This window comes from Alcanivorax sp. UBA3183, assembly GCF_002364155.1.
GTDB lineage: Bacteria > Pseudomonadota > Gammaproteobacteria > Pseudomonadales > Alcanivoracaceae > Alcanivorax > Alcanivorax jadensis.
In genome coordinates this window covers 194,478-252,148 of record NZ_DEXN01000047.1, presented here as the reverse complement: position 1 = coordinate 252,148, position 57,671 = coordinate 194,478, and the positions used below count along the sequence as shown (strand labels likewise).

Genomic DNA, 57,671 nt, shown 5'->3' with positions numbered 1-57,671 from the left:
CCATTTCCGCTTCCAGTTGCTGGAAAAGGGGAGCGGCATTGCTCTCTGACCACAGGGAAACACTGGCGCGGGTGCCCATCACATCCCAGTCGTGTTGTTGCCAGTCGGCGTGCACGGGGAGCGCCAGCAGCAGTAGCAGGCTGGCAAGCAGGGAGCGAAGCGGGCGAGGGCGATGCATCGGTGTATCCGGGACCAGTGTGTAGATCCAGTGTGTAGATATTGGAGCTTTGCTCGCAAAGCTCCAACGGTTGCCGTCAGGTAATGGTACCACTAACGATGGGCTCGAAGGCGGTAAGCCGGTCCATGGAGTCGCTGTTGCCCAGACTGTGATTGGGGAACTTCTCCGAGAACAAGCCCTGCTCACCATGAAGCGCCATGTAGTTCAGCCACACGGTTTCCGCCAACAGGTTGACGTTGTTGGCGGCCGGGGTGCCAGCGGTTTCCACCGAGGCATCCGGGCGCATCCAGCCCAGCTGCTGATGTTGTTCCGCCGTGCTGCCCGCCGTATTGAGGGTGGGGCGGCCATTGGGGTCGTAAACCAGAAAGAAGGACGCCGCGGTCGATGAATTATCGCCAGTCCATTCGCCCTTGCCACGTCCTTCGGCAGAGTCATCGATGCGCCCGTTGCTGGCCACGGAGCCATCACTGAACACATAAATCATCAGTGGCACTCCCTTGCGGCGAGCGTACTCCAGGCAGGCTCCCATGCACCGCCCGGCACGGCGGTCGCGGATTTCACCGGTTCCCCGTTCGCCGGTGTGATAGTCGAAACCACCCATGCTGATACAACCGGCACCGGCGTAGCCGTTGACCACCAGCTTCATCACCGAGGCCGTTTTCTCAAACTCCCGATCGTTCAACTCGGCGTCCGAGAAGATGCCGAGAATGTCCATGTCCTGGCGGATATCCAGGGTGGAAGGGTCGCCGTAGCGGTCGGTGATATCTGCCGCTTCCACATAACCACAACGCAGCAGGTTGCGCAGGTTGTCGCGGCGGTTGGTATTGGTAAGACCACTGTCGATGCGGTCGATGCGTTTGTGGCTGATGCGGGCGATGGATTCCATTACCGACACGGCATCGGCCTGGTCGAGCAGGCCGACCAGTTTGCCGGTGTCTACCAGGCCGGTCACATCGGAGCGCCGGTCTACCTTGGTGGGACGGGCTGAGGCGATGATGGATGCATCCGGGGACATGGAGTTGCCACCGGATATGGAGCTGCGAGAGCCTATCAACGACAGTAGTTCGCCGTCCGCACCGGCATTGAAAATACCGTACATGGGGTTGTGGGGATTATTGGCGGTATCGTTTTCCGAGCGTGCCGGGATCACGCAGCCATTCACATTGGCGGTGGCGTTTGGTGCCTTGTCGAGAATGCCAAGCAGAAAAGGGGAGTCACTATGGAATGCCAGCCCCAGCTCGGTATTGATGGTGCCCGGGTCATTATTGGGTGCCAGGTTGCCCGGTAGCCCAAGCTTGGAATAACCCGCACTGCTGAGAAGATCCTGTTGTCCTCCCTCGCCACCAACCAGCACGTTGGAGCCGGCAATGTTAGCGCCACCGGCGAGATCAAAACAGATGAAGGGGATCTTGCCGGCCCCGGCGGCGGCGATGCCGCAGTCGGTTTTCATGCCTTCCAGATCACCGGACAGTGCCGCCATGGCGTCGCGAGGATTACTGAACAAACCAAACATGCCGACGCTGCCGAACGCTGCGCCGGTGAGCAAGCCGCGGCCCAGCATGTCCCGGCGGCTGACCGGTTTGCCGTGGCCCAGATTCAACAAGGGTGCATCCGGATGCAGGGGCTGGGTACGTTTTTTTAGAAAGTTACGTTTCATGATTTTCCCCTTATTGCATCAGCATGGTGGCACTGCCCAGCATGGCGGCACAGGCCGCCTTTGCCGCGGTGGCGGTGCGTTCCACGCAGTCACTGCTGCACTGTGTCAGATTGGTGTTGAACAGCAGGCTTTCCAGTTCCCCCTCCACATCGGCCCGGGCTGGCTGATCCGCCTGGCCGTTGCCGACCATGCGTTCAAACAATGGTGAAATGACCCAGTCCCGCCATTGTTGCTGGGTAATGGTGTCGGCACCAACGTTGTAGTTCAGCCCTGAGAACAGGGGTGTGATGCTGCCATCATTGGTGCGCTCGGCTTCCACCAGGGCGTTGCAGTACTCGATCGACAGCTGCGCCACGCCGACCTGATGAGCAGTGAGGAAGGCTTCAATGTTTTCCTCGCTGGGAAGCTGGGTGCGCAGGCGCTGATAGGTGTCCGGCACGTCTCCATAACCCTCTGGTACTCCGGTAAGCACACTCATGGTGGCGTTGATTTCGGCAAAGTTGCGTAGCCCTGCCAGTGGTTGTTCGCCGTATTCGTTAGGGGTCAACGGCAAGGGCTGCGGTTCAGTGTGCACATGGGTATGGCTACCCAGCCGCTCGAAGGTCAGGAAGAATTCATCGTTGTCCTGGCCCTGCTCCACCGGCAGCAAGGTGCCCAGGCGGGACAGGGTTTCTCCCTGTTCGCTGTAGCCGTCGCCGCCGATCTCTGTGTCCAGGGTGGCGAAGGCTTGTGCCACATCCGGTACCTGTCCATTGATGCCCAGACGTAGGCCGGCCAGGGGGACTTCTTCGCTGACGATGTCCTGCTCCAGGTTGATGAAGTAGGGCGCGGCGAACAGGTAGCTGAAGTTATCGAAGCGGGACACTTCGAACACCACATAGGCGCCGGGCTGGTCGATCAGATGACCGATGTAGAAGGGCAGGAAATAACGCTCGCCGACGCCGGCGTCGAAGTTGGTGCGAATCTGTTCTTCAGTGAGTGCCCGGTTATGGATGGCGGCGAAACGGATTACCCCTTCCCAGGGGCGGTCACTGGAGGCTTCGTTGCCCAGGACTAAAGCGAAGGTGTCATCCCAGGTGTTGAGCAGGGCGGGGATGACCGGATCGGTGGCGCCGTTGCGGGCACCATTGATATAGATCTGTCGGCCGTTTACCGGGTCGAAGGTCACCGCCACGTGCTGCAGGCTGGCCTGCAGCGGATCGTCAGCCGTTTCCAGCACCGGTTCGCCGTTGCCGTCAGTGGCTTCGCCGATACGCTGGAACAGCTGATAATTGCTGCCGCTTTGCGCCAGTGTCAGGTTGCGGGCATCCGGGCCGGCGGAGTAACTGATGATATGGGCATCATCCTGGCCGGTGCTGGCGGGCACCAGCCAGGCTTCCAGGGTCAGTTCGCCGGTGGTGCGGATCATGTCACTGAGCTTCTTGCTGGTGGCGGTGCTGCCCTGGGCTTTGCCGTTGTTGAGACGAATGCCCCAGCCGCCTTCCCAGGTGACGTCGCCATTGAATTGCAGGTGGATGGACGGGTCTACTCCGGAGCTGTCGAAGGCGGTGAGGCCTTCCCCGGTCTTGAATTCATAGCGGGCGATGATGTTGCTCTCGTAACGGCCGCCGCCGGCGGCCAGGGTGCCATCGTCCACATTGAGTGATTTGCTCAGCACCAGATCGTTATCGGGGGCGGTAGGGACAATGGCGTTCGCCATGGCGCGAATGGCATTTTCCATGGCCAGGGCATCACTGTCGCAGTTATCGCTCCAGCAGTTATGGCTGTCTTCACCGAGACGCTCTACCAGACGGCTCAATTCCGGGCTGTTCAGGTCGATCTTGCTGCGCACGGCCGTGTATGCCTCGTTCACATCATCTGCAGCCAGATAGGGGCCCTGGGGGGTGTTGGCATCACTCTGGTGACAGTCGCTGCAATGGTCGTCCAGCAACGGATAGACATGGGTCTGGAACAGGCTCGGGTCCTGGGGGAAATTCTTGCTGTTGCCCGGGTCCTTGATCGGCGGTTCTTCCAGTTCCGTGGTGCCGCCCCCCAGCCCCAGACTTTCGCCAGCCCAGGCGCTGATCCAGGTACTGATCTGATCGGCGCAGAATTGCGAATCAGATTCCCAGCAGTTATGCCCACCGGCGACTTTCTGCACCATCTGCGAGGACGCTGGCTGGTTAAGGTTGATCAGCGGGTTGGCTGCTGCATAGGCCTGGTTGATATCGCCGGTCTGCAGGAAGGCAGGCTGCTGATCGCGGTGACAGGCGCCGCAGCGCTGCTCGCTGACCATATTGTTCCAGATATAGATCTTGAAAGCGGAGACGTCAGCATTGCGTGGTGCAGGGCCGTCGTAGTTGACGTTGTTGTTGCCGCCCCCATTGTTAACGTTCGGGGTGGTGTCGGAGCCGCTGCTGCTGCCGCCACAGCCGCTGATCAACGCGGCCAGGAGAGCACTGACAAGTGGTAAGTATCGCATCGCCTCAGTCCCCCATGCAGTAGGTGGCCGCATCGGCAAACAGCGTCTTCATGCGGTAGTTATCGTTTTTGAACTGGCTCGTCATGTTCTCAAGCTGAGAGGTGTCGGCACTGTCTGCGGGTTTGCGCAGGCACACCGCCTGAAAAACCTTCTCCGCCTGGCAAGTGGCGAAAACATCGCTGTGGGCCAGTTCCCGGCCCAGGCTGGCGGCGCCGCTGCCACTGCCGTTCAGATTCGGGTCCCAGCCCAGGTTGGCATTGGGGCCTTTTCGCCAGTAGTTGTCCCAGTTGTCGTCCGGGGTGATGTACCCCCAGGGGAAGTTGTTGCTGTTGATCAGATATTTGCCCTGCACCCGGGTGCCGGTATCCAGATCGGCGCTGGTGTTGTAGACCATGCGGCCACCATCGCCTTCCTGCGGGCCTTCCCAGTCGTAGTAGGCAAAGCCCTGGGCCAGCGGGTCCATGCCGCTGTGACAGCTGATGCAGTTGTTGCGGAAAATACGGCTGTCGCCGCCGGGGCTGCGGCTGACATCCTGACGGATGCGGTCGGAGGGGCGAGTGGTGTCCTGCACCTGTTCCAGGTCACGACAGAGATGGTTCATCAGGGTGAAGCGCAGCATGGCCCGGTTGGTGCCGGCATAGAAAAAGGCGTTGGCAGCGGCACGGGTGGTCAGCACCCCGGCAACGGCCTGTGACGGCGTGCCGTACTGGCTGGCCTGGCTGCTGGCGGAAAGCACATCGGCCAGATTGGCGTGCTGACTCTCCAGGTTGCGGTAATGGGCATTGCTGTCCGCAGACGCCGCTGGGGTGACGTTGCCCACGTAAAGCAGGTCATCGTAGAGGATTCGCCGAAAGTCCAGATCATCGCGAATGGCACCGATTACCGTGGCGGTATAGTCATTCAATGGCGCGAACACATCCTGGGCCTCATTGGTCCACGGTGTGGCGAACTGCTTGACAGTGACGTTATAGAACGCCGGGTGGTCCATGGCCAGTTCCGCCGCGTCACGGGGGCCGCTGGTAGGGTTGCCCTGGATCAGGTTGGCCATGGTAGTGAGCGTGGCAGCATCCGCCGGCACACCCGCCAGACGATTGTGAATGCGTTGTGCCTGGTCGCGACTGTTGGCCATGCCTGTCACAGGCAAGCTGAGAGCCAGCGTCACCAGAAATATCCCCCGATAGCCTTTCATGGCTGTATCCTTTTTCTTTGATACGGTGTCGTCCGTCTGTCATTGATTGGCAGTACAGATCGACCGTTTAACAGATTTCCCGTTTCCCGCAATCATTGTCCATGACATTCTGCATCAGGCTCTGTGAATTGGGGCCCAGAAAATCAACAACAGATTCGCGATACTGACACAAACCAGAAAAAAACGGACGAACGGTGAAAATAATGAGGGTACCTGTCCTGCTGGGCCTGCTTGTGGGGATAAGCGGCTGCGGAGGCATGGACGGGGGGGATCAGCAGAAGGACCCCACGGTAACCGATATCCCGGTGGCGTATGTGCAGCGTTCGCTGCCCAGGGATGACGACGGTGAGATTGTGGTTGAGTCCCTGGAAGAACCGGCAGCGTTCCAGGCCGGGGCCAGGCTGATGGTGCGTGACAGCGCTTCCTCCCGTGCTGTGACTCGTGATGTCTCCACGACGATCTTCGGTTCCGGCCACGACGTCCGTGATCTCACCATGAGCTACGACGGCAGTCGTCTGCTATTTTCCGCTCGGGCGCCGGAAATTGTCGATGCAGATGAGGATGAGCAGCCTACCTGGAACCTGTGGGAATATGATTTTCAAACGGGCGTCGCGCGACGGCTGATCAGCAGCGACCTGCGCGCAGAAGAAGGCCAGGATCGCTATCCGGCCTATTTGCCCGATGGCCGTATCGTGTTTGCCTCAACCCGCCAGCGCCAGGCCCGGGCCAGGTTGCTGGATGAGGGCAAGCCCCAGTTCACCCCGCTGGAAGAAGGCCGTGATACTTATGCCTTCGCCCTGCACGTGATGAGTGCGGACGGCGTGGAGATTGAGCAGATCACCTTCAATATGAGCCATGATGTGGCGCCCCTGGTGGGCCGCGATGGGCGGGTGATCTTCCTGCGCTGGGATAACAAGGATAATGAAAACCGCTTTGATCTGTACCGGGTTAACCCGGACGGAACCGGGCTTACCCCCCTATACGGTGCCGATAGCCATGACGCCGGTAATAATCGCACTCGGGAATTCCTGCCCCTCTCGCTCATGGGCGATGGTCGTCTGCTCACCGCTGCACGTTTGCGCGAGGCCGGAGCCGGGCAGATGCAGCCGCTGGCCATCCATATTGGCAACTTCGTGAATCGTGAGGGCCCGTTGTTTGGTCGGGTTGGTAGTCAGGCAGAGCAGGCGTTGCCGGGCCCGGCCAGCTCTTTGGGTGATGCCGTGGCGGTGGAAGGGCGACTGGCGGATTTGGTGAGCATGGATGATGGCTCCGGTCGTTTTTTGATCGCCTGGTCTCCCTGTCGCTTGCGGGAGGGGCAAACCCTGCGGCCCTGTACCGCCGAGTATCTAAATCAGGGACTGCCGGAAGCACCGCCTGCCTTCGGTCTATGGATTCTGGACCCGGCCGAGGGAACTCAGCGGCCAGTGGTCACCCCGCAGGCGAATCTCTGGGTCACAGAACTGGCTGTGGCAACGTCGCGAACCCTGCCAACGCAGGCCGTGGCCAATGAGCGGGACGATGCCCTCGCTGAAGACAACCTGGCGCGACTGGATATTCGCAGTGTCTACGACATGGATAGCCGGTTTGTCAGTTTCAATAACCCTCGGCTTCCCGGTATTTCCACGCTCGAGCAGTTCCGGGATCCTTCCCTGGTGGCCCCGGAAGAGCGGCAGGTGCGTTTTCTGCGGATTACCAAGGGCGTGTTGATCCCCGACGAGGATGTCCGGGATATCGCCGGAGCCCAGTTCGGGCGGGCGGCTAATTTCGGCATGCGCGAAATTGTCGGCTATGTGCCGGTAGAGCCGGACGGCTCGGTGCGAGCGCGGGTACCCGCTGACGCGCCGCTGGGCCTGCAATTGGTCGATGCCACGGGCAAGGCGGTGTACAGCCGTCATGGTGCATGGATCAATCTGCGCCCGGGCGAAACCCTGCAATGCCAGGGCTGCCACGCCAACAATTCGCCGTTGCCCCATGGCCGTACTGATGGCATGGCACCTTCGATCAATGCGGGTGCTCCCCTGACCGGGCAGCCCTTCCCAAATACCCGCACCGATGTGGTCGGGTTTGCCGATGCCGGCGAAACCATGGCTCAGGCGCTCACCCGGCTCTATCCGGAACGGGAAATCCCGGCCATTGATATGCGCGGCTTTGATGCCTGGAGCGATCCGGCTCCGGCTGAAGACCTGTTGCTGGCCTATGCGGACCTGCAGACACTGGCGCCTGCCCCGGTGCCCTGTCAGCAGCAATGGCAGGCGGAATGCCGCACGGTGATTCATTATCAGGACCACATTCAGCCGCTTTGGGATCTGCCACGCCAGGCGGACGTGGGTGGCAGCCTGCAGGATGTTACCTGTTCTTCTTGCCATAATCGCCGGGATGCCATGAATGCGTTGCAGGTGCCGCCGGCGCAGCTGGAGCTCACTGGTGAGGCGTCTGCAGATCAGCCGTTACAGCCCACCAGCTACCGGGAACTGCTGTTCAATGACAACGAGCTGGTGCTGGAAGACGGCGCCCTGGTCGACCGGCTGGAGATCGTCACTGACGGTGAAGGCAATGTGGTTTACCAAACTGATGAAGACGGCGAGCTGATTCTGGATAACATGGGTAATCCTGTTCCGGTGACGGAAACCGTGCCGGTCTCGGCACTCATTCGGGCTGGCCAGGCGCGCAATTCCGACGCATTCTTTGATATCTTTGTACAGGGCGGTGCCCATGACGACTGGCTGAAGGTGGAAGAATTGCGGTTGCTGGCGGAATGGGCCGATCTTGGGGCGCAGCTCTATAACGACCCGTTCCGGGTGCCCGAAAACTGATAAAGCGCCAAGTCTGGATAACCTGACTGGTGCCGTTGGAGCCTTGTTCGCAAGGCGAATGGCGTAAAAGTCTTGCCATGAAAACAAGCCCGGAATCGACATGCCGGGCTTATTTGATGTCCGATTGAAAGGGGAGACGCACCCGTTGCGCCTTGTAGTTGTGTTGTTATCCATGCTGGTGCTGTTACCGGTAAAAGCGGTTTCATCCGAACCGTCACCTCCCTTGCAAGTCAAGGTTGCGGAGCCCTATGTGGATATCCATACCGGGCCCGGTCGCGGTTACCCGGTTTTCCATGTGGTAGAGCGCCATGCGCCGCTGACCCTGCTGTTCCAGCGCGCCGGCTGGATCAAGGTTGAAACCGCCCGTGGCCGCATCGGCTGGGTGCCTCGCAAGGCGTTACTGTCTACCCTGGACGGCAGCGGTGAGACACCGGAACTGCAGAATCTGGGTCACGAGGATTTTACTGGTGGGCACTGGCAGGCATCGGTGCTGGCGGGAGAACTTGAAGGTGTCACCTCGCTGGCGGTGGGGCTTGGCTACCGGTTCACAGAAAACCTCACTGCCGAGGCGATGTTTACCCAGGCCAGTGGGAATTTTTCCAATACCAAGCTGATTGATTTCAACCTTCAGCATCAGCTGTTTCCGCGCTGGAGAATCTCTCCCTATACGATGCTGGGAACCGGCCGCGCCAGTATTGAACCCCGGGCGACATTGGTGCGCCCGGAAAATCGTGACGAAACGCTGGCTTTTGCCGGCGCCGGGCTGAAGGCCTACCTGGCTCGCGGTTTTGTATTACGGGGTGAATACCGAAGTTATGTGCTGTTCACCGAAGAAAACGACAACCGGAATCTGGAAGAATGGAAACTCGGTTTCTCCCTGCTTTTCTGATCCTGCCTCTATTACTCCCGGCAGGAGCAATAGCTGAAACGGCAGACGATATATCCGCTGTGCGCGACGCAGACCCGGAATCGGTACTGGATCCGCAAATCGAGCGGCGTCGTATCAAGGAAGCGGATATCGATAGCGAAAACTTCGAGGCGGGTGTGTACGCAGGCATTCTCTCGATTGAAGATTTTGGTGCTCAGCCAGTGGTGGGCGTGCGGCTGGACTATCACTTGTCCGAGGATGTGTTCTTCGAGGCAGTGCTGGGCCGCGCCGAGGCTGGAGAAACCAGTTTCGAAACCCTTAATGCGGGGGTGCGTCTGCTGAATGATGATGAGCGTGAGTTCACTTATTACCAGGCGTCGGTGGGGTACAACCTGCTACCCGGCGAGGCCTTTCTGTCTGGCGGACGAACGTTCAATAACGCCCTTTATCTGCTTGGTGGAGCCGGGATTACCGATTTCGCCGGCGAAGAGCATTTCACCCTGGGGGTCGGTGTGGGTTACCGCCTGCTGGTCAATGATTTGATCGCCGTGCGGGTGGATATGAAAGACCATATCTTTAATCTGGATGTGCTTGGCGAGGATAAGACCACGCACAATCTGGAGCTGACCGCGGGTGTCAGTCTGTTTTTCTGAAAATAAGAAATGGGGGGAGCAATAATGAAAAAGACACTGATGCTAGTGATAGGCGCTTTGGCGCTGATTTTTTCCAGCAATGCGCTTGCCGCAGAGGAAGGTGCGCCAGCACCGGACTTTACGCTCAAGACCCTGGATGGCAGCAACCTGAAGCTAAGCGAGCAGCGGGGAACCGTGATTCTGCTGAATTTCTGGGCCTCCTGGTGCGGACCCTGCCGTACCGAAATGCCGTTGCTGGACGATCTTTATCAGGAGTATCGCGACTACGGCTTCACCGTGCTGGGCGTTAACCTGGATGAGAATCGTGACCAGGCGGATCGTCTTTTGGACAAGATTCCGGTGACCTTCCCGGTGTTGTTTGATCCGCAGAACAGTACCAGTGAAACCTATGGCGTGGATGCCATGCCCACCACCGTACTGATTGACCGTAATGGTGTGGTCCGTCATCACCATCGTGGTTACAAGGACGGCTATATGGATAAATACGAAGACCAGGTGAAGGCGCTGGTGCTGGAATGAATGGAGTGGGAATGATGCGTCTCTCCGGTCTTGTGCTATTGCTGGCGTTCACCGCCAGCGGCTGTGCCGTAAAACCCTGGCTAAAGCCCTACGAGCGTGCCCGCCTGGCGGACCCGGTGATGAACGTGTCTGCCCACCCGGTGGCGGAAAGCTACATGGGCCATGTGCATCAGGCGCGGGAAAGCATGCGTGGGGCGGAAGGCAGTGCCGGTGGAGGCTGCGGATGCAACTGATGCGTACGTTGCTGGTGGGAGTGCTGATCTGTTCAAGCGCGTTGTTGCAAGCCTCGGTATTGCCGGAGGATCGGCTTGATGTGCTGTACCACCAGTACGAGGGGGGCGGTATGAAAATCAATGGCCCGTCGGTGCTGGTAAGAAAGTCGGTGGCCGACAAGGTAGCGGTGCATGCCAATTATTATGTGGATGAAGTCTCCGCTGCTTCCATTGATGTGCTGGTCAGTGCCAGTCCTTACTCAGAAGAGCGCACCGAGAAAAGTGTTGGCGTGGATTACCTGCATGGCAAGGCCATCTATTCGTTAAGTTACGCCAACAGCGAAGAAAATGATTTCGAGGCGAACTCGGTACACTTTGACATGAGCCAGGATTTCTTTGGCGATCTGACAACCCTGAGCTTTGGCTATTCGAAAGGCTGGGATGAAGTGTTTCGAAGTGATGATAATACCTTCGCTGAAGAAGCCGATCGGCAGCATTTTCGGATCAATATATCGCAGATTCTGACCCGCAATCTGAGGGCTAGCCTGGGCCATGAGCTGATCACCGATGAAGGCTACCTGAACAATCCCTACCGCTCCGTGCGTTATTTGACGGGTGGTGGCAATTACAGCTTTGAGCCGGAGCGCTATCCAGAAACCCGTACCAGTGAAGCTACCTCGTTACGGCTGTCCTACTACTTGCCCTGGCGGGCCGGCCTGCATGGCGAGTACCGGCTGTATAACGATTCCTGGGGTATTGATGCCAATAGCTGGCAATTGAAGCTGATACAGCCGCTGGGAGGAAAGTGGACTCTGGAAGGGCGTTACCGGGCCTACCAGCAAGGCCAGGCGGATTTTTATGCGGATCTATTTCCATTCCAGAATGCCCAGAATTTTCTTGCCAGAGACAAGGAACTCAGCGAATTCAGCTCTACCGTGGTGGGGGTGGGGATTGGCTTCGAATTCAGCAAATCAAACTGGGACACCTTCGACCGGGCGGGGCTGAATCTGTGGGTGGATCGCTTCAGCTTTGACTACGAGAATTTCCGCGACATTCGCGTCGCTTCCACCCCGGGCACCGAACCGCTGTACAGCTTTGATGCCACGGTAACCCGACTGCTGTTTACGTTGTGGTATTAGCTACGAGCTACGCTGGTTGGATAGGGAAAGGATGGAAAGTTCCTCGGACCTCGGTATTTCTACGAAGCCGCGGTAGGAGCCCATGCTTGCATGGCGAACCGCGCTTGCCCGGAAATCGGCCGGAGGGAGATCAGGAGTTTCAGAGCTCGACAGGTTTCAGAAAAGAATGGCGGCTAGGTTGATCTCTGCCGCCTCGCTACGCTCGGTTCGCCATGCAAGCATGGCTCCTACAGCGAAGCCCGGTTCTTTCGCCTGAATCGCGCCGCGAGCGGCGCTCCTGCAAAATTTTTCCGGCGTTGTCTCTTACAACGAGTCGGTCAGCAAAATCCCGAAGCTGAAACGGTTTTCGTAATCGTCGTAGTTGATCAGCGAATCCCCATAGCCACTGAACACCTGAACCAGCCCCTTGAAACGCTTGCTGAGCGGGAAAGAATAGTTGATGCGGCCGGCGCCCTTGTTGTCGGAGCGCAAGTTGTTACGCACCATCAGTTCCAGTACGTGGTTGCGGAACGGGTAGGCTACTTCCAGCTCGAAATTGCCCATGAACTTTTCGATGTCCGGGTTATCGTCACCGGAGGTCTCCAGGGGGTCGTCTTTCTCTTCTTCGGGAATCCGGTACCAGGGTTTCACGGACCAGTAGTAGTCGCCGGTCTTGAAGACGTAATTCATGAACACCCGGTTCCAGCTTCTCGACACCGGCACATCGCGGCCATTGGATTGGTGGTTGAAGCCGGCCACCAGCAGTTCGGAATCCAGTGGGCCAATCTGCCAGTCGATAGGCTTGGAAATAAAGATTTCCGGCTCGTAATTGGTTTCCCGAAACGGCGCGGAGATCTCGCTGTTGTAGGCCTGCCAGAAGAAGGTACCGGTGAACGCCATCCACAAGGTCACATCGTCGACGATGTTTTCCTTCAGGGGCGCCTTGAGTGAGAGCTGGAACTTCACCTCGTTGGGCTGCAGGTCCCGGTCATCCTTGTCGGGGTCATTCCACTGGCGGTTGGACCAGTAGCTGTACGGCAGCAGGTAATTGCGGCGGTGCGGGGTAATCACAAAGGGGTTGCCTCGGGTGGTGTTTTCCAGCGCCAGGCGGGCGCGCAGGGCATCCTCGTTGGTGCGATCCCCGGGCAGTTCTTCGCCGTTCTGGCACCAGCCGCGCAGCTCTTTCAGGGTGACCTGCTCATTGGCAGTCTGAGCACTTCGCAACAGGCAATCGTTCTGCTGCTGGGTTTTGCTCATGGCCTCCGTTGATTCATCCGGCACCGGGGCACTATCACTGTCTGATGCCTGGGCATTTTCCTCTTTCTCACGTTCGGATGCTTGCGGGCTTTCTTCGGCATGGAGGGTGGCGACACAGAGAGAGGCGCTGATCAATGTCAGGGCCAGCACCAGGGACTTGTACATGCAGTGATCCTTTACGTTGCCGATATTTCCGTCTGGCACGGCCAGCATCCGGTTACAGGTTGCTGACTTCCTCGTTGCTCATTGAGCGAGCCTGATCCTCCAGCATGACGGGAATACCGTCACGCACCGGATAGGCCAGACCACTGGCCTTGCACTTGAGTTCGCCGGCCTTGTCGTCATAGATCAGGGGTGCCTTGCTGACCGGGCAAACCAGGATGTCTAGCAGGTTGGTATCAATCATTGGCGGGTTCCTAAGCAGTCATTCAGCAGTCTTTGGCGAGTATACCCAATGTCCACGGCAGGGGAGAGGATACCGCCGCAACTCCGGCCTTTTTTTACGAAAAACCTGTTAAAACAGTTAACTAGAGAGGCAAACGGTAGTTTCAAACGCTTGTTTGACTCACGGGTCACAAATAGGGGTAGAGCGGTGCAGGAGCCCTGACCTAAGATTAGCGTCCCAAATTATGGCGGGCCCATGGCCCGCCTCATTGTCACCGTTTCTTTAGGGAGATTTGAGATGCCGGATTACAAGGCTCCCCTGCGCGATATGCGCTTTGTACTGAATGAAGTCCTGGACATGGACGGCCACTACCAGGGTCTGGGTCTGGAAGAGATCAACAGCGAACTGCTGAATGCCTTTCTGGAAGAAGGCGCCAAGTTTTCCGAAAACGAGCTGGCTCCCCTGAACCGTTCCGGTGATGAGGAAGGCTGTGGTTTCGACAACGGTGTGGTAACCACGCCGAAAGGTTTCAAGGAAGCCTACGCCAAGTATGTGGAAGGTGGTTGGCCGGCCATGGGCGGCGATCCGGAATTCGGCGGTCAGGGCCTGCCCGGCTCCGCTGGCATCGCTATCTCTGAAATGACCGGTACCGCCAACTGGTCCTGGAGCATGTACCCGGGCCTGTCCCACGGTGCGGTGGCGACCATTGAAGAGCACGGTACCGACGAGCAGAAAAATGGCTACCTGCCGAAGCTGACCAGCGGTGAGTGGACCGGCACCATGTGCCTGACCGAACCCCACTGTGGTTCTGACCTGGGTATTCTGAAATCCAAGGCCGAGCCCAACGCAGACGGCTCCTACAGCATCACCGGCACCAAGATCTTTATCTCTGCTGGTGAGCATGACATGGCCGAGAACATCGTCCATATCGTACTGGCTCGCCTGCCTGATGCGCCCAAAGGCACCAAGGGTATTTCCCTGTTCATCGTTCCCAAGTTTCTCACCGACGGCAACGGCGGTGTGGGCGAGCGCAATGCTGTGACCTGTGGTTCCATCGAACACAAGATGGGCATCAAGGCATCCGCCACCTGCGTAATGAACTTCGACGGCGCCACCGGTTACCTGATCGGCCCGGAAAACAAAGGCCTGAACTGCATGTTCACCTTTATGAACTTTGCCCGTCTGGGTACCGCCATTCAGGGTGTTGCCCATGCCGAGCTGGGTTTCCAGGGTGGCCTGACCTACGCCAAGGATCGTCTGGCCATGCGCAGCCTGTCCGGCCCGAAAAACCCGGAAGGCCCCGCCGACCCGATCATCGTTCACCCGGACGTGCGTCGTATGCTGCTGACTTCCAAGGCGTTCGCCGAAGGTGGTCGTGCACTGGTGTACCTGTGCGCCCAGCTGGGTGACAAGGTGAAGCTGGAGAAAGATGAGGCGGCCCGCAAGGAAGCCGACGATCTGATGGCCCTGTTGACGCCAATCGCCAAGGCGTTCGTGACCGAAGCCGGTCTGGAAGCGGCCAACCACGGTGTGCAGATCTACGGTGGCCACGGCTTTATCCGTGAATGGGGCATGGAACAGAACGTGCGTGATGCGCGTATCTCCACCCTGTACGAAGGCACCACCGGCATTCAGGCGCTGGATCTGCTGGGTCGTAAAGTCATGATGACCCAGGGTCAGGCCCTGCGTAACTTCACCAAGGTCGTGCACAAGTTCGGCGAAACCAACGCGGACAATGCGGACCTGAAGGAACTGCTGGAGCCGCTGGCCGCTTACAACAAGGAATGGGGCGAGCTGACCCAGGCCATCGGCATGCAGGCCATGCAGAATCCGGATTATGTGGGTGCCGCTTCCGTGGATTACCTGATGTATTCCGGCTACGTGACCCTGGCCTACCTGTGGGCCCGCATGGCAGCCGTGGCACACGCTGCGCTGGAATCCGGTGCTGGTGATGAGGACTTCTACAAGGCCAAGATCAGCACGGCCAAGTTCTACTTCAAGCGCATCCTGCCGCGTGCGGCCGGTCACAAGGGCGCCATCGAAGGCGGCCTGGACTGCCTGATGGAACTGGACGCAGAACACTTCGCGTTCTGATCCGGCGTCAGTGCCAGAAAAAAAGCCCGCCCTTGTTCGGCGGGCTTTTTTTTGCCTGAAAACCGCCCAGGCTACGTAAACGGTGGTTTTTCGTTATAGTGTCGACACAAAAAAGACGTCACAGGGATGAGGGGGATATATCCATGAAGAAGGTTGTTGCACTGATTGTGGTGCTGGTTGTGGCGTGGCTGGGGGCCACGTTTTATGTGGGCATGCGCGCCGAGACGCTGGTTCGCGACGAAGTGGCCGGCCTGGAAGTGATTCCGGGGCAGAGCGATATTGTCTTTGACGTGCTTCGTTATGATCGCGGGCTGTTTCGGTCCGAGGCGGTGACCTGCCTGATCGCCCAGGGCGAGCTGGCATCCAATCCGAACATGGCGATGTTGTCCGGGCAAATCTGCTCCCTGAGCACCATTCACCACGGTCCCTTCGCCTGGACCGATGAGGGCCTGTTTGTGGGGGTTGCCGCCAGTGAGGAAGTCCTGGATCTGAGTGAGCTGCCCCCGGAAATGGCGGCCATGGTCAATGAGATCTTTCAGGGCAAGCCGCCGGTGACTGGTTACAGCCGCTATGGCTTTGATGGCAGCCTGACCATGAAGGTGGCGGTGTCGCCGGTAAATCTGGAGGCACCCATGGGCAAGGTGGTGCTCGAAGAGTTGCAGCTGGACGTGTTGCGGCCAACCGCTGATACCTATCCGGTCAACACTTACCTGTCCCTGCAGGGGCTGGATGTGTCCTCCCCGAAAATGGGTTTCGCGGTGGATTCACTCACTGGCGCCGTGGATATCGTTGCCATGCTGGGCGGTGAATTACCGCTGGCGGATATTAACCTGGCCGGCAAGCAGTTGCGCTGGTCCCAGGGGGAGCAGCCGATGCTGGCGTTTGATCTGACCCTGCAGGGCAACAGTAAGGATCACGGTGATACGCTTAGTGGCGACAGCCGCTTATGGTTGGAGAATATCAGCGGGCCAATGGTGCCGCTGCCCATGGACAGCGCTTACCTGGGCATGGACTACGCCGGTCTGGACCGGCAGGCACTGGTCAAGGTGCACGCACTCAACCGGGAGATGGATGAAATCCAGACCCGGGCACTGATGGGCGCCCTGACCGGCAATGGCGAGCAGGATATGGAACAGCAGATGGCTCGTATCCAGACCTTGCTGGCAGAAATGACCCAGGTGGCTGCGGAACAACTGCTGCATCCGGGTGACAGTGAGTTGTCACTGCAGATGCTGGTGGACCACCAGGGCGAGCGACAGCTCACCGTCGACAGCAAGGCCCGTTACCTGGGGCTGGATGGCAACAACCTGCCGGCTGACGAGCTGATGGCACTCAGTGAGGCGCAGATTCAGCAGATGCTGGATGTGCAGGTGCGCGTGGATATGCACGAGTCACTGGTGCCGGCGTCCTACGTCGCCAGGCTGACAGCCCTGGCCGAGCAGGGCGTGGTGGAAAGGCAGGGCGAGCGCTGGAGCAGTGTGATCAGCGCCAATGGCGGCGCCCTGAGCCTCAATGGTCAGCTAGTGAGCGCTGAAGAGCTGCAGGAGCGCATGAAAGCGGTTTCCGGGCCTGCTGGCACTCCGGAGGCGGCTGAAGCGGAGACGGCCCTGGACGATCCGTTGGCTTACCAAGTCGATTGATCCGCAAAACCCGCCGTTTGGCGGGTTTTTTTATTCCCCGAAAATCGGGCATGCTGTAATGACTCTCTCGCGGGGCGATTGCCTGTTCTAAGGAGGGGAGACATGGAAACAGTCAGGGTGCTTTGTTGGCGCTCAACGGCGATCCTGTTCGTTCTGCTGGGCATGATCGGTGTGGTGGTCCCGGGTATGCCGACCGTGGTCTTTCTGTTGCTGGCCGCCTGGGCGGGCAGCCATGGCTGGCCACAGCTTGAACACTGGTTGTTGCACCATCCCCGCCACGGTGGCCACATCCGTCAGTGGCGCGAACAGCGTGCCATTCCCCGCCGCGCCAAGTGCGCCGCCTCCACCATGATGTTAATCAGTATCGGCCTGATCAGCCTGTCTACGGCGCCGGATTACGTGAAAATCGCTGTGCCGCTGTTTCTCTGCGCGGTATTGCTGTGGATGTGGCGCCGACCGGAGCCGCTGGAATAGGCATAAGGCTTTATTTGAATACGGCGCAAATGAAGGCAAAAGTGCGTAAACAGCCCTCAATGTTCCCAATTTCACCCACAAAGCGTGATTCTTGCGTTAGCGGCGGCGCCCATGAACGGCGGGTCACAAATAACCCTGTTACCTGAGGCCCTGCCTGCCTAGAATTTGCGCCCTGCCAACTTTCGGGAGATGTGCAAATGGCGACCTATAAAGCGCCCCTCGAGGACATGCGTTTTGTTCTCAACGATGTGTTCAAAGCGGATCAGCTGTGGGCCTCCATGCCTGCCACCGCCGAGGTTACCCGCGACCTGTCCGACGCCATTCTGGAAGAAGCGGGCAAGATGACCGAAGGCCTGCTGTTCCCGCTGAACCGTAACGGTGACGAGCAGGGCTGCACCTGGAACGACGGTGAAGTGACCACCCCGGACGGTTTCAAGGATGCCTTCAAGACCTTTGCGGAAAATGGCTGGAGCGCGTTTTCCGGTAATCCGGAATTCGGTGGCCAGGGCATGCCCAAGTCCCTGGCGGTGCTGTTCGAGGAAATGATGCACAGCGCCTGTTCCTCCTTCGCCCTCTACCCAGCGCTCACCAGCGGCGCTTGCCTGGCCATCGATGCCCACGCCAGCCAGGAACTGAAAGAGCAGTACCTGCCCAAGCTCTACAGTGGTGAGTGGAGCGGCACCATGTGCCTGACTGAGCCTCACTCCGGTACCGATCTGGGTATTCTGCGCACCAAGGCCGAGCCCAACGACGACGGTTCCTTCAACATCACCGGCACCAAGATCTTCATCACCGGTGGTGAGCACGACATGACCAGCAACCACATTCACCTGGTGCTGGCGAAGCTGCCGGATGCGCCGGCTGGCTCCAAGGGAATTTCCCTGTTCCTGGTACCCAAATTCCTGCCCGACGCGGACAACAACGCGGGTGAGGGCAACGGTGCGACCTGTGGCTCCATCGAACACAAGATGGGCATCAAGGGCTCGGCTACCTGCGTGATGAACTTCGACGACGCCAAGGGCTGGATCATCGGCGAACCGAACCAGGGGTTGGCCTGCATGTTCACCATGATGAACTACGAGCGCCTTTCCATCGGCCTGCAGGGTCTGGGACTGGGTGAAGTGAGCTACCAGAGCGCGGTGGACTATGCCCGCGAGCGCCTGCAGGGCCGCAGCGCCACCGGCGCAAAAAATCCCAATGGCCCGGCGGACCCGATCATTGTTCACGGTGACGTACGGCGCATGCTGATGAACATGCGTGCCATCAATGAGGGTGGCCGTGCGCTGGCTGCCTACGTGGGCATGCAGCTGGACACTGCCAAGTTCAGCGAAGACGCGGACGCCAAGAAAAAGGCGGAAGACCGGGTGGCCCTGCTGACACCGGTAGCCAAGGCCTTCTTCACCGATCGCGGTCTGGATACCACTATCACCGGGCAGCAGGTCTTCGGTGGCCACGGTTATATTCGTGAGTGGGGCATGGAGCAGTTCGTGCGCGATTGCCGGATTTCCCAGATCTATGAAGGCACCAACGGTATTCAGGCGCTGGACCTGGCGGGCCGTAAAGTCGCCCGTAACGGCGGTAAATCCGTGGATGCGTTCCTGGCCGATGCCCAGGCCTGGGTTGAAGAAAACAGCGGTAATGGCCAACTGGCTGCCATCAGCAGCGAGCTGCAGGCGGCACTGACCCTGCTTAAGGACGCCACCGACGAACTGCTGTCCCAGGCAGGCAACAACCCGGACGCGATCAGCGCTGCCGCAGTGGAGTATCTGGACCTGTTCGGCTATGTGCTCTACGCCTGGCTGTGGGCGCAGATGCTGGCGGCCACCGATGGTCGTGATGATGACTTCGCCAAGGCCAAGCGCATCACTTGCCAGTACTACTTCCAGCGCATTCTGCCCAAGGCCCATGCCTTGTATGCTCAGATCAAGAGTGGCGCGGATACCATGATGGGTCTGGACGGCGAGTTGTTCTAAATAGCTACGAGCTACGAGCTACAAAAAACCGCACCCTCACGGGCGCGGTTTTTTTTGGGGTGGCGCGGGGCCAAAAGGCTGATCGTTAGCTGGATGCTTTCCTGAAGCTAGAAGCTAGCTGCTCGTAGCTGCCCTTACGGAAACTGCATATTCAGCGGCGAACTGCCCTGTAGTGAATCCGCCCGATTCGGATCATCTATGAAAGGGTTACGGTTACCCTGCACCTGCTCGATCACGTTGTTGCGGCGACGTTCCTCGTCGTCCACCGGGTCATCCCGGTGCCAGCGTTGGTACATCTCCAGGGTGCCAAGCAAGGGGATGTCATATCTGTCATACAGATACAGCATGGCCCTGGCCACATCTCCCTTGGCGGACTTTGGTGGCTCGAATACCTGAAAGGCTTGCTTGTAACCACACTGCGGATCCGTGGCTGTGGTGGCTGGCAGATCGCCCAAGAGGGTTCGGCGACGGTCAAGCTCTGCATGTCGAGTTACCGGAAATAGGCTGTGGCGGTCCCGTGAGACCTCGACAAACTGGTGACTGCTCTGGCACAACCGGCTGGTTCGGCAGCCGAAATGTTGCGCAAGCCGGCGCTCGTCATAGATGTGTTCTAAAGAAACCCGATCATCGGCCTGGAACGCTTCCTGGCAATACAGCGTTTTGCCGCCGTTGGCGTATACCTGCTCGAGAAACATCTTCTCAGGTGTGTCGCCAAAGCTGGTAGCTACAGGCAAGAAGAATGCCAGCAGCACCAGTGAAAACTTATTCATATTGTGAGCCCCGTCACATGTCTGCTCTTGCCATCTTAGCCCCCAAAGCCAGAGTGACATCTAATTATAATGTATACCGGGGTGATGAAAGGTGCCAATGGCAGGACTAACGGTTGTCTAACAAGAATGTTACGCAGTCCTGAACATGTGCGCTGATCGCACTCTTTGGTGGTAGTTGCTCCGGGGCCAGCAGGGCGCATAGTTGGAACTCCGCCTTGACCATGCCCAGGAACTGACGGGCGGTGTGTGGGGTAGGCAGCTTGGCAGGCAGTTGTCCCTCTCGCTGCAGGTGTTTCAAATATTGTTCCAGCTCACTCAGTAGTAATTCCGGCCCGGCCTGGTAGACCGTGCGTCCGAGATCCGGAAAGGTCGGGGCCTGGGTGATCAGTAGGCGGTATAACTCCAGATTGAGCGGCTCCAGCAGGGCGAACACAAAGTTATTTGCCAGCATCGTCAGCCCCTCGCGGGCAGACATGCCAGAGACATCGATAGAGCGGATTTCTTCGACCAACTTGTCGGCGTGATAACGAATCACCGCGCCGAATAGTCCTTGCTTGTCACCAAAATAGTCATAGAGACTGCGCCGGGAGCCGCCGGCCTTGGTGATGATCATATCCAGAGTGGTGCCGTCATACCCGTGCTGAAGAAAAGCATCGGTGGCGGCTTCAAGAATAGCTTCTCGGCGTTTCTGGCCGCGTTGGCTAAGGGGCTGCTGCTGCATTAAAAGGCCGAAGAGTTAATTTTGAGAAATGGTACTGAGCATGCGGTGTGTTAGCAATAAACCCTGTCTATTGTGCTTTGCCGGCCTTGGCTGAGTGTCGGCAGCCGCTAAGGTGATGTCGGTGATATCGATCCCGCAAGGCTCGCGGTAAAGAGTGGCTGAATGGCTAACGTGGCAAGGCAATCCAGCTGAGTACGCCCTGTTGACGTTCTCGCCAGCGAAAGGGCACCTCGGTACCGTGCTTCCATTGCGATGTCAGCGTTGTCAGCAGGGTGAGTGAGCGCGGGTTGCGGCGGGCGGCGTCATGGAAGTAAAAGCGTTTACCGGTCAGGGGGTAGAGCGCCTTGAACAGACATTCCTTGGCGGAAAAGATCAGGGTGATCCGGTTCGCCCGTTGTATCGGGGTGAGCCCTTTCAGGTTGTCCCTTTCCTCGCTGGTCAGCAATTCACGGCACAGGCGGTCTGCGCGTTCTGCAGTTAGCCATTGCTCGGTATCCACTCCCACTGCCAGCCAGTGCCGGGCATCTGCCACCATGACCTCGGCCGTGCCCTTGCTGTGGGTAATACTGCCTACGGTACCGCCAGGCCAGACGGGGGCTCTATCGGCGCCCATGCCCGGAATCCCCTCGAAGCCCAGAATCCGAAGCGCCTCCCGGGCGCACCAGCGCCCGGCCAGGTATTCGGTTTTGCGCTTGTCGACCGAAGATGTCAGCGAGGCCGGTAAAGGAATATCCGTCCGCAGGAAGCTGTCATCACGCAATTTTTCGATTTCATAGTGGCAGCCAACACGGACCAGTCCATCGGCAATTTCCTCGCGATGAATATTGGATAGGCATTGTGGGCGCTGATATTCCGGCATGATTTATGGGCTGTCGATGGCTTTGCTGCACTATAGCAAACTCGCGGCGTAAAGAGGGGGCGCGGTGCGTTGAGAAGTAAGTGCCGGTAGACTCGGTGCGGTATCTGCGCACAGACGTACTGATTATTGAAAGGAGAGTCTCATGGCCGGAACCAGCTTGCTGGCATTGCTTGATGATATTGCCACCATTCTCGATGACGTATCGGTAATGACCAAGGTGGCAGCAAAGAAAACCGCCGGTGTGCTGGGGGATGATCTGGCGCTGAATGCGCAGCAGGTGTCCGGTGTGAAAGCAGACCGGGAACTGCCTGTGGTTTGGGCGGTGGCCAAGGGATCTTTCGTCAACAAACTGATTCTGGTGCCGGCCGCGTTGCTGATCAGTGTGTTCCTACCCTGGCTGATTACACCGCTGCTCATGGTGGGGGGCGCTTACCTCTGTTATGAGGGCTGTGAAAAACTGCTCCACAAGTTTCTGCATGGTCGAGATGAGAAAGAGGCAGAGCATCAGCAGCGCCTGCAGGCGCTGAGCGATGAAAGCGTGGATCTGGTGGCCTTCGAGAAGTCCAAGATCAAGGGGGCAATCCGCACAGACTTTATTCTCTCGGCGGAAATCATCGTGATTTCTCTGGGGGCAGTGCAAAGCGCCACTTTTGGCGTACAGGTGGCGGCTATCTGCGCCATTGCAGTATTGATGACGGTGGGCGTGTACTCGCTGGTAGCGGGCATCGTGAAGCTGGACGATGCCGGCCAGCATCTGATGCAGACGCCCGCGGACAGGACCGCTGCAGGGGCCCGTATTGCCTTCGGGCAAGCCATTCTGACGGTGGCGCCGTGGCTGATGAAGACCCTGTCCGTGGTTGGTACCGCCGCCATGTTCCTGGTGGGTGGCGGGATTCTGGTGCACGGTATCCCCGGCTCCCATGACTGGATTCACGCTTTGCAGGAAATGGCGGGAGCCGTGTCATGGCTGGTGCCGTTGCTGATCAACCTGGTGGGCGGCGTACTGGCAGGAACTATCGTGCTGATGGCGGTTTCCGGAATCAGCAAGCTCCTCGATAAATAAGCTGTCAAAGCGTTGAGTATCAAATGATTGCGAGCGCTGAGCGTGTTCGTGCGTTTACATGCCCCGTCAGACTCTGTTGGGTGTGAGCATGATCGTTTCGGGAAAGTGGATTATTATGCACCTGGGGAAAAATAAACGAAGATGCGCGTCACCGGATTGATAAGGCGGCGCTGCCATTAAAAGTGACATCGCTGCTCGCGGCCATCACCATCAGTAGGCTGCTATTCAGCCTGACATCTCTCGGACAGCATTATGACAACAACACTGCGCTACAGCCTGGCATGCCTGGTCGCCCTGATGGCGACCGGCTGTGGAGGAGGCTCTTCATCCAGTGGCGGCGCCGTCACGGAAACCACAAGCAGCGCACCAAGCCGCGCCTATTTTTATGACGCTGACGGCGAGCAGGTGGCGCGTATGCAGTTCCAATACCCCGACGAACTGACGATTAACGTGCAGCTGCAATCTGTCGGGCCAGATATGGCCTGGGCTACCGGGGATGATACGTCTCATCCCTATCTTCAGTGCCAGTACATGTCGGCGCCGACCCCGTTGCTGCGCTATCCGGATCTGTATTTTCTCGGTATGTCAGGTTCGGCTACGGGCGCTACAGCACTGGCGGTACTAGGTCTTTCGAATAATGGCCCGATGAAGTGCCCGGTGCGTAGCGGACGACGGCTACAGCAAGAGTCCGGATACGTCACCGGCCTGTTCACGCCTAGCTCGGACTTTATTTTCAGTTACTCCATCAATGCCGACCTTGAGCATTTTGGCGGGACCGCAACGGAGGTGATCGACTACGAATTTGTCGGCCTGGACACGACGGTTGCGGAGATATTGGCGTTGTCAGAATTTACCTCTGATATCGACCTTGCGACTGTGGATGAGCCTGATCTGCCAGCCATCGTCGACCATACGCAAACTAATACCGTCATCTTCGATGCCGAGCAGCGCCCTTTGAGCATTGACCTCGCTGCCGATAGCACCTGGACGGCTTTGTTGGATGAGTACTGCATGGAGGTGGCTCCCATTGCCGTCTCCCTCAAGCTGCTGAGGGGATGCTCTTCCGCTCGCCAAACACGGTCCTATCGCTATCTGGGCGATAGCGTCGAACAGGATGTTCAACGCTACAACGGCTCAACGACCGCAGACTTGTACAACTACACCGCCACTCGCCTGGCCGATCGCGTGATCGTCCATCCCGGCACCGCCGATGCCGGTCCTGAGTCGGGACACTATTACGATTCTTATCTCTTCAATGCGTCAGAGCAAGTGACGTCCATGGTGCGGAGTTCCTACAGTAAAGACGGGATTTGGGACACAGAAGACGACCGGCATGAAACGCGTGAGAGTTATCACTATGACAGCAACGGCAGGCTCTCTGAAGTCGGCTACTTCGGCTCGATAATGCGCAGGTACAGTTACTACAACGATGGGAAATTGAAGAAGGTTGACCGTGTTGCTAGTGACTCCAACGTCCCCTGGGAGCGAACGCTGGTCTCCTACCGACAGGGCGCGCCGACGAAGATCACCGTGCAGAGGCGTGAAGACGACCCGAATGATGGCCATTTTCTGCAGACGCGTATTGTCATGGAGTTTGCGCCCAGCGAAGAAAACTGGCCCGAACTGTTTTCACCCGTTCCCCTGTTCTCCGAGTTCCGGACACCGCCCAGTATTGATGACCTGATGCGCTTCCAGCCGATAAGGTAATCAGTGGTATGCAAGCGGTTCAGATGGGGCCGCTTTTTTCTAAAGGGCGGCGATAACCTGTTAAAAATAAAGGTGTGGCGGTCACTTTATGTGGCCTGCGAAGTACAAGTCGCCAGTTTCGGGCAACTTATGCTTTACGCCACAAATGTGCGAGATAACAAGGGAATTGGTGGGCCCACCAGGACTTGAACCTGGGACCAATCGATTATGAGTTGGCAAGGTATACCGCAAAGCCAGCAAAATCGATAGTAGGGTGGCGTAGCTGGCCGTAATGGAAAGTACTTTAATAACAGTAAATTAGCGTAATTATCCGAAAGCATCCCAAACGTGTGAGTGTACCTGTACTGTACCTTTTTTCATGCAGTACAGTGCCTCTGGAATTCGTGCTGTGGTAGCGGCCCTGGCGGTTGCTGTCATTCTCGGATCGGGGTAATAACGGTGGCAAGGGATATACTCAGGCTATGGAGAGCGGAATGAACCAATCAACATTCACCAGCGTTTGGGATGCCATCGAGGACGACCCTGCAGAGCGGGAAGACCTCAAGGCCCGTAGTGATGCCATTATACGGCTGAAAGCACATATTGCGGCCAAGGGCTGGGATGCTGAAACTGCAGCAGCAGAGCTGCAGGTAAACCTGTTCCTGGTGGAATGCTTGCTGAAAGGCCGGATCGGCCAGCTCGACCGGCAGAGCCTGGCAGCGATGCAGCGTGCTGCAGGGATCAGGCGCTGACCCGATTTTTGTCGTCATCTCCCCGCTTAAAGTGTCGTCATATCGGTCAATGTGAACCGGTGAGGTTCAGGCCATACCCTTAAAGTGTCATCGTTGCGCTCAGATTTTGAACAGCCAAAGCCCCCAAAGGGACTGTATAAGCGGCTAGAGGCCGCATTTTCCCGTTGGCAGGCAAGAACTCCTGGCATACCCGGATTTTGTCGTCATACCCCCCCCCTAAAGTGTCGTCATTGGCTGCAACTGTTTGTTATATATGGAAAGAATTTCCCGGAAACAGGAGTTTGGCTATGGAATCGATCAGCTCACCCAAGGTGAAGCAGGACACCTCAAAGCAGCTCAATCCGTTGACGCAATCAGAGATCGAATCACTGCGGCAAGAGATGCAGCAGGACATAGAGTGGGGATTAGAGCAGCTTCGCCAGCGCAAAGCCCAGAAAGCCGAAAAACAGGAGTAAAAGCCATCGTTTGGTAAAGGCACAGCTGTTCGGTAGGATTGATCGTCATGCTGAGTAATTAAAAATATTTTGACAACGGGTGTTAGTGGGGGGTGAACGAAATTGATGTGTGTACGGTTTGAGGAATTTGTGCTCGTATCATTGGCCTAGTCAAGTTGGATGGTAGCTGCTGAGTTAGCAGTTAATCTCTGCTGTTTGCCAGAGATTTTCTACAACAGTTCTTTTGGGAGCAGGGACGTGGGGAAAAAATCAAGGAAGAAGCGGGAACGTCGGCTTGCGCGAGAGGAAGCCGACTATGGGGCTCGCTTACGTAAGATGATTGAGCTTTCCGGACAGGCCGCTGAAGAGAGAGGTAAGGAGGATTCATTTCAAAAGAGCCTGGAGGCAACACGAGAGCTACTTTTAAAGTATGAGGTGCTTGATGCAGCTATTGCTTTGAGTGTCTCCGAGCTATGGCCTGCCAACGCTGGAAGCGGGATAAAACACATTTTTGCTTGGTGTGTTCTGCTAGACCTTCCTTACGGTGAGCAAGGCGGAATGCTGATCACTAGCTATGCAGATTTCAAGGCTTTTTCTGAAGCTCTGTATGCGGTATTGCCCGAATTCCCGATGCTTGAGGACTTCTCACCTGAGGCGGACTGGGGGCAAACTAAGGTTCGTCTTGGCCAGAGTTTCGTCCCAGTTTTTTACGGTAGCTGCATTGAACGTACACCTGACTTCATAGAAGCATTCCGCATTACTTACGCTCATGTACCTGAGGCCCAGGCTTATATGGACCTCGCCATTGCGCTGCAATCTCGAATCATTGATTCGATACCCGACTTGGGAAATTCCATGGCAAAGGAGGCGCAAGCAGCTTATATCGAAGCGCCCTCGGAAGACTTCTGGCTTAGTTGTTGTGCAGTGCTTATGCGGGTCGGCGATGATATTGCTGAGTGGCGAGATAAGACGGAGCGGGCGCTCGATGCTCACTTTGGTGTTTCCAGCGCAGCTCTAACCTCTAGCACCTTCGGTGACGCGATAATGCAGGGCGAAGCTCTTCCTTTTTTGGCAGTGGAAATCGGCGGAACTTGGGTGCCGATGTCAGTTCGTAGTGCTCCGGCCGTAGTCATTGATCACTGGGCGAACAAGGAGTCAGTTGACACAACGGTCAACGTACATACACATCGTAGGCTCGCTCGGTTCGTTGCGGAACGTTTCCCCAGGACAGTTATAGGCCCCCTGTCACCTTGTGTCGATGACGCGGTTTGTCAAGACATCCCGATTAGTTGCGTCATTACATCCGATAGCGCTGTCTACCTTATTTGTTTATGCGACCACGCATCTACTGAGCGACTGTCAAACGCAGCAAAGGAAATATACGCCAAGGTTAGGAGTGGTGCGCGACTTCATTTCCGTATCTCAGATGGACGAGAAATCATATTATCCAAGGACGGATCCTCTGGACCAAAGCCCGACGAGCTTCACATCCTTATTGTGGTTACGCAAGCGAGTACTTCATTTGGATCCATAAGGTTGCCTGAGAGACCAGCACGCCTATTACCGCTGGCTGACTTTGTCACTATATTCGATAGCTTGAATGATCTTGAGGAGTTAGAAAGTTACTGGAAATTCGTCGACTCTCAGAAGCATTCTTTGACCCCGTTCAGCGGGCCCTCAGACCTTTATGCATCTTTTAAAGACACGTATGGCGTACTGGTCGAAGGGGCCATTTCTCCAACCTTTATCGGGTTGGATCCTCACTGGGGTACTTCCTGGCGTTTTAAAGCGCTTGCTGACTTCTGGTCGCTTGCGCCAAGAGTATTTCCTGATGGGTCTGCGGGGTGGTTGTTGACCGAGGGAACCGAAGGGGTAGTTAATCTCCAATCTCGTCATCACAAGGCTCTCGCATATTCGACGTCTGTTGGTGACTGCACCGTTCAGACTCTTTTGGAGATCTCTGAAGGCCTCAAGTTAGACGATGGTCAAATGATAGATCTCTTCATCCAGCTTCTTGCGGACAGTGCCTATCGTTGTCGCGAACTGATGTCGGATGTTCAATTGTTTAAGCGGTCGGATATACTGTTTATTTGCGTTCCAGAACCAGGCAGTTCTGTTGATGATAAGGGGGATAGCCCGTCTATAAACGAATTCACTCATGTAGTGACTTCAGCAGAAGAGGACAGCAATAAAAAAGGGATATTTTATTTGCAGGTTGACACTCGTGCAGTGCTTGCAGGATTAAATTCAGCCAATGACGGATCATTTGAAATTCGATGCTTAATGGAGGCCATAGAAAGGTGTCACGGCATATGCGGATTGGATCTCCCTCAAGGGTTCTCTGAGCGGTTTTTGGGCAAGGCATCGGAACCCGCTCGGTACCATTTAAGAATCATGCTTAGAAATGTGGATGTCCCTGATTACGTACAACCAGTGATCCCTTCGCCGACTGATTACAAACTTGCGCGTAAGCAATTGGCTAAAGAAATAAAGACTCTAAGTCTTTCGCCCGGACGGTATGAGCTGTCCGAAGCTAAGGCCAATATAGATCCTGCTAGTGACCGATTGCGCCTCCATATCGAGAGTCGGCTTGCCTCGCTCGACCGTTGCCAGCTTATAAAATCGTTTGTTGAGCAACACGATGCGTGTCTCGTAGCGGAGAGAATGAAGATTCAACGGGTACAGCAGAGCCTTGCTCATGATGTGGATTTTGACAGGCTGGATGCTGTCGAGCAGGCTCGAAAAGATTACGGTGCTGCAGCTCGTCACTACCGGTATCTTCTGGAAAAGACCGTTAGTTCTGCGTCGCCCGCAAAGGGGGAAGTAAATGACGAGGTGCTACGAGAGCTGGTTGGCCTCGTTGATTGGTTCATGGTGTTGGCCGGGGCGAGCGATGTTCTTCACAACGGGATAGATGTTGGTGGTGTTGAAATAGACGATTCGTATATTCCAGAAGTTTTCTACTCAGAAGGCTATGGCGACCGTGAGGCAGAATTCGCGCGCGAGTATGCGAAGTCGCGGCTAGAAGTTGGGTCGAATCGCGAAGATTTAGTGGAGGGAGAGTCGGAAGAATTGCTGTCATCAGAGAAGCTGAGAAATGCCTTCATAACCGATTTGGGATTTGATCTGCAGAGCATGCTTACAGCTCTTGCCGTATTATCCCAAGCTCATCGACACGGCTTCGGCAATGAGCTTTCACTATCATATTCTGCTTCTCCCAGTCTTGTCACACAAGGGATTGCTGACAGTATTGATGGACTTGATATTTCCGAAGCAAAGAAAATTGTGTCATTTCTCACGCTTTCGGAGTCTGGCATTCGAAGGCTATCGGGGCGGGATGTAGATGAAAATGATGTTCCATACTGGGAGCGTAACAAGAGAATCCACCGATACGCCATAAGACCGTTGGTGATCGATGGGACTGATTTGCGTTGGGGAGCAGAGGCGGCCAGCCGAGCTATGAATATCTGGGCGGCGGCAGTGCGAGACGGGTGTCTCCCGGCGGACTTCAGCTGGCCTAACATTGAACCGGTTGTTGGTACGGTTAAGAAGGGGATAGAGAAGCGGCTCGAGCTTCGTACGGAGGAAATATTTTCTCGCTACACTCCGTTCGTAAAGCGAGGTATCGACTTTTTCAGAAAGTTTCGCAGTGAAGGGTTTGAGGACGTAGGTGACTTCGATGTGCTCGCGTACTGGCCGGCAGATAACCTGTTGGTGGCGGTAGAGTGCAAATACAACCTGCCTGCCTTCACTATGAAAGATGCTCGACGGCTCCGTGATAAAATATTTGGCAAGGCAGAGAGCGATAGGGCAGGGCAGTTCAGTAGGATTTTGCGTAGACGGAAATTTCTAGAGAAGAACCGCTCAAGAGTGCTTGAGTTGCTAGAGTGGCCAGAACCGGAATCTAAACCTACCGCTAATATGGAACTCTATGTGTGCCGTGACGTTTTCTATTGGATGATACATCCCCCTTATCCAGTATCGACCAAGTTTGTGCAAGTTGACGTACTGGATGCCTGGATAAAAAATGAACTAATCATGTTGCGCAGTCATGTCTGAGGGCATCAAAAATACTGCAATTCCAGCAGCCGGGTACATTTATCAAAATCGTCATGGTCTAAAGGTTCTTTGCGATTGGCTCGATGCACCGGCTCGTTATAGGCGCGTAAAGTTCGAGTGTGATGATGAAAGCGAAGCGCCGCAAGGGCTTGACGATATAGTCATCGAGCGAAGCGATGGTCTCGTTGATCTTAAACAGGTCAAGTTTACCCCTAATCCGGACGTGCATTTGCTATCGTGGGAATGGGTACTCGAGAGGTCTGGAAAGACTGCCCGTTCTCGGTCGATGCTTCGCAAGTGGTTTGACGCTTTTAATGATCTCGATCCGAATCGCATCGGCGAAATATCACTTACGACGAACCGGCAGCCTGATGTCGCCATGGAGGCTTGTTTAGATGCTGGAAAGGTTTCTTTCGCTAGGCTAACCGAGCCTAGACGTTCTGAGGTTATCGCCGAACTTGGTGGCGAACAAGACTGTGTGGAATTCTTCAGTCAACTGCATATTTTTCACAGTGACAAGGGGTTCGACACACTAGAGCATGAAGTCGATGCACGACTTCGAAAACATGGGACTCCCGAGGGCTCTGCCACCCTTAAAAATATAGCGTTGAATTGGGCGACGAGGAAGAATCTCCCACCTCCTGACGGTTGGATCACGCTTGAACATGTTCGTACCGTGTTGCGCTCGATACCGCCTGCCCCTTTGCCTGAGGACTTTGTCGTGCCTGTGGGCTATGAGGTGCCCGATGAGGTTTTTCATCGAGAATTTGTACGGGATGCCGTTGATTCTGCCGAGAGCGTTATTGTCCTCACAGGTCCTCCAGGGCGAGGGAAAAGCACATATTTGAGTGCGTTATGTGACGCCCTTGCCGAGAAAGGGCTCCCCACGGTTAGACATCACTATTTCCTTTCGACAACGGAGCGGGGGCGCGACCGGGTAAACAGTTACGTGGTCGAGCAATCTATTGAAGCTCAAATTAAGCGGTTCCATCCTGATGTCCAGGCTCCTACAGGTGGCTTACGCTCGCTCCTTGAGGCATGTGCCTCCCACTATAAGAAACTGGCCAAGCCATTTATTCTTGTTCTGGATGGCTTGGATCACGTTTGGCGTATTAACGCGAAGGACAAAAGGCCACTGGACGATGTGTTCTCCCAGATCATCCCATGCCCGGATAACATGTTGCTGCTCGTTGGCACTCAGCTGGTTGATGATGAGCAATTGCCTACGGATCTACTCGTTTCAGCGCCTAAAGCCGGGTGGCGAACGCTACCTGCGATGTCTGAGAATGCAGTCCTGTCCTATTTGCGAAAGGCGTTTCAGGAAGGCAGACTTTCGACTGGCTTCGATGATGAGCAGGGGGCAGAAAGGCAGTTGAAGGAGACTGCAGCCTCACTTCGTGCGAAGACGAATGGACACCCTCTACACGTAATCTATGCGGCCGCTGAGCTTGAGCATGCCGGTCACAACTTGTCGCGGTGGGGTGTTGAGCAATTGAAGGGAGAGTTGGGAAAAGATGCAAAGTTATATTATGCATCGCTGTGGGAAGGCCTTCCTCCAAGCCTAAAGGACACGCTGCGACTCGTTTGTGCCTTCTCGTTCTTCTGGCCTAGGGCTGCATTCGGAGAGATTGCCGCCAAAGTCGGTGTGGCGGAGCCGGACGTCGCGAAAGTGGAGCATCTACTTCACTCTTCAGCGGCTGGTCTGAGGATTTTCCATGAGAGTTTGGCTGTCTTCGTCCGTTCAATCCCAGGTTACTCTGACCGTATCAATGAACTGATGCCGGCAGTAGCAAGCTGGCTGGAGTACTGTGCGCCCACATCGCTGCGTGTGAACTGGCTATGGACAGTCCAAGCGAGGCTAGGTGCCCCTAATAACCTCATCACCGGCCTCACCCGTGACTGGATCATGCTCCGCCTTGAAGAGGGATATCCAGAGTCGCTTTTCGATACGCTGTTAACCGATGCACTGGTTGTAGCGCTAGAAACCAACGAATTTTCTGAGGCTTATCGACTAGAGCATCTTAAGGCGAGGATGGTCGGTGGCAGTGAGTTCCAGATGCAGAGCGACGACATGGCCAGGCTGATCTCTTTCACGTTGGCGCTGACTCCTGAGGAAGGTGTTGTTCGTGAGGCTGTGGCTTCCAGGCATGAGGTTGACATCCTGCGTCTTGCAGCGCTCGGGTTAGCCCTAAATGCACGGGGCGACAAGATTCAGGCTGAAATGTGCGGTGAAGAGTCCCTTCGTCGCTTCAGAGGCTTGAGTCGGTTCTCTAGCAGGTATCTGACAAACGCCGATGGTGGTGAGTTTCATTTTCTGGTAGAAGCATTTTCGCAACTTGGTGCTATCGGTCAGACCTCACAGGCCTTGGCGCGACTGGTTAGCGAAAACGTGCCGGTCGTTTGGGGAGCGCGAGTCCAGATGCTGGTTGAGGAAGGAAATTTAGATGATTTAATGGCCACTGTCGGTTCGCTTGCTCCTGGTACGAGCAAGAGCATCGTCAGTGATGCGTGTGTGCGCGCAGCGGCTCACGCCGGAGTTTGCATCGTAGAGCGAGAAGATTTTTCTGCACTTGATCAAACCCCTTTAGTCGCGGCAATAGAAGCTGCTTACACTAGAACTTCCAAACCGCTGGTCAAACCTATCCCCCTTGACTGGCTCAAGGGGGATTACTACGAACGTAAGGAGGACCTAGCGATACTGGCGCACCACTGGTTTTTCAGTGCAGTTCAGCTGAGTTTGAGCATGGCAGCTGAAGATCAAACCGCATTTGAGTTCGTGCGGGCTCCCATCTATGAAGGCAGGAGGAACATCACAAAATTCCTCAATGCACTTTCTGAAATCGCGGCCCACGTTGCAAACCGTTGGTGGAGAGGGAAGCACCTGGACTTCCATGAGCTTTTTGAGATGCTTGAGACGGTGGAGTTAAGGTATTTCAGGCAAAGCTATGAAGAAAGCTCTGCGACTGAAGATTTCAAGAGTGCCTTGCATCGGATTGCTTGTGACATTCACCTATGTAGCACCCTGCTGAATCTTGATCACTCAGTCGTCGATGCAACCCTGACCGAAGATGTCATGGAGGCGGCGGCACAGTGCGCTTGGTTTGACAGCGCATCTTTCCGAACACAGTACGCTGCCGGATTACTGGTAAGGATGACCGACGATGGGGCGGCAGCCTTCGTCAAGACTCAGCGCATCCTGCTTGATGCAGAAATCCGCGATGAAACTAGTGTACACCTTCAGGTACCACTTCAACTTTGTGCCATTGCGCTAAAACATGGGTTGAAAAACCAAGGTCGCGAGTTGTGTAAGCAGACCTGGGAATTAACAACCGGCTATTCACATCGCAAAGATCCAACGCTAAACAATACGGTTGACGCTATCGGTCACTTGGTTGAGGTCGCACCGAATGACGCTCGTCGGTTGCTCGGCCTCATCGGGGCGCAGATCCACCATGTCCTTGACTATACCGACGGGAAGGGAACTAGACACGTTCTGGCAGCAGCTGATCGGCTGCTGGCGAGGTTGAAACCATCAGCGTTGGTTACTAAGTATGAGGAGCACACGCACGCAGGAGATTGGTCGTATGCGGAAGACTGTCTTCGGGAATATGTCGAACAAGCCATCAAGGAAGGTTGGCCCCTAGACTCGCTGATGCGAACTGGACTGCACCCTGAAATCTATGACGTGTTAAAGCAGCTTGCAAAGCAAGGCAGCTCAAGCGCCGCAGCGCGGCTTCAGGTTCTTCAGGAGCACGTTGGTTGGGACATCGGTCTGATACGAGAGCCAGTGAATCCGGGTAGCTATAGCTTGAGCAAGCCTTACGTAGGGGATATCACGAGCTTTCCTCCGGAGCAAATCAGCGAGCTACTTGCTAGCCTGTCGGCCAGTTACAACGAGCAAGAGAGTCTACTTCGAGATTGGTATCAGCACTGGGATGAGGCTGGTGAGAGGAAGCGCCTGCTAGAGGCGCTCGATGGACTACTTCTGTCAGAAGAAGGGCGGCGTAAAGGTGTTTTGGTGCTATCTGATCTAGCTTTCCAGACAAGGCGTAAGTTAAGTGGCTTGAACGCGGCATGGAAGTACCTTGTGCAAGCGCAAATCCGAAATGGTGGTTGGACGGGATTTGCGGAGAGAGAAGAGAGGGCCATGAACAGACTCGATTTGATAGTTAAGTATTATCCGGGCCGTTGCGACGATTTCGTGGCTGAAACAACTTACGATATGTTCGGTGATGCCGATCTGCCACGTATAGCGCCTACGGGGTTGATGGTCTACTTCTACGCGCGACAAAATCGAATCGCGGAGGCCATTAATTTCGCCCAAACGATGGTCAACTGTGTCATCGAGGACACCCGCACCTTGCCACTAGACAGGCCTCGTTGGGCTGAGGAGTTAGTGTCTTCTACTGAATCGGAGGTTTGATGGATGAGCTTCGCATTCTTATTGCTCGCCTTGGGTGGCCGTCGATTTCTGCAAGGTGGTGGGCCATGCAGGAGCTGGCTGCTCGATTAGGTGAGCCGGACTCGAGGGTCGAGACCGCGCTTCTGCAGCTGCTAAGTTCTTGCAAACTGGAAGCCGAAGTTGTCGAGATCCTGTGTATATTCTGGATGGCGACACAAGCACATGGTTACTCGCCCGCACTCAATCTGCCTGAGAATATCCCAAGGACATCCATACTTTCGGAAATGATTCTGAAAAGCATAGGTTTTCTACCAGAAAGGGACGCCGGAGGGCTGGAGGAGGTGCCGGATGGGTTCGAGATACCTCAGGATTTTAACGGCGTACAAGGCTCAGACTTACCCAGGATATTCCGGACTTCCATGGGCAAACTAGAAAAGCAAACTCGGCTGCCCTTCGTTCGGCAAATGGCCTTTGAGTGGGGCGCGAACCGAGATTCCAACCCAGATGCTCCGTTTCAGGGTGACCCCTGGTATTTCTTGCGGCCTTTGGGGGATGGCTTTATCGGACAACTTTCCTCTCGGGCAGCTCTGCGAGCTATTTCGGCTTACTTACGCACGCTCGTAGTTGCCGAGGAACTTTGGGATATTCCCACAAAAATGGCTGAAAAATGGTCGCTTTTGGCACTGCCTGTGCATCCGAGCTTGGCTTTCCTTCGACCCCGTCGTCCTGCGTGGTTTCCAAGGAGGACGGACTTTGATGGCGATACTGAGGAGTTTGAAGAATCTTTGCGGTCCTTGGTTGATCGTGTTCGATCAGCTGGTTCGGGGGAAGAGTTGATTGCGTTTAGTTCGCCAATTGTAATGTCGATGGAGCGTTGTGTAGAGGTTTCCGTTGTTCGATGGTTGCAATCAGCTGACAGCCACATTGCCGATTCTGAGGTGTCTGCACACCTGGATGATTTTTGGACTTCTGGGCGAATGCTTCCCAGTTCAACTCCAGGGTCACTAAGCACGACGAGCCTCTTGGCATTACCTAACCTTGACGGATTAATAGATATGAAGTGCAAGGCTTGGCCACTTGCAGTCCCGCTTGGTCTTGAGCGCTTGGGCTATCTTCAACACGATCTGTATCCGGGACGGCTCTTTCTGCCTACGCAACCGGCCTCTTGTATGGCTGAGCTTTTGCCTCGTGACGGGGGTCTGGAAGTCAAAGTTGACACTCGCGTTATTGCGGACCTTTGCTATTGGAATGCGGGCTGGGGAGCCGTGCGTCCAATGCAGTTCAGCGGCAACTGCGGTACAGCTCTTACTTCGCGAGGCACTATTTACCGTGAGAAACCGCTTGGGATGAGCGGGAAGGTGCGTTCTTTCTTTCTATGGCAGGTGAGAACGCTGCAACGAGAAGGAAGACATGATCAGTTCAAAGAGACATTGGCCAGTGGGGCAATGTATGTCTAGCTCCGTAGCTCCTGTAGCTTGCCTCTGAGTCCATTTTTCCTTGGTTCCAGGCTTCGTGGGGACGTTAGCAAGCAAATAACATGGACTTCCCCTCTGCTGATCGGAGAGCAGGCGAATCTCCATGGTGCGATCAAACTTTATTAACAAAGTTATTTACTTCGTCGTGCTTAGAATCAGGAACGTCCGAGCCGGCATGACTGTTGCCGGTATCGGTCTGGGCTTCACTGGCGTTCTGTGAGGCCTCTTGTTCCCGGATAGCCGAGGCGATCTTGCCGCCTGCGGTGTTGGACAGGGATTCACGCGCACTTTCCATGCGGTTGCTAATCCCTTCTTTCGCGGCTTTCGCTGTGCCTTTGCCCAGGTTGGCCGCAACATCGCTCATATAGTTGGCCCCAGTGTTCATAGCCGCAGCAAAGCTCGATGTCTTGTTGCCGCCACTTCCTGCGCCAACTGAGGCGCTTTTGAAAGCTCCTTGCCCTGATGACATGTTGGCATTTGCTTGTTTGAAGGCCGCATTCAGAGCTGAAGCACCGTCAAAGGCCTGTTTTGCACCGGCCATTGCTGCCGCGCCGCCTGTTGCAACGGCAGCCCCACCAAGTGCCACGGCGCCCATGGCAGCGCCGGCACCGAAGCCTCCCGGCCCGCTGATGCTGGAACCGTTGATGATGCCGGCTACCATCTGGGGAACCTTGCTGACCAATAGCATCAAGATGGCTGAAACGACGGCAACGACAGTAAGCTCCTTTAAATGAATTCCGTCAGAAAGGTTTTGGTAGTAATCATTTAGGATGCTGTTTCCTATACCAATGATTAGCACCATGGTCATGATGCTGGCTGCGACACCTAGAACAGTTTTGAAGTAGTTGATGGCAATGTCGCTTGTCCACCGTGAGCCTCCAAAGCCCAGGAAGAAGACGCCGGCATACAAGAGAATCCATGAGCTGCAGAGCAAGATAATCATGTTGGCCGCAATAAGGCACATCATCGCAAGGATCACCAGGCCCAGGATAAGTGCGCAGAGGGTTTCCCCCATACTCCAGATGCTACTGTCGTCTATAATCCGAAAGAATATCTCAAAGCCGATATCCATTACGTTTCCTGGCCTGAATTCAGGGCCTAATCCGCTAGCAGTGCCTCCCACTTTTTGAAGGCTGAGGATAATATCACCCGCCATATCCGGGCCGTTGAGAAGTAACCAGTAGTAGAAGCCAACATAGACAGTGAACCGGATAAATTCGGCGAAGAATTCCCCGATGTCTGCCTGGCGTAAGGCCATAAAGCCGAAGGTGAAGATCATGGAGATGGCGACCAGGCACCAGAACAGCCAGCTTGCCCGATCCGTGATAACGGAGGCCCAGGTGCCGGCGTTGTCACGGAAAGCCCTCATTATTTGCTCCGACACATCAGAGTTATCGATAGCTGCTTGAGCCCCGCTGCTGGCTATGAGAAGCATGGCTGAAGTCATGATCTTCAACTGCCAACTGTTAATCTTTTCCCAAATGCTCATGGTCGCCTTATTCCTGTTGCTGCTTACTTAACGGTGAATCCCTCGCCGGAGCTTTTCTTAAAGGTGCCCCGGCGCAGGCATTTGCTAGAAAACTCTTGTTGCATTGATCTGCTTTCCAGCTTCTTGATGTTTTCCAGCTTGCAGTTGGTGTCGTTCACTTCGGGCATCTTTTCCTCGAAACATCCAGAAAGAAAGATGGCCAAAGAGGCTGTTGCCACAAGAGGTGGGATTTTGACTGATTTCATTGTTGCTCCTTCATGTTGTTTTTTCTTACGGCTTCATTTGACGGTGAATCCTTCACCGCTACTTTCTTTGAACTCGCCTTTTCTGAGGTTTTCTGAACTCGCTTTCTGCAGTGCTTCCCGGCTGTTTTTTGCCTGCATACGGGCCACCAGGGCTTGATTCTGTTGCGCCATCAGGGAGCGAATCTGCAGAAGCTGGGCTGACTGCTGACTGGCAAACTGATTGGCGTATTCCAGGGCTGCCAAACGGCCCGCCGGATTTTGCGCCTGGTTCTGTAGCTGACGCAGCTGCTGGGCATCCTGCTCTAGCTGATCCTGCTGCATCTGAACGCCCACCAGGGCCTTATCGTTGGCCGCTTTCTGGGTGCTGGTGCCGGCGGCGTACAGATCGTCATAGGTGCCCCGGCAACCGTCTTCCTCGAAGCAGTTGATGTTGCGGTACTCGCCCAGGTCGCCACCGAATTTGTCCAGCCAGGCATCGAGGCTGCCGGCCTGCTGGGAATACACCTTAATGGCGTCAGTGGCATTGATAAGCTGGTTGATCGTGGAATCGGTCTGATCCCACAGATAGTCATTCACACCCGTGGTGTTCTTGATCTGATCCTCAAGCTGCAGCAACTGAGTCCGGTACTCCTCGATCTGCTTTGCCGTCTGGGACATATTTTCAATCGAGGACAACGTGGTCTGGATGATGTTGGTCACGTCGATGGTGGCGATTCCAGCATTGGCAGAATTGAATGAGAGCAATATGAGAAGAGATGCAATAAAAGTTTTATTCATGGTTGCACCGATTTTAATCAGGATGCCGGGATGCTATCAGAGATAGTGGTGATATTTCTTTGAGGTTATGCACGATATTAGAGTTATTGCGAAAGGGTTAATTTTAGCCGCTAAAATTTAACGTAGGATTATTCGCTTTTGTTTAGCTTTATGACGCTTATTCGGATCGGAATTCAGCATGGCCTTTCGTGAATGTATGCCGGTGAAATTTACATCCATAGAATTTTTGCCTGCTATTTTTGCTATTAGAGAACGGAATACAGGGTCACCCGATAACTCGAGGTTCTTCCCATACTTGGTCTTGGCTAGAGAAAGCGTCGCAATAAGCGTCTCCTCCTTCGGCTGCGGCGGTAATATCAATTTCTCGCCATCGTCACGTACAGCTTGCCCATGGATCTGGTAAATAATGGTGCCCTTCCTGGTGACCCCATCGGCTCGGATTCCTGACGTCTGGTTGCCTTTTTTGTGCTGAGGTTGGCCGATACTATTCCCCTGAGATGGCTTGGATCGCTGTGATCTCAGCACTTGCAGTGCCTCATCGTTACCCTGTTTTGCCTGATTTCTTAGCCAATCGTTCCAGCTTGGAAGAAGGTGTCGACTCTTGATTTTATTCCGCTCTCTAGCGTATTCCTCACGGATGCGGTTGATCTCGTTTTGAAGTGAGCGGTTGATCCTCATATACACTAGGCGTTTTGCGGTTCGCCCACTGGCCAAAGTTCTAAGTGCCTGGCGCTTCAGGTTGGCAGAACGCCTGGCAGTGGCAATTAACTTTTCTCTTTTGTTGATCGCTCCTTTGATGGCTTGGCTTTGTAAGGCTCGCCCTTCCGATTTGGATTTACTGTATTCAGCGAACAATTCTGCTGAATATGAGCCTCTCTGGACCGGCTCGCCTCGATACTCAAACACTGGTTTCGGGGCTTGTCCTTCAATGGCGCGGTAGCCGCCAAGCCTTTTCTCAAGCTTTGCTTTTGAGAAATCACGACTGACGGTGCTGGCTTTCAGAGCTATCCCTGATCCCGATTTAAATACCAGGCCTGCCCCTTGCGGTACTAGCTTTATATCGTATTTCGCTATGGCTTCATGGAGCTGCTGCCAGGTTTCTGCTTCCTTCACCGCTTCCGCACAGTGCTTGCGAACCCAGCTCAACAGGCTTTCCCGACCGCTCATGTTCTCCATATCTTGTGCCTGGCCCTCAGCCAGCGAGCGCTTCTTTTTGTGATTATCTGGCTGCAGGCTATGCTTTTTCTCTAGCGCTAAGCAGACGTTATCCCGAATCCTGTAGTCGCGATATGGCTCATGCATGGTCAGGCGTACAGGATGAATTTTGTTGATCGCAAGGTGGATATGGAAGTTATCTGTGTCTTGGTGGGCGACGCTTATTCGCTGGTGCTCGCCATAGCCCAGTGCGTTACACATATCGGTTTCTATGCTCTTCAAGGTCTCTGTTTTTGGTGTCTCTCCCTCGGGAAAAGAAATAATCAGGTGGTAGGTTTTATCGCCTGTAGCTCTTTGGTTGAGGCTCTGAGTGGTCTCAATCTCCAGGGCAGCCCACTCCGGGGTTTCTGAGCGGCAGTTAGTGATCGAGATGGAACCGACCCTGAATTCCTTGCCCTGGGAATTGAGCAAATAGTTGGTCAGCCTGCTGAAGCTGCTCTTGCCGCCGTGGTTCATGGTGACCCGTTTGCTGATCATGAGAACTTTAGCCGCTAAAATTTTAGCGCGGAGGCTTTTTGGTAGAGCAGGGCCTGAATGGCTTTCGTATCCCTAAGAGCAGCCAGAATGACGCTTTCGAGTCTGGCTGAGCTGTGCCCCTCAAGTTCCAGCTTCTCGTCATTGGTGAGCCACATTTTCAGCAAGCCGCCAATTCGGCCTAAATCGGCATTGATCTTCACCAGCTCCATTACTGCTTCCTTGTCAGCTATGCCTGTTACTGGCGCACCCATTCCGACATTTCGTAAATAGGCGGAAGCGCTAAGGCCCGCGGACTTTGCTTTATTCACAATGTCACCTTTTTCATCAGGCAACACCCATACCTTAATGGGTGTGGTGCCTTTTCGAGTTGGCGATCCAGTCATCATTATCTCTTTCGGCGGTAGCCTTTGCCTCGCAGAGCAGGACCCGTTGAGCACTTGTGCGAATAAGGATTGTGAAGTGGTTCGCCGGGCTTGTCCCGGTGGGCCTACTTCACCTGTCCTGCCCTAATAAAAAACACTTTTAAAACGATTTGCAGTGCGATCGTATCGCTTTTTATTTGCTTTTTTAAAGCCAAAATAAGAGATTTTTTATTGTCTTAGTAATTTGGCGAAAGTGGGCGTAATTAATGATGCTGAAAATCGCTATAAAAGCATTTGGAGGAGTAAAAATAGTGGTCTGGAAGCAGAGTAAAAGCGTTGTGGCAGCGTTTCTGGCGAGGTCATCCTTGTAGGATTATTTGAGTTTGGCTCTTCTTTCACGCTGTTTTCGCAGCTTGTTCTTGGCCCAAAGCCCGTCCCTTTGCATCTCTCGTCGCAGATCTTTAATTTCTTCTTGTGTCAGTTTTCTGGGGCCTTGATCTGATCCTGATGCTGAATTTGACGTCATGTCTTGTTCCTTTCGTCCAGTGTTCAAAAAACCTTTAGCCGCTAAAGGATCCTCGTGCGATCAGTATCGCTCTGTATTTATGTTAGAAGGGCTATTTGTCTTTTTTGGCTTTCCGAAGCCGCAGCCTTTCTTGCATCCTTTTGAGGTCGTGTTTTGTTTCTTCTCGACGTGCTTCGATTTCCTGCTCGGTGAGCCGCCTTGGCCCAAGATCAGAGTGGAGTGGTGGTCTGTCGCTCATTTTTCCCTCCGCTACAGTGGTACTTGGGAGCACTCATTTTAGCCGCTAAAGATGGGAATGTGTCAGCTGCGCTGACAGTCTGACGCCAAGATTGGAGCATTTTCGGGATTCCCTTGGCTGTCTTTCAAGCACGCTGAACGTTAGTCACCCTGGCAGCTTTTGTGATTACTAGTCTTCCGGAAAGCACTTACGTGCGAATGGCAGAAGCTGGTGTGGAGGCTCGTTTTGATTTATGCGTTGACGGGTTGTCCACATTTTCAGCCGTACCACTACAGGTAAGATCTTTTTATATAGGAAAGACGTACAGGCAAGTACAGGGCAACCGCTGAAACCTGCACAGTTACTGGACTCAGGGGGGATGGGTGAGAGTGAACATGCGCATAAATGAGAGTGAATATGCGCATGATGAGAGTAAACATGCGCAGCTGTCCGCCCAAAAATGAGAGTAAACATGCGTGTATAACTTTTCGTGTCCACAGGGTTATCTACACGCGCGCTTCTTATCCCCGGAGAGATAGCTGCTTGCGGCTCACCTGCGGGGCGCAGGGTTTCAACAGCAATCCCTTTTTTGTTGGTGTGGCGTCCAGTCCCGGCCAGATGGTCTTAACTTTGGTTAACCCTTCCCGAAAGTTACTTTTAAAATCTTGCAGGCCTCGGGTTGTGTCTGGGTAGCCTGTTCCAAACTGGGCCTTCAAATCGGGCCAGTGAATGCAGGTTTCCCGTTTCAGGTAACTAACCCGATGGGTGGCCCAGAAATATATATCTAGCCCCATAGGAGAGCGTTTAATAAAGCGAATAAGCCGCATATCAAGTGGCACCGGTTTTTTTGTAACCATATCAAAGAACTTGGGCGACAATTCGACCCATGAATTAAATGACAGGTCATGCTCTGGCTTATTTTTCATGCTCCACCAAATACATGATTCGTTGGATACTCGCCCCCCTGTATCTCTCTCTACCATATACTCGGTGTCTTCGCTGCACTCTATGTAAGTTACGCTGATGGTGGTTTTGAACAACCGATTCATCTGTTCACGAAAAGGGTTTATCGACCCGTTTTCACCTCCTGATACTTTCAGCCCCAGACTTAACATGAATCGGCGCAAGGAAGGGCCTAGATCAAGCGTACGGGCCTCCTCTTCGCTGATATACCCCCTATCCAGCCGAGATTTGTTCCTGGATGCCTGAGTGGTAATCCAGATCAAGATCAAGCGGGCATACCATCCAAAGGGCAGGCCTACCGATGACGGGGCAAGCATGGTGAGAGTTAGGTTTCCATTGGTGCGTACCCATTCGTTCGACTTAGGTTCGCTATGAGGGATTGTGGCTTGGATAAGCAGCCTGGAGGTGAAGCACAACTCACCAGCCTCCTGAGCGCTTTTCTCTTGGATGGATACTAGCTGCTGAATTTCCCTTTGTATGTCGTATCTCTTTCCCCCACTTTTTTTGGGCTTTGACTGGTTTTTCCCTGTGTTCATGATTCGTCAATAAGCTCTGCAACATCGCTAGCTTTAAAGTAAACGCGGCGACCAACCTTCCTTTTTGCGGAGTTCCATTTGTTGGCAAATTCTGATTGACTGCGTAACGAAATTCTTAGTCCGTCAGGGCTTCGCTTTAGCAGATCTGATAAGTCGGTAAGTGATAGCAGTGGTCCGTAACGTTTTAAAAGCTGCTCTTCTGTGGTCATATTTGGCCCCTTGGTTGTTTCGCCAAAAACGTGATAATTTCTCTTGGCTTATCTAGGCACCATTAAAACCAGGGAGAGGAAATGCACAAAGACGCAAAAAATATGGATTACGTGTCAATTGATTTTGAAAGAGAGAAGAGGGTGGGGCGGCCTTCCAGGAGCGATGCAGATAGAATGAAAACCATCGCCTGGTATCACGCCTTGGCTAATGGGCGTAGGCCTGTTGAGATGATCAATTGGCTTCCATTCAGTGATGTTGATCCGAGAACAATATATCGGTACCGGAAAGGTGAAGTCCCGCCCCGTAGGGATTTTTTGAACTCTCGTTCCGAGGAGTTTTTCTACGCCAAGTCTGTTTATGAAGTAGGGCCTTTGCAGGTCCCACTTTGGGATGCTTTGTGGGGCGCTATTAGCTCAAAAGATATTTCTTTGGCTAATCAGCTTATGCCTGGTGCTCGGTGGCCGTCCGATATGTTGAGTGAGTTTTTCTTTGATGATGGCGACCTAGCAAAAATTTCTGATTTCAGGGCTATGTATCGATTAGGGAAAGAAAGATCATCCGCGTCTGATTTTGAATGTTTTGTCGGTGCTATTCGAGTAACCCGGGCATGGGGGGAGATGGCGTCTAAGAACAAATCAATCTTTCACTTGCTCCTAAACGGTACTATGGCTTTCCCAGGTGCTGTAGCTGCTATTGAGCAGTTCGGTTTGCGCGAACCTATTAGGAAATGGATTTCAGACTATTTGCGAGTTGGAGACTCAGCTGAGCGGGGAAGCCAAAGTGATTGCCCCTCTTTCAGTAATGAAAGAGAGTTGGCTTATCAATGTGAGAAAGCTGAAGGGCAGAGAATTCAAGTCGGTGATGGTCTGCGCAGGGCTCTTTTTACGCTCTAGCTGATCAAAGAAGAACGAGGTTCAGCTTTATAAGGGCGGCCTGGACTTTGCTTTAATATCTCGGCTTTTCGCTTAAGCGTCATCGTGTTGGTTCCTGATAGAGGCAAGCATCTCTACTTTTTGCTCCGCTGAATATTTCTGCGGCTTTCGATGAAATCCAGCTCATCAACCAGATCTTCCGCTCTCAGGTGAGTATATCTTTTTAGCATCTGCATGGACTTGTGCCCGCTGATAGCGGCCACTTGCTGATCGCTGAGCCCGCCTTCTACTAGCCGGCTTACTGCTTCATGGCGCAGGTCATGGAAGTGTAGCTCTTTCAATCCGGCGCTTTCCTTCGCCTTTAGCCAGGGTTTGTTGAAGTTATAGGGTCTGCGTTGTCCGTCCCTACCTGGTTCACCAAAGAATACTAGATCTGTATCTATGGGGCGGATGGGGTTGTCCAGGGACTCCTGCAGTATTGCTGTCGCTGTGCTTGAGAGTGGTACGGTTCGCGGTACGGTGTTCTTGGTCTCAAGCAGGCGCACAATCCGCCGTTTCAGGTCGATCTGGTTGCGCCGCAGTGTGGTGATCTCCGCTGAGCGCATGCCAGTTTCCAGGGCCAGCCGTACGATCCAGCCAAGCATGGGGTTGGAGTGGCTGTCGACTTCAGTCAGCAGGCGCTCTTCTTCCGCCTGGCTTAGCCGGCGCTCACGTCCGGGTGGTGGGGCAGGGCGACGAATATTTTGCACGGGGTTGGCCGGCAGGCCGATTCCCCATTCCCTGATAGCGGTATTGAACATATGACCAAGCAACGCCAGGTCGAGCCTTACCGTGTTGGGTGAGCGAGGTTTGGGGTCGGGATTGCCTTTGGCGTCTTTGCGGTCCAAACCTGCGAGACGTTCATCGCGATACTTGGCAATGATCTCTGGCGATAGGGCGGCGAGCGAATATTTGCCCAAGCCTTTGATTAGTGGTTTGGCGTGCCGGAGGTCACAGGCTGCAGAAGCGGGGCGCTTGGTTGGGGAGACTTCTGCCAGGTAACGCTTGAGCGCGTCCGCCACGGTCATTCGTTCTGCCGGGGCGCGTTGGATGTAGACGCCGCGCACCATTTCATCTTCGGTCCGACGCGACCAATCTTCCGCATCGCGTTTGGTGCGAAAGGTCTTTGAGGTCGTGGGGAACCCGGTTTTGCGAATGACGGCTTTCCATGTGCCGGACGGGGTTTTGACGAGTGTTGCCATAGCCTTATCGATCCCTGCTGCATTCGGCCACTGTACCGAAATTGTACCTCTGAGAGAAATCGATTGGTGCCAAGCTAAATGGCTGAGAGGGAATGGTCGCCGCAGCTTAATTATCCTTCTGATTTAAAAGGAAAAAACAAAGCGTTTGGCGTATGAGAATGGTGGGCCCACCAGGACTTGAACCTGGGACCAATCGATTATGAGTCGACTGCTCTAACCAGCTGAGCTATAGGCCCGAAAAAAACGGAAGGACAATAAAATGCCGGCCGCCGATTATTCGGGGGCCGGCAATTTTTTTCAAGCGTTAAAGGTCGCCATCCAGGAAGCTGCGCAGGTGTTCGCTGCGGCTGGGGTGACGCAATTTGCGCAGCGCCTTGGCCTCTATCTGACGGATACGCTCCCGGGTGACATCGAACTGCTTGCCCACTTCCTCAAGGGTGTGGTCAGTGTTCATGTCGATACCGAAACGCATACGCAGGACCTTGGCTTCCCGAGCAGTCAGGTTGGCCAGCACGTCGCGGGTGGCTTCTTCCAGGCCCAGGGACGTGGCGGAATCCACCGGGGATTCCATGTTGCCGTCCTCGATAAAGTCGCCGAGGCTGGAATCTTCATCGTCACCGATGGGGGTTTCCATGGAGATCGGCTCTTTGGCGATCTTCAGTACCTTGCGGACCTTGTCTTCCGGCATTTCCAGGCGCACGCCCAGTTCTTCCGGAGTCGGTTCGCGGCCCATTTCCTGGAGCATCTGACGCTGTACCCGGTTGATCTTGTTGATCGTCTCTATCATGTGCACCGGAATCCGGATGGTGCGCGCCTGGTCGGCGATAGAGCGGGTAATGGCCTGGCGAATCCACCAGGTGGCATAGGTGGAGAACTTGTAACCGCGACGGTATTCGAACTTGTCCACGGCTTTCATCAGGCCGATGTTGCCTTCCTGAATCAGGTCGAGGAACTGCAGGCCGCGGTTGGTGTATTTCTTGGCGATGGAAATTACCAGACGCAGGTTGGCTTCCACCATTTCCTTCTTGGCACGGCGAGCCTTGGCTTCACCGATGGAAATGCGGCGGTTGATTTCCTTGATGTCACCTACCGGCAGGCCAATGATTTCCTCGACGGTGGTGATCTTGCGCTGCGCACGCTGAATGTCTTCTTTGACGACACTCAGCTTGTCGGCAATGGTCTTGCCTTTTTTGGTTTTCAGTTGCTGATCGACCCAGCCCATGTTGGTTTCATTGCCGGGGAACAGTTTGATGAAGTCCCGACGATCCATGCCGCCGCGGCGGATGGCGGAGGTCATGATCTGACGCTCGAACTTGCGCACCAGGTCCAGGTTGTTGCGCGCGCCGACCAGCATTTCGTCATAGATGCGCGGGACCAACTTGAACAGGGTGAAGTGCTCGGCCAGGGCTTCCAGGGCTTTGGCGGAGCTGGCATGATCACGGCCGTTGCGCTTGAGGGCGCGTTCGGCTTTCTCGTGCAGTTTTTTCAGCTCGGCAAAACGCTCTGCCGCCAGTACCGGATCCAGACCGCCTTCATCTTCATCGTCATCATCGTCGTCGCTGTCTTTTTTGTCAGCGTCGTCGTCATCGCCGTTCTCTTTGGCTTTCTCTTTCGCTTCAGCGGCTTTCTTGGCTTTTTCTGCGAAAGTCGGTTCCTTGTTGGCATTGGTGGCGGCGGCGCCGTCATCATTGGGATCAAGGTAACCGGCGATAATGTCGGTGAGCTTGCGCTCCTCGTTTTCCACGCGGGCATATTCGGTAATCAGCATGTCCACAGCGCCGGGCCAGAAAGCCAGGGCGTGCAGGACTTCCCGTGTGCCTTCCTCAATACGTTTGGCGATTTCAATTTCGCCTTCACGGGTCAGCAGTTCCACCGTGCCCATTTCGCGCATGTACATGCGCACCGGGTCGGTGGTGCGGCCGGGCTCGCTCTCTACAGAGGCGAGAACAGCGGCAGCTTCTTCGGCGGCAACTTCGTCGGTGCTGTCAGCACTTTCCTCGATCATCAACTGATCGGCATCGGCGGCTTTTTCCACCACGGTGATGCCCATGTCGTTGATCATCTGAATGATGTCTTCCACCTGATCGGTGTCGGTAATGGACTCCGGCAAGTGGTCATTCACTTCGGCGTAGGTCAGGTAACCCTGTTCCTTGCCGAGCGCGATCAACTGCTTCAGCTGGGATTGTTGCTGCTGCTTTTGAGTCGTCATGCAATAAAGCCCGTAACGTCGTGCTAGCTTGCCGTGGCTGACTAGCGGATTGTGGCGTGGGAAAACGGCGTATTATACCGGTATATGGGGATCTCGGCCAGTAATTGCAAGACTACCGGCCTGATGGTGCTGAATTATTGTCAGCTTGTTTTTCTAAGAAAATCATATATTTATGTGTTTTTCCTAGTTGAGAGGCTGGCGAGCGTGCTGGCGAGCTTCGGCCAGGGCTCTGTGCAGCTCCTGCCACTGGGCGGTGTCGGGGATGCCGGCCTGCTCCATTTCGTGAAGGGCGGCTTCCAGGCGGGCGACTTCCAGCTGGGATAGAGCATCCTGCCACAGTCGTGCGGCCATCTCTTTCTGCATGGGCGGTTTGAGGCTGGCCTTGAGCAGACGGGACAGGGTTTCGCCCTGTTCCAGTGCCATCAGGGCGCCCAGCAGGGCGGCGGGCCCATGATTCTGCCGGCACAGGCCGGCCACCTGTATCAGCAGGTCGATGTGGGGCATGGGGAGTAGCTCTACACCGTCGGGAAGAGGGTGCGCTTCCACCAGCTCCGGGTAATCCAGCAGTACCAATACCAGCCGTTCCGGCAGGGTCATGGGGCCCTTGCGGCTGCCATCCTGGTAGCGGGCGGGGCGGCTGGGAGGTCGTGGCGAGTAGTGGTTATCTGCCGGGTAGTAGTCGTCCGGTGGCGGCATCGATTCACCGCCATCCATGGGCATGAAGTCGTCATGCGGTGCCGGCTCGGGCCTTGGGCGCGGGGCTGGAGCAGGCCCCGTTTTGGGGGCCGGCTTCAATTGCGTCAGCGACTCCTTGTCCAGACGAGTCAGCTGCGACAGTTCCTGGGTAAGCAGTGCCCGGTAGACCGGTCCGGCGGGCTTGTCCAGGTAGGGCAGGGCCAGTCGGGCCAGACGGGCGCGACCGTCCACCGTGGCCAGATCCAGGCCTTCGGACAAATGCCGGAACAGGTAGGTGGAGAGCGCGTCGGCCTTATCCGTGAGCGCCCGCAGGGCTTCCGGGCCCTGTTGTCGGACCAGAGTATCCGGGTCCTCGCCGTCCGGCAGGAACAGGAAGCGCACCTGTTTGCCGTCGTCCAGTGCCGGCAGCAGGGATTCCAGGGCGCGCCAGGCGGCACTGACCCCGGCCTTGTCGCCGTCAAAGCAGAGCACGACTTCGTTGACCTGGCGGAACAGCTTGCGGGCGTGATCTTCGCTGGTGGAAGTGCCCAGGGTGGCGACCACATTGGGCACTCCGTGCTGGGCCAGGGCGATCACGTCCATGTAGCCTTCCACCACGTAGAGCCGGTCGCTGCGATCGCGGCTCTGACGCCATTCCCACAGACCGTAGAGCTCCTGGCCCTTGTGAAAGACCGGGGTTTCCGGGCTGTTCAGGTATTTGGGTTTGCCGTCGCCGAGTACCCGTCCACCAAAGCCGATGGTGCGCCCACGGGAGTCACGGATCGGAAAGATAATGCGGTCGCGAAACTTGTCATAGGTGCGCCCGGTGTCGTCCCGGCGCACCAGCAAACCGGCGGTCAGGGCCTGCTCCAGACCGGCTTCGGTGAGCGACAAACCGCCAATCAGATTGTCGTAACCCGGTGGCGCAAAGCCGACCCCGAAGCGTTTGGCGATTTCCCCGCTGAGTCCCCGCCCCTTCAGATAGGTGACCGCTTTCTGCTTTTCCGGCGCCTGGCGCAGTTGCTGGCAATAAAACTTTTCAGCCCGGCTGAGCAGGTCGTAAAGGGATTGCAGGCGGTCTTTTTTCTGACGGTCGGCGGGGGTTTCCGGGCGGCTTTCCGGCACTTCCATGCCGGCGCGGCCAGCAAGCTGTTTCACTGCTTCCGGGAAGCTCTGATGTTCGTATTCCATCAGGAAGCCCACCGCATTGCCGGAAGCGCCGCAGCCAAAGCAGTAGTAGAACTGCTTGTCCGGGGCGACCGTGAACGACGGGGTCTTTTCCTGATGGAAGGGGCAGCAGGCGCTGTAGTTGCGGCCGGTTTTTTTCAGGGGCACGCGGGAGTCGATCAGCTCCACCAGGTCGGTGCGGGCTAACAGGTCCTGTACGAAATTTTCCGGGATGCGTGCCATGGGTCAGATTCTGCCAGATGGGAGGCTATTCAAACAGAAAGCGGTAACTGGCGGTAGTTCCGTTCGCCGTACGAAGTCAGTATGGATTGAGAGGAAAAGAGTCGAATAAAACCGGTCAGGCTGGGTGACCGTGGGGATCAGTTCAGCTTGGCGCGAACCTTGCCACTGGCGGCGCCCATGTCGACACGGCCTTGCAGTTGCGGTTTGAGGATGCCCATTACCTTGCCCATGTCCTGCATGCCAGCGGCACCGGTCTGGGAGATGGCATCATCAATCAGAGCGTCCACTTCTGCGTCGCTCAGTTGGGTGGGGAGAAATTCCTGGAGTACTACGATTTCCGCTTCTTCGGTTTCCGCCAGTTCCGGACGGCCCGCATCGCGGTATTGAGTCGCAGAGTCCTTGCGCTGCTTGATCAGCTTGTCGAGCAACGCCAGTACACGGGCGTCATCGGGCTCGATGCGCTCATCTACTTCGATTTGCTTGATCGCTGACAGCGCCATACGAAAAACGCCAAGACGTGCCTTTTCTTTAGCACGCATGGCGTCTTTCATGGCTGCAGTGAGCTGCTCTTTGAGCGCACTCATTCAGACGTCTACCTAGTAGAGACGTTTGCGTGCAAGCTGCTCACGCTGCAGTTTCTTAAGGTGACGCTTGACGGCTGCGGCACGTTTGCGCTTACGCTCTTGGGTGGGCTTCTCATATTGCTCGCGACGACGCACTTCAGAGAGAACACCCGCTTTTTCACAGCCACGCTTGAAACGGCGCAGGGCCACATCAAACGGTTCGCCTTCTTTCACCTTCACCTGAGGCATGAAGAATCACCTTCCTAAAAGTCTTTGGGTTATATGGATTCGCCGCGGGCTCAGGTGGTCCCGGGTGCGGCGAGGGCGGGGATTCTACCTGAGTTAGGAATAAATGCAAATCCGGTCGTCCGGCGCTATCATGGCGCCCGTATTTCAAGGGGTGAGCATCATGCGTGTATTGGGTATTGAATCAAGCTGTGACGAGACCGGGGTGGCCATTTATGACACCGATGCCGGTCTGCTGGGACAAGCCCTGTACAGCCAGGTGGAGATGCATGCCCGCTTTGGCGGCGTGGTGCCGGAGCTGGCCAGCCGCGACCATGTGCAGCGGGTACTGCCCCTGGTGAAACAGGTGATGGCGGACGCCGATACCACTGCGGATCAGCTTGATGGTATTGCCTATACTGCGGGTCCGGGTTTGGCGGGAGCGTTGCTGGTGGGCGCCGGCGTGGCCCGTTCACTGGCCTTTGGCTGGGGAATCCCCGCCGTGGAGGTGCACCATATGGAAGGCCACCTGCTGGCGCCATTGCTGGAGCCCGATGCGCCGGCCTTTCCCTTTGTTGCCCTGCTGGTCAGTGGTGGTCATACCCTGTTGCTCGAGGCCCGCTCACTGGGTGATTATGCCATTCTCGGTGAATCCGTGGATGATGCCGCCGGTGAGGCCTTTGACAAGGCGGCCAAGATGATGGGACTGGGTTACCCCGGCGGGCCGCGCATTGCCGCGCTGGCGGAGCAAGGGACACCGGGCCGGTTCCGCTTTCCCCGACCGATGACGGACCGCCCTGGCCTGGATATGAGTTTTTCCGGCTTGAAGACCTTCACCCTCAATACTATCAACGATCTGGGCGGCAAGGATGCCCTCAGCGAGCAGGACAAGGCAGATATTGCTCTGGCGTTCGAAGAAGCGTCGGTGGATACCCTGGTAATCAAGTGTCGCCGGGCGGTGGAGCAGACTGGCGACAAGCGGCTGGTGATGGCCGGCGGCGTCAGTGCCAATCGGGCGTTGCGGGCCAAGCTGGCCGAGCAGATGAAGAAGCGTGGAGTGCAGGTGTTCTATCCCGCGCCACAGTACTGCACTGATAACGGCGCCATGATCGCATTTGCCGGCGCCCTGCGCCTGCAGGCAGGAGAGCGCGCGGAATTACCCATCAAGGTCCGTCCGCGCTGGCCGCTGACGGAATTGGCCTCACTCTAAACGGCCAGCCACCTTTCTGTAGGAGCACCTCTTGAGGTGCGAACCACGCGTCAGCGTGGAAATCGCCCGCAGGGCGATCAGGACTGACAGGTATCGCGTGAGTAATCTGGTGGCACCTGCAAGTCCTGCTTGCTCGCTCAGCCTCGGATTCGTCCCTCAAGAGGTAGTATTCGCTACGCTCACCCTTCGGGCCGCACTGCACTACGTGCGTTACTCAGCTGCGCTCCGTTCCTGCAGCGGCTTTGTTGATATCAAGAATCGCGCCGCCAGCGAGGCTCCTACGGTGAGGGGCTAGTCCTAGTCTTTCTTCCTGAAGCCCAGTTCTTCCCCGCGCAGCAGTTTTTGCAGGTTGCTGCGATGGCGCAGGATCATGACCAGTGACAGTGCCAGCATCGGCCAGAAGGCCTGGGGCAGCCAGGCGAAGATGCAGGCCGGGGCAACCACGAAGGCGCTTAACGAGGCCAGGGAAGAAATGCGGGTGAGGGCGAAGACCAGCAGCCAGACTACCCCCGCCACCAGGCCGCTGGGCCAGTGCAGGGCAAACAACAGGCCGAAGGCCGTGGCCACACCCTTGCCGCCCTGGAAATGGAAAAACACCGGAAACAGATGGCCGAGAAAGGCAAAGGTACCCACCAGTGCGGCCACGAACGGGCCCATGCCCAGGTAGTGGGCCAGCACCACCGGGATCACCCCTTTGAGTACGTCCCCCAGCAGTGTCAGCGCTGCGGCTGGCTTGCCGCCGATACGCAGCACATTGGTGGCGCCGGGGTTGTTGGAGCCCTCGGTGCGCGGATCCGGGTAGCCGAACAGTCGGCACACCAGAATCGCACTGGAAATGGAGCCCATCAGATAGCCGGCCACGCACAATGGCAGCAACCAATACCACACATCCTGTAATGTCCCTGCTTGCACCGGCTATAATCTCCCTTCACATCGCCGGGGTGGCGAATTCTGCATGCTTGGCAGGCGTTAATTGTACACATGGCGACACGCCTGCCTGCGTTGCAAGCGTAACATCTGATTGCCCAAAGTGGGATTCATGCAGATGGAAAGTCGCCTCCCCGTGAAATCTGCGCCAAGAGGGCGAGTATGGACATTGTTTATATCAATGATTTGAAAGTGGATACCGTGATCGGGATTTTCGACTGGGAGCGGCGTATTCGTCAGACTGTCAGCCTGGATCTGGAAATGGCGGCGGATATCCGCAAGGGTGCTGCGTCGGACCATATCGACGACGCTCTGGACTACAAGGCCATCGGCAAGCGTGTGATTGCGTTTATCGAGGGCAGCGAATTCCAGCTGGTGGAGACCCTGGCGGAAAACGTGGCGCAGCTGGTGATTGGTGAATTCAATGTGCCTTGGCTGAAACTGCGCCTCAGCAAGCCCGGCGCTCTGCGTGGGTCGCGGGATGTGGGCGTGATCATCGAAAGGGGTCAAAAACCCAATGGGTAATATGGATCAATCTGCCCGGGTGTACCTTAGCCTGGGCTCCAATATCGACCGGGAGCACAATATCCGTTCCGGTCTGCAGGCACTGGCTGCCGCCTTCGGTGAGTTGGCAGTCAGCCCGGTGTACGAAAGCGAAGCGGTGGGTTTTTCCGGCGATGCCTTCTACAACCTGGTAGTGGGAATCGACACGGCTTTGTCCGTGGGTGAGCTGGCCGCAGTCTTGCGCGATATGGAAAAAGACCATGGCAGGGTGCGTGGGGAAAAGAAATTTTCCAGCCGGACCCTGGATATCGATATTCTCACTTACAACGATCTCACCGGCGATATCGACGGGGTGCAACTTCCCCGTGACGAAATCCTCAAGCATGCCTTTGTTCTCAAGCCACTGGTGGATCTGACTCCCGATGCCATCCACCCGGAAATCGGCAAATCCTACCGGCAATTGCTGGAAGAGACGGACTTTGCCGGACAGGCATTGTGGGTGGTGGAGCTGGAAGCGTAGCTACGAGCTACGCTTTTGGGATAAGGAATGGCCAAAAATTTCTCCGCCCCTGTTCTCTACAAAGCCGCTGTAGGAGCTATGCTTGCATGGCGAGGCACGCTTGCGTGGAAATCGCCCGGAGGGCGATCAGGAACCCTAGGACTCGACAGGTTTCAGAAAGAATGGCCGGCACCTCGATCTCTGTTGCCTCGCCCAGGCTCGGATTCGTCCCTCAAGGGGTGTTATTCGCTGCGCTCACCCTTCGGGCCGCACGGAACTACGTGCGTTACTCCGCTACGCTCCGTTCCTACAGCGGCTTCTTAGCCGGTTCTATGGGAGCTTTGAACCCGTTTTCGCGGGCAGGGCGATGATCGTTTTACTGAACCTTTCTCGCGTTGCAGCTTGCCGCTGTATTCAATACCAATGCGGCGCCATGTCGCTCTGCGCCCAGCGGAAAAAGTCATACTCCAGCCGTGTCAGCCCACCCGGATAGATCTGGTCGATCCTTCTCAGTGTGGGGCGGCGGTCGGTTTTTTCCAGTTCCTGAAGCAGTTGGCGCAATGTGCTGCGGCCCACGGGTTTGGACATCAGAAACGCCGTCGTCGCCCAGGCAACGGTGTAGGGAATGGCATCGAGTTCGTGGGCCATGCGCCGCCACTGGGTATCACCCAGGGACAGATACTGTCGCAGGGTGATCAGCCGCCCTTCATCCATCCATTGGCGGATGCGTGCCTGGGCGTCAGGCAGAGCGCTGACTTTCAGGCGGCCATCGGGTTGCACTTGCAGAGTCTGAAAATACTGAGCCAGGCCCTCATGCAGCCACACCGGTGAGGCCGGGGACAGTTGGTAAAGGAGTACGTGGCTGCTTTCGTGGAGAATCGTCTGGGCCACGTCCTGATTATCTCCCCAGCGCCAGACGGCCACTTCATTGCTGGAAGGGATAAACACGCCGGCGTAATTGGCGTTGCTGGAGCCGATACGGTCGACCATCCATTGACGGAAATCCGCCTGCTGTTCGAACAGATACAGATTGACCTGGGCGGTGCCATGCAGGTCGAGACCGAAATCGTTGCGGTAGCGCCGGTAGATATTGCGGATCGCCTGCAGGGTGTTGTCATGGATTCCGTCGGGCAGAGTGAAGTCCTGCCGCAGTACGGTAATTTCCAGTTCCTGCATGATCGGTGACGTTCTTTGGGTGATTTTTTTACTGTCCACCTGCTCGGGCGGACGATCACCAAAGTGCAGCTTGCCGTTGTCATCGCGCCACTGAAAAATGTCCCCATGGGCAGCCAGTGATGTCACCAGTGCGATCAGGCATAGGCCGCTGCGGATCAGGGCGTACAGTGTTGTTGTATCCATTGGCGAACGTCGTCCTGGTCGGCTTTTACCTTATCCATGGTGGGATGGGTGACATTGCCGTCGTCATCCCGGTAGACGAAACGGCCCTGCAGTCGCTTCAATTTTGCCCTGGCGTTTCGGCATTTCTTGTCCTGAGCATCTTGTTGTTTTTGCTCTCTGGCCGCCTGTTCCTGCGCCCTGGCCTGTTCGCTTTCGCGTAGTCGCAGGGTGCGCTGATTGATTTCGCGGACCCGCTCGCCCTGGCCGATCTTGGGCGGCGCCTTGATATCCAGTTTCTCGTGCTGTTCCTGTGGCGGCTGATCGCCAAAGTGCCAGTTACCGTCGGCATCCTGCCAGCGGTACACCTCTGCACTGGCGAGCAGTGGCAGCAATGCCAGTAGTGTAATGAGTCCTTTCATTTTGTCCCCCCGAACACGTTTAACTTCCCTGTAATGTGAGTGAGCGCCCCCCGTCCACGGCCAGAATCTGGCCGGTAACAAACGGCGCCTGTGTTCCCAGCCACAAGACGGTCTGGGCAATATCCTGCGGTGTGCCGCAGCGTTTCAGTGCGGTGGCATCCTGTATCGCTTGCTGATTCATCTGCCCGGCCTCCGGCCACAGGATGGGGCCCGGTGATACGCCGTTGACGCGGATATCCGGCCCCAGTTCGCGGGCCAGGCTGCGGGTCATCATCGCCAGTCCGGCCTTGGCCATGCAATACAGGGTATGGTTTTGTAGCGGTTTTTCCGCGTAGACATCCACAATATTGATAATGCTGCCCTGTTGCTGCCGCAGGGCGTGGGTCAGTGTCTGGCTGAGAATAAAGGGAGCGCGCAGGTTGCTGTGAACCAGTCTGTCCCAGTCGGCATCATCGGCCTGATCGACGGGGGTCGGATAGAAGCTGGAGGCATTGTTGACCAGCAGATCCATGCGGCCGAAGCAGGCCAGGGCATCCTGGGCCAGTTGCCGCACCTGGTCGGGTTGATCCAGATCTGCCTGAAGCGTGGTCGCGCTATCCGGGCGCGAGCTATTCAGGCTGTCCGCCAGAGCCAGAGCCTCTTGTGCGCTGTTGCGGTAATGAATGATCACCCGCATGCCATCGGCATGCAGGGTCCGAACGATTTCTGCGCCGATGCGGCGAGCGCTACCGGTAATCAGGGCGACGGGGTCTGCCATGTTTTTTTAAACTCCGAGATTGCATGAATGCGAGCTTTTTCAATGGCCTCGCCCAGTGCCGGCCCTTCGATGCCGCTCTGGCGCAGTGCGGCAACATCAATATTGCTGGCTGCCTGCGCCGCACCACGCAAGTAATCCACTTGAGGGTAGGGGCGATCTTCCAGGCCGGTACGACCGCGAGCATCGGCTTCGCAGGAGAGAAGAAAATCCTCCAGCCGTTCAGGTCGGCGTATTACGTCCAGCGTTTTCAGCAGCTTCCAGACCGTGGCGGGTTTCAGCTCCAGGGCCCGGTGGCAGTGGGTATGGTATTCCGCCACCAGGGCCGCCAGGGTGGCGGCGTCCTTGGGGACGCGCCAGCGCTTTGACACGGTTTTTGCCAGCCGGGCGCTACGAATTTCGTGGGCGATATGCCGGGGCCATTCTTCCTCGGGCGTTTTGCCCTTACCCAGATCATGACAAAGCACGGCGTAACGGGCCGTCAACGGCAGGTTCAGTCGACTGGCCTGTTCCAGACACAGCCATTGATGCACCAGCGTATCCACTTCCGGATGGTGCTGCTCCGGTTGCGGAACCCCATCCAGAGCAGCCAGTTCCGGAAACAACACCCGCAGGGCGCCACAGGCATGCAACACCTGAAAGAAGACCTGGGGATCGCGCTCCATCAGCGCCCGGCTGGTTTCCTTCCAGACCCGTTCTGGCACCAGATAATCCAGCTCGCCGCTGTCAGCCAGCTGCCGCATCAGTGCCAGGGTGTCATCGGCTACCCGAAAACCCAGCCAGTGGTAGCGGGCAGCAAACCGCGCCACCCGTAATACCCGCAAGGGGTCTTCTGCAAAGGCGGGGGAGACATGGCGAAGCAGGCGGGCCTTCAGGTCAATCCGGCCGTTGAAGGGATCAAACACCTGGCCGCCTTCCTCCTGGGCCATGGCGTTGATGGTCAGGTCACGGCGCACCAGATCGTCGTCCAGGCTGACATCGGCGGCGGCATGGAAGGTAAAGCCGCCATAGCCGTGACCGGATTTGCGTTCCGTGCGGGCCAGGGCGTATTCCTCCTGGGTTTTCGGGTGCAGAAAGACGGGAAAATCCTGTCCCACCGGGCGAAACCCTTTGGCCTGCATCTCGTCGGGTGTGGCACCGACGACGACCCAGTCTCTTTCTGTCACCGGCAGTCCCAGTAATGCATCCCGCACGGCACCACCCACCAGATAAATTTTCATCTTGTGCGCTCTCGTTATCTTGGACAGAATGGTCGCATGCTTTCTATCGTACTGAAACTACACATGCTGGTCGCAGACCGCTGTGCACGCAAATGGCGTGCGCAGGGATTGCGGCTGTGTGACTGATAGTTTCAGTTCTGCAAAAAGGCCGCAGTGTCCCTGACCTGCGGCCTTTTTTCGTTTTGGGGGTGGCAGGTCGTAAACCAGCTGCGAGCTTCTAGCTGTGAGCTGCTACACGGGAGAGCCTTTTCTGTTTTTTAGCACCGAGGCCGCGCACGAAAGTTTGTGCGCGGCTTCATGGGCTGAATTCAGGACAGGGTTAAACCGCGTAGTAGCTCGCAGCTAGAAGCTCGTAGCTAACGAATAGGAGAACGACATGCCAACCCTGGCAGCGTATTTGATCGTAGTGGCGGTGTGGGCAACCACGCCGTTGGGGATTAAATGGAGTGGTGATGCCATGGCACCGCTGGCGGCAGCCGGCGTGCGTATGGCCATTGCTGCGCTGCTGGGCTTGATGTGGTTGTGCTGGAAGCGTCAGAGCCTGCCGCTGCATGGTCGCGCTGTGCTCAGTTATACCGTTGCCTTGCCGGGTATTTTTGGGGCCATGGCGTGTAGCTACATGGCGGCCACACATCTGCCTTCCGGTCTGATTTCGGTGATTTTCGGTCTGGCCCCATTACTCTCCGGGCTGATGATGCAATCTTTGCCGGGCAGCGTGCGACTGAATGGCTGGCACTGGAGCGCCTGCCTGCTGGGTTTGTTCGGCTTGGCGCTGGTGTTTGACGAAAACCTGGCGGGCCTGCTGGCCGGCGCGGACCTGGGTGAGCGTGGTACCGGGCTATTGTGGATGTTGTCTGCGGTGACCCTGTTTGCCGG

Annotated in this window: 48 protein-coding genes and 1 tRNA gene (1 of these 49 only partly in view); 22 read left to right on the top strand and 27 right to left on the bottom strand. The window is 55.9% G+C overall.

Translation table 11 applies throughout. From position 1 onward, the window contains the following. The 4 genes from B3Q33_RS15710 to B3Q33_RS15695 all read right to left on the bottom strand — a co-directional run. Positions 1–178, bottom strand: the 5' end (the start) of a protein-coding gene (locus tag B3Q33_RS15710; protein WP_273008878.1) for an FAD:protein FMN transferase. Its footprint begins 797 nt before the window's first position; only the first 178 of its 975 coding nucleotides appear in the window; its start codon is at positions 176–178; its stop codon lies beyond the left edge, outside the window. Between the two features lie 76 nt (positions 179–254). Next, positions 255–1,835: a general secretion pathway protein GspF gene (locus tag B3Q33_RS15705; protein WP_272975013.1), complete on the bottom strand. Its 1,581-nt coding sequence runs from the start codon at positions 1,833–1,835 to the stop codon at positions 255–257. Between the two features lie 10 nt (positions 1,836–1,845). Next, on the bottom strand, positions 1,846–4,296 hold the full coding sequence (locus B3Q33_RS15700; RefSeq protein WP_273008879.1) for a LamG domain-containing protein: 2,451 nt from the start codon (positions 4,294–4,296) through the stop codon (positions 1,846–1,848). 4 nt (positions 4,297–4,300) lie between these two features. Continuing rightward, positions 4,301–5,485 (bottom strand): hypothetical protein, encoded by a 1,185-nt coding sequence (locus B3Q33_RS15695; RefSeq protein ID WP_272961500.1) that lies wholly within the window; start codon positions 5,483–5,485, stop codon positions 4,301–4,303. A gap of 203 nt (positions 5,486–5,688) precedes the next feature. On the opposite strand from B3Q33_RS15695, the gene B3Q33_RS15690 reads away from it, so the two are divergent. The 6 genes from B3Q33_RS15690 (at position 5,689) to B3Q33_RS15665 (ending at position 11,689) form a co-directional block, all read left to right on the top strand. Further along, positions 5,689–8,298, top strand: a complete 2,610-nt coding sequence (locus B3Q33_RS15690; protein WP_272961499.1) for a hypothetical protein — start codon at positions 5,689–5,691, stop codon at positions 8,296–8,298. Between the two features lie 100 nt (positions 8,299–8,398). Beyond that, positions 8,399–9,187: an outer membrane beta-barrel protein gene (locus B3Q33_RS15685; RefSeq protein WP_272975005.1), complete on the top strand. Its 789-nt coding sequence runs from the start codon at positions 8,399–8,401 to the stop codon at positions 9,185–9,187. A 59-nt stretch (positions 9,188–9,246) separates the two neighbouring features. Continuing rightward, a complete protein-coding gene (locus B3Q33_RS15680; RefSeq protein ID WP_232221976.1) occupies positions 9,247–9,819 on the top strand; it encodes an outer membrane beta-barrel domain-containing protein in 573 nt (190 codons plus the stop codon). Positions 9,820–9,843: 24 nt separating this feature from the next. After that, the gene (locus B3Q33_RS15675; RefSeq protein WP_035244920.1) at positions 9,844–10,338 is read left to right on the top strand and encodes a TlpA disulfide reductase family protein; all 495 of its coding nucleotides are present in this window, start codon (positions 9,844–9,846) and stop codon (positions 10,336–10,338) included. A gap of 11 nt (positions 10,339–10,349) precedes the next feature. After that, entirely contained in the window at positions 10,350–10,571 is a 222-nt protein-coding gene (locus B3Q33_RS15670; RefSeq protein WP_084573375.1) for a DUF4266 domain-containing protein, read from the top strand. Beyond that, positions 10,562–11,689, top strand: a complete 1,128-nt coding sequence (locus tag B3Q33_RS15665; RefSeq protein ID WP_035244918.1) for a DUF3570 domain-containing protein — start codon at positions 10,562–10,564, stop codon at positions 11,687–11,689. Before B3Q33_RS15670 ends, B3Q33_RS15665 begins: the two co-directional genes overlap by 10 nt. Positions 11,690–11,992: 303 nt before the next feature. Here the strand turns inward: B3Q33_RS15665 and B3Q33_RS15660 are convergent, their stop codons facing one another. Together B3Q33_RS15660 and B3Q33_RS15655 are read right to left on the bottom strand one after the other, a co-directional pair. Further along, positions 11,993–13,129, bottom strand: coding sequence for a phospholipase A (locus tag B3Q33_RS15660; RefSeq protein ID WP_232221974.1), 1,137 nt, complete (start codon positions 13,127–13,129; stop codon positions 11,993–11,995). A gap of 13 nt (positions 13,130–13,142) precedes the next feature. Next, positions 13,143–13,331 carry a Trm112 family protein gene (locus tag B3Q33_RS15655; RefSeq protein WP_035244917.1) on the bottom strand — a complete coding sequence of 63 codons (189 nt, stop codon included), beginning with the start codon at positions 13,329–13,331 and terminating at the stop codon, positions 13,143–13,145. A 276-nt stretch (positions 13,332–13,607) separates the two neighbouring features. Between B3Q33_RS15655 and B3Q33_RS15650 the strand changes: the two genes are divergently transcribed. The 4 genes from B3Q33_RS15650 (at position 13,608) to B3Q33_RS15635 (ending at position 19,491) form a co-directional block, all read left to right on the top strand. Next, positions 13,608–15,404: an acyl-CoA dehydrogenase C-terminal domain-containing protein gene (locus B3Q33_RS15650; RefSeq protein ID WP_035244916.1), complete on the top strand. Its 1,797-nt coding sequence runs from the start codon at positions 13,608–13,610 to the stop codon at positions 15,402–15,404. Between the two features lie 143 nt (positions 15,405–15,547). After that, the gene (locus B3Q33_RS15645) at positions 15,548–17,044 is read left to right on the top strand and encodes a DUF945 family protein (RefSeq protein ID WP_273008880.1); all 1,497 of its coding nucleotides are present in this window, start codon (positions 15,548–15,550) and stop codon (positions 17,042–17,044) included. A gap of 102 nt (positions 17,045–17,146) precedes the next feature. Then, entirely contained in the window at positions 17,147–17,518 is a 372-nt protein-coding gene (locus B3Q33_RS15640) for a YbaN family protein (RefSeq protein ID WP_035244914.1), read from the top strand. Positions 17,519–17,715: 197 nt separating this feature from the next. Further along, positions 17,716–19,491, top strand: a complete 1,776-nt coding sequence (locus B3Q33_RS15635) for an acyl-CoA dehydrogenase C-terminal domain-containing protein (RefSeq protein ID WP_273008881.1) — start codon at positions 17,716–17,718, stop codon at positions 19,489–19,491. A 134-nt stretch (positions 19,492–19,625) separates the two neighbouring features. On the opposite strand, the gene B3Q33_RS15630 is transcribed toward B3Q33_RS15635, so the two are convergent. The 3 genes from B3Q33_RS15630 to B3Q33_RS15620 all read right to left on the bottom strand — a co-directional run bounded on the left by B3Q33_RS15630 (position 19,626) and on the right by B3Q33_RS15620 (position 21,841). Next, positions 19,626–20,261, bottom strand: a complete 636-nt coding sequence (locus B3Q33_RS15630) for an endonuclease (protein WP_035244912.1) — start codon at positions 20,259–20,261, stop codon at positions 19,626–19,628. Positions 20,262–20,367: 106 nt separating this feature from the next. Next, entirely contained in the window at positions 20,368–20,982 is a 615-nt protein-coding gene (locus B3Q33_RS15625) for a TetR/AcrR family transcriptional regulator (protein ID WP_273008882.1), read from the bottom strand. Between the two features lie 166 nt (positions 20,983–21,148). Then, on the bottom strand, positions 21,149–21,841 hold the full coding sequence (locus tag B3Q33_RS15620) for a 4'-phosphopantetheinyl transferase family protein (RefSeq protein ID WP_273008883.1): 693 nt from the start codon (positions 21,839–21,841) through the stop codon (positions 21,149–21,151). 142 nt (positions 21,842–21,983) lie between these two features. On the opposite strand from B3Q33_RS15620, the gene B3Q33_RS15615 reads away from it, so the two are divergent. From B3Q33_RS15615 to B3Q33_RS15585, 7 genes are all read left to right on the top strand, one after another. Continuing rightward, a complete protein-coding gene (locus B3Q33_RS15615) occupies positions 21,984–22,904 on the top strand; it encodes a DUF808 domain-containing protein (RefSeq protein WP_273008884.1) in 921 nt (306 codons plus the stop codon). A gap of 252 nt (positions 22,905–23,156) precedes the next feature. Beyond that, entirely contained in the window at positions 23,157–24,611 is a 1,455-nt protein-coding gene (locus B3Q33_RS15610) for a hypothetical protein (protein WP_273008885.1), read from the top strand. A gap of 473 nt (positions 24,612–25,084) precedes the next feature. Then, the gene (locus tag B3Q33_RS15605) at positions 25,085–25,342 is read left to right on the top strand and encodes an XRE family transcriptional regulator (RefSeq protein WP_272980017.1); all 258 of its coding nucleotides are present in this window, start codon (positions 25,085–25,087) and stop codon (positions 25,340–25,342) included. A 287-nt stretch (positions 25,343–25,629) separates the two neighbouring features. After that, positions 25,630–25,797, top strand: coding sequence for a hypothetical protein (locus B3Q33_RS15600; protein WP_272975001.1), 168 nt, complete (start codon positions 25,630–25,632; stop codon positions 25,795–25,797). 159 nt (positions 25,798–25,956) lie between these two features. Next, positions 25,957–29,835 carry a hypothetical protein gene (locus B3Q33_RS15595; protein WP_272975000.1) on the top strand — a complete coding sequence of 1,293 codons (3,879 nt, stop codon included), beginning with the start codon at positions 25,957–25,959 and terminating at the stop codon, positions 29,833–29,835. Then, positions 29,828–34,258, top strand: coding sequence for an NACHT domain-containing protein (locus B3Q33_RS15590; protein WP_272974999.1), 4,431 nt, complete (start codon positions 29,828–29,830; stop codon positions 34,256–34,258). The genes B3Q33_RS15595 and B3Q33_RS15590 overlap by 8 nt, the downstream gene beginning before the upstream one ends. Then, positions 34,258–35,694, top strand: coding sequence for a hypothetical protein (locus tag B3Q33_RS15585; protein ID WP_272974998.1), 1,437 nt, complete (start codon positions 34,258–34,260; stop codon positions 35,692–35,694). Before B3Q33_RS15590 ends, B3Q33_RS15585 begins: the two co-directional genes overlap by 1 nt. A 130-nt stretch (positions 35,695–35,824) precedes the next feature. Here B3Q33_RS15585 and trbL read toward each other — a convergent pair whose 3' ends face one another. The 7 genes from trbL to B3Q33_RS15550 form a co-directional block, all read right to left on the bottom strand. Next, positions 35,825–37,201, bottom strand: coding sequence for a P-type conjugative transfer protein TrbL (gene trbL / locus B3Q33_RS15580; protein ID WP_273008886.1), 1,377 nt, complete (start codon positions 37,199–37,201; stop codon positions 35,825–35,827). A gap of 23 nt (positions 37,202–37,224) precedes the next feature. Next, a complete protein-coding gene (gene trbK, locus B3Q33_RS15575; RefSeq protein ID WP_272974996.1) occupies positions 37,225–37,446 on the bottom strand; it encodes an entry exclusion lipoprotein TrbK in 222 nt (73 codons plus the stop codon). Positions 37,447–37,479: 33 nt separating this feature from the next. Continuing rightward, entirely contained in the window at positions 37,480–38,223 is a 744-nt protein-coding gene (gene trbJ, locus B3Q33_RS15570; RefSeq protein WP_272974995.1) for a P-type conjugative transfer protein TrbJ, read from the bottom strand. A 117-nt stretch (positions 38,224–38,340) separates the two neighbouring features. Next, a complete protein-coding gene (traI, locus tag B3Q33_RS15565) occupies positions 38,341–39,915 on the bottom strand; it encodes a TraI/MobA(P) family conjugative relaxase (RefSeq protein WP_272974994.1) in 1,575 nt (524 codons plus the stop codon). A 14-nt stretch (positions 39,916–39,929) separates the two neighbouring features. Beyond that, entirely contained in the window at positions 39,930–40,298 is a 369-nt protein-coding gene (locus tag B3Q33_RS15560) for a plasmid mobilization protein (protein WP_272974993.1), read from the bottom strand. Positions 40,299–41,541: 1,243 nt separating this feature from the next. Continuing rightward, entirely contained in the window at positions 41,542–42,519 is a 978-nt protein-coding gene (locus tag B3Q33_RS15555; RefSeq protein WP_272980016.1) for a replication protein RepA, read from the bottom strand. After that, positions 42,516–42,728: a DNA-binding protein gene (locus B3Q33_RS15550; RefSeq protein ID WP_272974991.1), complete on the bottom strand. Its 213-nt coding sequence runs from the start codon at positions 42,726–42,728 to the stop codon at positions 42,516–42,518. Before B3Q33_RS15550 ends, B3Q33_RS15555 begins: the two co-directional genes overlap by 4 nt. Positions 42,729–42,809: 81 nt before the next feature. Here B3Q33_RS15550 and B3Q33_RS15545 point away from each other — a divergent pair, with 81 nt between their 5' ends. Beyond that, on the top strand, positions 42,810–43,622 hold the full coding sequence (locus tag B3Q33_RS15545; protein WP_272974783.1) for a hypothetical protein: 813 nt from the start codon (positions 42,810–42,812) through the stop codon (positions 43,620–43,622). Between the two features lie 113 nt (positions 43,623–43,735). Here the strand turns inward: B3Q33_RS15545 and B3Q33_RS15540 are convergent, their stop codons facing one another. From B3Q33_RS15540 to rpsU, 6 genes are all read right to left on the bottom strand, one after another. Next, a complete protein-coding gene (locus B3Q33_RS15540) occupies positions 43,736–44,842 on the bottom strand; it encodes a site-specific integrase (protein WP_272974782.1) in 1,107 nt (368 codons plus the stop codon). A gap of 159 nt (positions 44,843–45,001) precedes the next feature. Beyond that, positions 45,002–45,078: transfer RNA gene (locus B3Q33_RS15535), tRNA-Ile, on the bottom strand. Between the two features lie 68 nt (positions 45,079–45,146). Then, positions 45,147–47,051, bottom strand: a complete 1,905-nt coding sequence (rpoD, locus tag B3Q33_RS15530; protein WP_272974781.1) for an RNA polymerase sigma factor RpoD — start codon at positions 47,049–47,051, stop codon at positions 45,147–45,149. Positions 47,052–47,234: 183 nt separating this feature from the next. Then, entirely contained in the window at positions 47,235–49,136 is a 1,902-nt protein-coding gene (gene dnaG, locus B3Q33_RS15525; protein WP_035244906.1) for a DNA primase, read from the bottom strand. Positions 49,137–49,273: 137 nt separating this feature from the next. Further along, entirely contained in the window at positions 49,274–49,720 is a 447-nt protein-coding gene (locus B3Q33_RS15520; RefSeq protein ID WP_273008888.1) for a GatB/YqeY domain-containing protein, read from the bottom strand. Between the two features lie 12 nt (positions 49,721–49,732). Then, the gene (gene rpsU / locus B3Q33_RS15515) at positions 49,733–49,948 is read right to left on the bottom strand and encodes a 30S ribosomal protein S21 (RefSeq protein ID WP_035244904.1); all 216 of its coding nucleotides are present in this window, start codon (positions 49,946–49,948) and stop codon (positions 49,733–49,735) included. A 160-nt stretch (positions 49,949–50,108) separates the two neighbouring features. On the opposite strand from rpsU, the gene tsaD reads away from it, so the two are divergent. Next, positions 50,109–51,134 (top strand): tRNA (adenosine(37)-N6)-threonylcarbamoyltransferase complex transferase subunit TsaD, encoded by a 1,026-nt coding sequence (gene tsaD, locus B3Q33_RS15510; protein ID WP_272963507.1) that lies wholly within the window; start codon positions 50,109–50,111, stop codon positions 51,132–51,134. 297 nt (positions 51,135–51,431) lie between these two features. On the opposite strand, the gene plsY is transcribed toward tsaD, so the two are convergent. Continuing rightward, positions 51,432–52,046: a glycerol-3-phosphate 1-O-acyltransferase PlsY gene (gene plsY, locus B3Q33_RS15505; RefSeq protein WP_272963506.1), complete on the bottom strand. Its 615-nt coding sequence runs from the start codon at positions 52,044–52,046 to the stop codon at positions 51,432–51,434. A 177-nt stretch (positions 52,047–52,223) separates the two neighbouring features. On the opposite strand from plsY, the gene folB reads away from it, so the two are divergent. Both folB and folK read left to right on the top strand, forming a co-directional pair. Next, complete coding sequence (gene folB, locus B3Q33_RS15500; protein ID WP_035244902.1) at positions 52,224–52,586, top strand: dihydroneopterin aldolase; 363 nt, start codon at positions 52,224–52,226, stop codon at positions 52,584–52,586. Next, complete coding sequence (folK, locus tag B3Q33_RS15495; protein WP_272963505.1) at positions 52,579–53,085, top strand: 2-amino-4-hydroxy-6-hydroxymethyldihydropteridine diphosphokinase; 507 nt, start codon at positions 52,579–52,581, stop codon at positions 53,083–53,085. The genes folB and folK overlap by 8 nt, the downstream gene beginning before the upstream one ends. A 393-nt stretch (positions 53,086–53,478) precedes the next feature. On the opposite strand, the gene B3Q33_RS15490 is transcribed toward folK, so the two are convergent. The 4 genes from B3Q33_RS15490 to B3Q33_RS15475 are packed head-to-tail and all read right to left on the bottom strand — an operon-like array spanning position 53,479 to position 56,795. Next, positions 53,479–54,423, bottom strand: a complete 945-nt coding sequence (locus tag B3Q33_RS15490; RefSeq protein WP_273008889.1) for a DUF4124 domain-containing protein — start codon at positions 54,421–54,423, stop codon at positions 53,479–53,481. Then, on the bottom strand, positions 54,396–54,821 hold the full coding sequence (locus B3Q33_RS15485; protein ID WP_273008890.1) for a DUF4124 domain-containing protein: 426 nt from the start codon (positions 54,819–54,821) through the stop codon (positions 54,396–54,398). The genes B3Q33_RS15490 and B3Q33_RS15485 overlap by 28 nt, the downstream gene beginning before the upstream one ends. 19 nt (positions 54,822–54,840) lie before the next feature. Beyond that, on the bottom strand, positions 54,841–55,578 hold the full coding sequence (locus tag B3Q33_RS15480) for a pteridine reductase (protein ID WP_273008891.1): 738 nt from the start codon (positions 55,576–55,578) through the stop codon (positions 54,841–54,843). Then, positions 55,557–56,795: a multifunctional CCA addition/repair protein gene (locus B3Q33_RS15475; protein WP_273008892.1), complete on the bottom strand. Its 1,239-nt coding sequence runs from the start codon at positions 56,793–56,795 to the stop codon at positions 55,557–55,559. The genes B3Q33_RS15480 and B3Q33_RS15475 overlap by 22 nt, the downstream gene beginning before the upstream one ends. A gap of 376 nt (positions 56,796–57,171) precedes the next feature. Here B3Q33_RS15475 and B3Q33_RS15470 point away from each other — a divergent pair. Then, the coding region (locus tag B3Q33_RS15470) for a DMT family transporter (protein WP_286828925.1) at positions 57,172–57,671 on the top strand (500 nt) is incomplete at its 3' end.

Bases quoted from the DNA above. Each gene is read 5' to 3' on its own strand.
- traI (WP_272974994.1), bottom strand. From the start codon at position 39,915: ATGATCAGCAAACGGGTCACCATGAACCACGGCGGCAAGAGCAGCTTC.
- tsaD (WP_272963507.1), top strand. From the start codon at position 50,109: ATGCGTGTATTGGGTATTGAATCAAGCTGTGACGAGACCGGGGTGGCC.
- trbK (WP_272974996.1), bottom strand. From the start codon at position 37,446: ATGAAATCAGTCAAAATCCCACCTCTTGTGGCAACAGCCTCTTTGGCC.
- B3Q33_RS15600 (WP_272975001.1), top strand. From the start codon at position 25,630: ATGGAATCGATCAGCTCACCCAAGGTGAAGCAGGACACCTCAAAGCAG.
- B3Q33_RS15520 (WP_273008888.1), bottom strand. From the start codon at position 49,720: ATGAGTGCGCTCAAAGAGCAGCTCACTGCAGCCATGAAAGACGCCATG.
- B3Q33_RS15655 (WP_035244917.1), bottom strand. From the start codon at position 13,331: ATGATTGATACCAACCTGCTAGACATCCTGGTTTGCCCGGTCAGCAAG.
- B3Q33_RS15670 (WP_084573375.1), top strand. From the start codon at position 10,350: ATGATGCGTCTCTCCGGTCTTGTGCTATTGCTGGCGTTCACCGCCAGC.
- B3Q33_RS15700 (WP_273008879.1), bottom strand. From the start codon at position 4,296: ATGCGATACTTACCACTTGTCAGTGCTCTCCTGGCCGCGTTGATCAGC.
- B3Q33_RS15555 (WP_272980016.1), bottom strand. From the start codon at position 42,519: ATGAACACAGGGAAAAACCAGTCAAAGCCCAAAAAAAGTGGGGGAAAG.
- B3Q33_RS15595 (WP_272975000.1), top strand. From the start codon at position 25,957: ATGGTAGCTGCTGAGTTAGCAGTTAATCTCTGCTGTTTGCCAGAGATT.
- B3Q33_RS15605 (WP_272980017.1), top strand. From the start codon at position 25,085: ATGAACCAATCAACATTCACCAGCGTTTGGGATGCCATCGAGGACGAC.
- folB (WP_035244902.1), top strand. From the start codon at position 52,224: ATGGACATTGTTTATATCAATGATTTGAAAGTGGATACCGTGATCGGG.
- B3Q33_RS15625 (WP_273008882.1), bottom strand. From the start codon at position 20,982: ATGCAGCAGCAGCCCCTTAGCCAACGCGGCCAGAAACGCCGAGAAGCT.
- B3Q33_RS15615 (WP_273008884.1), top strand. From the start codon at position 21,984: ATGGCCGGAACCAGCTTGCTGGCATTGCTTGATGATATTGCCACCATT.
- B3Q33_RS15620 (WP_273008883.1), bottom strand. From the start codon at position 21,841: ATGCCGGAATATCAGCGCCCACAATGCCTATCCAATATTCATCGCGAG.
- B3Q33_RS15490 (WP_273008889.1), bottom strand. From the start codon at position 54,423: ATGGATACAACAACACTGTACGCCCTGATCCGCAGCGGCCTATGCCTG.
- rpoD (WP_272974781.1), bottom strand. From the start codon at position 47,051: ATGACGACTCAAAAGCAGCAGCAACAATCCCAGCTGAAGCAGTTGATC.
- trbL (WP_273008886.1), bottom strand. From the start codon at position 37,201: ATGAGCATTTGGGAAAAGATTAACAGTTGGCAGTTGAAGATCATGACT.
- trbJ (WP_272974995.1), bottom strand. From the start codon at position 38,223: ATGAATAAAACTTTTATTGCATCTCTTCTCATATTGCTCTCATTCAAT.
- B3Q33_RS15480 (WP_273008891.1), bottom strand. From the start codon at position 55,578: ATGGCAGACCCCGTCGCCCTGATTACCGGTAGCGCTCGCCGCATCGGC.
- B3Q33_RS15550 (WP_272974991.1), bottom strand. From the start codon at position 42,728: ATGACCACAGAAGAGCAGCTTTTAAAACGTTACGGACCACTGCTATCA.
- B3Q33_RS15630 (WP_035244912.1), bottom strand. From the start codon at position 20,261: ATGAATAAGTTTTCACTGGTGCTGCTGGCATTCTTCTTGCCTGTAGCT.
- B3Q33_RS15590 (WP_272974999.1), top strand. From the start codon at position 29,828: ATGTCTGAGGGCATCAAAAATACTGCAATTCCAGCAGCCGGGTACATT.
- B3Q33_RS15685 (WP_272975005.1), top strand. From the start codon at position 8,399: ATGCCGGGCTTATTTGATGTCCGATTGAAAGGGGAGACGCACCCGTTG.
- B3Q33_RS15475 (WP_273008892.1), bottom strand. From the start codon at position 56,795: ATGAAAATTTATCTGGTGGGTGGTGCCGTGCGGGATGCATTACTGGGA.
- B3Q33_RS15665 (WP_035244918.1), top strand. From the start codon at position 10,562: ATGCAACTGATGCGTACGTTGCTGGTGGGAGTGCTGATCTGTTCAAGC.
- folK (WP_272963505.1), top strand. From the start codon at position 52,579: ATGGGTAATATGGATCAATCTGCCCGGGTGTACCTTAGCCTGGGCTCC.
- B3Q33_RS15690 (WP_272961499.1), top strand. From the start codon at position 5,689: ATGAGGGTACCTGTCCTGCTGGGCCTGCTTGTGGGGATAAGCGGCTGC.
- dnaG (WP_035244906.1), bottom strand. From the start codon at position 49,136: ATGGCACGCATCCCGGAAAATTTCGTACAGGACCTGTTAGCCCGCACC.
- B3Q33_RS15560 (WP_272974993.1), bottom strand. From the start codon at position 40,298: ATGACTGGATCGCCAACTCGAAAAGGCACCACACCCATTAAGGTATGG.
- B3Q33_RS15585 (WP_272974998.1), top strand. From the start codon at position 34,258: ATGGATGAGCTTCGCATTCTTATTGCTCGCCTTGGGTGGCCGTCGATT.
- B3Q33_RS15695 (WP_272961500.1), bottom strand. From the start codon at position 5,485: ATGAAAGGCTATCGGGGGATATTTCTGGTGACGCTGGCTCTCAGCTTG.
- B3Q33_RS15540 (WP_272974782.1), bottom strand. From the start codon at position 44,842: ATGGCAACACTCGTCAAAACCCCGTCCGGCACATGGAAAGCCGTCATT.
- B3Q33_RS15705 (WP_272975013.1), bottom strand. From the start codon at position 1,835: ATGAAACGTAACTTTCTAAAAAAACGTACCCAGCCCCTGCATCCGGAT.
- B3Q33_RS15635 (WP_273008881.1), top strand. From the start codon at position 17,716: ATGGCGACCTATAAAGCGCCCCTCGAGGACATGCGTTTTGTTCTCAAC.
- rpsU (WP_035244904.1), bottom strand. From the start codon at position 49,948: ATGCCTCAGGTGAAGGTGAAAGAAGGCGAACCGTTTGATGTGGCCCTG.
- B3Q33_RS15640 (WP_035244914.1), top strand. From the start codon at position 17,147: ATGGAAACAGTCAGGGTGCTTTGTTGGCGCTCAACGGCGATCCTGTTC.
- B3Q33_RS15645 (WP_273008880.1), top strand. From the start codon at position 15,548: ATGAAGAAGGTTGTTGCACTGATTGTGGTGCTGGTTGTGGCGTGGCTG.
- B3Q33_RS15545 (WP_272974783.1), top strand. From the start codon at position 42,810: ATGCACAAAGACGCAAAAAATATGGATTACGTGTCAATTGATTTTGAA.
- B3Q33_RS15675 (WP_035244920.1), top strand. From the start codon at position 9,844: ATGAAAAAGACACTGATGCTAGTGATAGGCGCTTTGGCGCTGATTTTT.
- B3Q33_RS15485 (WP_273008890.1), bottom strand. From the start codon at position 54,821: ATGAAAGGACTCATTACACTACTGGCATTGCTGCCACTGCTCGCCAGT.
- B3Q33_RS15650 (WP_035244916.1), top strand. From the start codon at position 13,608: ATGCCGGATTACAAGGCTCCCCTGCGCGATATGCGCTTTGTACTGAAT.
- B3Q33_RS15610 (WP_273008885.1), top strand. From the start codon at position 23,157: ATGACAACAACACTGCGCTACAGCCTGGCATGCCTGGTCGCCCTGATG.